Source organism: Pseudomonas sp. BGI-2 (genome assembly GCF_004310295.1).
Lineage (GTDB): Bacteria > Pseudomonadota > Gammaproteobacteria > Pseudomonadales > Pseudomonadaceae > Aquipseudomonas.
The window spans coordinates 1-56962 of record NZ_SISB01000040.1; the positions used below are offsets into that span (position 1 = coordinate 1).

A 56962-nucleotide genomic window follows, 5' to 3' on the forward strand; every position below is an offset into this window, starting at 1 on the left:
ACTGAGAATCCAGGCTCAGCACTTCATACTGCCAGCCAGACGAGAGCGAAGTTACCCAAGAGTGGTCAAGCCTAGACCAGTCAAATACCCCAAAAAGAGGGCTGGAGGGCTTAACTGACTGGCATTAGGGCAAGCCTCGCTCCTACAAGGGCTTTTACTCCTTCTGCGGCCCACCATACGCAGTAATCACCTGCACACTCATCCGCGGCGTCGCCAGGTCCATCCCGGCCTCATCCAGATGCCGCTTCAGCGACAAATTGAATGCCCGTGAAACTTCCCATTGCTTGATCGGCGCGGTCTTGAACCGGGCACGCAGAATCGCATTGCCAGACTCGAAGCTTTCGACGCCCTGGATCTCCAGCGGCGACCAGATGTTGCGCCGTTGCAGCGGGTCGGTGCGCATCTTCTGGCCGACTTCGCGCATCAGTTTGATCGTCTCGTCGATGTCCATGCTGGCGGGCACCGCCACCCGGAAGATCGCGTAGCCAAATTCCCGGGAGTAGTTCTTGATGCTTTTGATTTCGCTGAACGGAATGGTATGCACGATACCGTCGATGTCCCGCAGGCGAACGGTGCGGATGGTCAGGCCTTCAACCGTGCCCAGATGGCCGCCGACGTCCACGTAGTCGTCGATGGCCAGGGAGTCTTCGATGATGATGAACAGGCCGGTGATCAAGTCCGCGACCAGCGACTGCGCACCGAAACCGATGGCCAGGCCGATCACACCGGCACCGGCCAGCAGTGGCGTGACGTTCATGCCCATGTTCGCCAGCGCGACGATCAGCGCAATGATGAAAATCGCTACGAATAGCACGTTACGGATCAGCGGCATCATGGTCTGCGCACGGGCGTTGGCCAGGCCTTTGCGCGAGCGGGTGAGGGCGTGGTGCACCGCCGTGTCGCTGAGGATCCAGATCAGCCAGGCAAAAATCAGCGTGCCGGCGAGGCTGAACAGTTTGACGCTGACTTCGTGGCCTTCGCCTTCGGTGAACGCGATCAGCGACATACCCCAGACGCGCAGGCCCAGCTCGATGAAGACCAGCCACACCACGAGGTGGGCGAGGGTATAGAAGAAGCTTTTCAGGCGCTCCGAATACAGCGCATGACGCTTAACACCGCGTTGCGGTTTCAGCGAATGACGGTGAACCAGGCCGTTGATGACCATGCACAACACCAGCAACACGGTGCAAATCAGCGCCTGGCGCAGTGCGGTGCTGGTGTCGCCGGCTGAGACAAACGTGGCGAACAGCGAGATGGCCACCAATACCAAGGCCGGCACGTACCAGAAGGTGCCGAGAATCGAGAGGGTGTCGCTGAGCGCGCGGCGCGTCAGGCGTCGGGACAACGGCTGGTTGCGGATCAGGTGAGCGATCGGCCGACGGAAGCGCAGGATGAACAACCCGGTGGACAGCGCGGCCAGCACGTTGGCGACGGTGGCGGCGGTGTGAGCCAGATGACTGCCAAGGCTGGCGACCAGACGCGGATCGCTCAGCGCTTCACCGAACGCGGCGAAACTACCGATCAGCCACAACGGCCGAAAGGCTTGATGCCGCAGGATGTACAAGGCGCGGTGGCGATGCGGGCCGTCGAGCAGGGAAAACGCGATCACGCAGATCGCCGAGAAACAGGTGCCGACCATCAACGCATAGGCCAGCACCATGGCCAGGCTTTTGCCCAGTGACGAGGGCAGGGCGTAGCTCATGTAGACCGTAATGACCAAAGCAATCAGCCACGGCCCGAGTTTGCGCAGGGCGAAGCGCAGCATGTCGAGGGCCTTGGGGTGTTGCGGCAGTTCTTCGGTCAGGCCGAAACGCATGCGCACCCGGTGACCGACCCAGATCAGCGCAGCGGCCAACAGGCTCCAGACCATCAGAATCATGGCGAAGGCAAAGATGATCGGCAGCCACTCGTTGGCCGGCAGCATCAGCGCCACGAGTTCGTCCTGGGCCAGTTCAAACTCCTCCGACCAGCGCGTAAGCGGACTGCCGGCTCCGGAGAATTGTTTTTCGAAGTTGGCCAGCGTACCGCCGATCAAGCCGAGTACACCTTGTTCGGTGGCCGGCTGGGCCTTTTTGGTGACGTCGCGCAGCTTCTTCAGGTCCGCCAGCAGTTTGCTGCGCTGCTGATCGTTCTCCAGCGACTTGATGACTTCGTCCAGCGACTGCCCCAGCGGTTCTTGCGCCTCGGGCTGTTTTGCCGAGCTGTTGAGCAAGCCCGGCAAACCGACCGCCTGGGCTGGCGCCATCGGCAGCAGCGCCATCAGGCAGACAAGGAAAAAACACGGCAGGGCGAAAAGACGAGCGAACACTAGGCGGTCAACCTTGGGATGAACAGATCGGCCGAGTGTACGAGCCCGTCAAAATCAATGCGAGCCAAGGGGGAGGATTTATTCGTTGAGTTTGGCGAGGATCTTGAACACCACGGTGGCGAGGATCGTCAGCATGCCGATCCACATGGCGAACACGCCGGCGTTTTTGTCGCGAAAATTGAAGCCGATTGCCAGCAGGATCATCCCGGCAAGAATGGGGATCAGCATGGCGTGGAATGCAGACATCGAGATCATGGGCGACTGCCTTGTCGAAGGGGATAGATTAAGTCTAGGCGGCTTTTGGGCGACCGGTGGTGATGTGGGTCAGAGATGAACCACACATAAAACGCAGGATGTGTGGCGAGAAAGCTTTTTGTGGCGAGGGGATTTATCCCCGTTGGGCTGCGCAGCGGCCCCAAAACCAGCACCGCGATCTTTCAGACAGACCGCATTCGCTGGCTTTGCGACCGCTGCGCGGTCGAACGGGGATAAATCCCCTCGCCACAGGTTGGTCGTTGGGTCAGGGACTACGGCAATTCCTGGCAGGCGTAGAACGCGCTCAGCACTTTGACCAGGTGTGCCAGGTCATGACTGCCGCACAGCTCGCGGATCGAGTGCATGGCGAACGTCGGCAGGCCGATGTCCACGGTGCGCACGCCCAGATGGCTGGCGGTGATCGGACCGATGGTCGAGCCGCAGCCCATGTCGCTGCGCACCACGAAGCTTTGCACCGGCACTTCTTCGGCCATGCACAGATGGCGGAAGAACCCGGCGGTTTCGCTGTTGGTGGCGTAGCGCTGGTTGCTGTTGACCTTGATCACCGGGCCGGCATTGAGTTTCGGGCCGTGGTTGGCGTCGTGCTTTTCCGCATAGTTGGGGTGCACGCCGTGGGCGTTGTCGGCGGAGACCAGCAAGGACTTCTGAATGGTGCGCACGAACTCGTCACCTTCAGGCAGCAGGCGACGCAAGGTTTGCTCAAGCATCGGGCCATCGGCGCCGCAGGCCGAGCAGGAACCGACTTCTTCGTGGTCGTTGCAGACCAACACGCAGGTTTCGTCGGTTTCAGCGGTCAGCAAGGCTTGCAGGCCGGCATAGCAGGACAGCAAGTTGTCCAGGCGCGCGCCAGCGATGAAGTCGCCATGCAGGCCGATAACGGCAGCGCTTTGGGTGTCGTAGAAGCTCAGCTCGTAATCGAGCACCACGTCGGCATTCAAACCATGCTCGAGCGCAAGCTGATTGGTGAGCACGGCGCGGAAGTCCACGCGCTCGTCACCGGCAAATTGCGCCAGGATCGGCGGCAGTTCGGTCTGCGCGTTGATGGCCCAGCCCATATTGGCTTCACGATTGAGGTGGATCGCCAGGTTCGGGATGGTGGCGATCGGCGCCTTGAAATCGATCAACTGGCTCTCGACCTTGCCGTCGCGGCGGAATGTCACGCGGCCGGCCAGGGACAAGTCGCGGTCGAACCACGGCGCCAGCAGCGCACCGCCGTAGACTTCGACGCCCAGTTGCCAGAAACCCTGGCGTTGCAGTTCCGGCTGGGGTTTGACCCGCAGGCACGGGCTGTCGGTATGGGCGCCGACCAGGCGAATACCGCCATGCAGCGGCGAATGACGCCCCATCTTGACCGCGACAATGGACGAGTCGTTACGGGTGACGTAGTAACGACCGTTGGCTTCGGTGGTCCAGGGCTCGCGCTCGTCGAGGCGCACAAAACCCGCCGCTTCCAGACGCTGAACAAGGCTGGCAGTGGCATGGAACGGGGTAGGGGAGGCCTTGAGGAAGTCGATCAGGCCTTGGTTCAACTCTTCGCGCATAAGAAGCTCCAGACAGCAATGGGCGGAAGTTTAACGTATTGGCTGGAGCCTTTGGGCATGACGTGAACCGGTCACGTCAGCTGGCAGCCGCTACCCGCTTTTTCAGGTACTTCATGATGATCTGCTCATCTTCAGGCTTTTCAGGCTTGGGCAGTTGCCGGGGCCAGGCGTTCTGATGAGTCTCCAGCAGCTTTTTCTGACGAGACTGGTCCCAACGAAGAATCTCCCGCGAGGCACATTCCCACCATTCGTGTCGGCAGGCCGTGTAGTACGGGTGATCAGGCGCTGCGCTGCCGTAAAGCAGATCGCGGCCGACCTTTCGCAGGGCGCCACTCTGGTTGCGCAGCTTCCATTTGATTTTCAGCCGCTGCCAGGCCGAAGGTAAGGGTTTGACGCGGGGCACGTCCCGGCACAGTTCGACTAACTCTTGGCTGAACTGCTCACCATGTTGAGAGAAGAAATACGCCTGCATCGCATGGAAAAAGCGTTTTTCCGCGAAGTAGTGATAGATGAATTTTTTGGCTTCATAAACCGGTTTGTCGCGCATCGCGAACGACAGGGCGATCTGCTCGATGGTGTGGATATCGAAGCCGTCCCGGGTCCATTCGTCGATGAATTTGATCGACTCTTCGAACAGCGCGGTGTCGCGGTCGGTCACGCCACACAGTCCGCTGTTGTACAGCTTGAAACCATTCTGCGCAGTGACGCCGTGAGCGTGCAGGCAACCGCCGAGCTTCACATACTCGGAACGTTCACACACGTCCTGCCAGTCGTACTCGAAGCGGTCCATCAAGTAGTGCTGCGGCTGAATCTGTTTGAAGATCAGGTTCGGGTCGCTGGTAAACAGCGTGTCGGTATCGACGAACAGGGTTTTTTCAGCGAGCGTGAGACCGGCGGCAATCGCGCAGGCTTTGCGGCGATGGTGATAGCCATTTTCGCCTTGCCACAGGGTCAGGGTTTCCTGGGTCAGCGTGACCGTCTCGACCGGCCAGCCGGCGTAGTCCTGAGGACGATCCGTGAGGATTCTGATGCTCGGGAGCTTGCCATTCTTCGCATGGGACAGCGCGGTCAAAATACTGAATTTGGCTTCGCGCCGATAAACGTCCTGGTTGCCATAGATCAGGTAAAGCAATTGGTGTCGGGTTTTCTTGACGGGTGTTGCCAGGAATTCGGTACTACTCATCGGGATGGGTATCCTTTTGCTAAAGCAGGCGACTGCGTGTCAGGCAGTGCTTAAAACGGTGCGGGGCATTCGAAGCGCAAGCGTTCACCGGTTTGCGGGTGGGTGAAGCTGAGCATGCTGGCGTGCAGGCACAGTCGTGGCCAGGCGGCCAGGGCTTGCTCATGGGCGTAGAGCCCATCACCCAATAGTGGGTGGCCGATGGAAAGCATGTGCACGCGCAACTGGTGGGAGCGGCCGGTGATCGGCGTCAGTTCGACGCGGCACCAGTTGCCACAACGTTCCAGCACTCGCCAGAAGGTCAGGGCGTGTTTGCCGAACTCGTGGTCCACCACATGACGTGGCTTGGTCGGCGGATCGTAGCGCAAGGGCAGGTCGATGCTGCCGCTGTCCAGTTCCGGTTGTCCCCAGCACAGGGCGGTGTAGGCTTTTTCGGTTTCGCGGTCGTGAAATTGCCGAGACAACTCGCGATGAGTGTCCGGGTCACGGGCCAACAGAATGATGCCGGACGTTTCCCAATCCAGGCGATGGACGATTCGCGCTTCCGGGTAGCCGTTTTCCTGCAGGCGGGTGATCAGGCAATCCTTGTTGTCATCGGCCCGGCCAGGGACAGAGAGCAGCAGGGTCGGTTTATCCACCACCAGTACGGCGGCGTCCTGATGGATGATGCGGATGTTGGACAACGGCATTAAAACAGCCTCGTAACAAACGCCAACGGCGGCTCAGGCCCCTGCGCCCGTAGGAGCGAAGCTTGCTCGCGAACGCATTACTCCGGTCTATGAGATAAACCGGGTTGCCTGCTTCGCGAGCAAGCTTCGCTCCTACAGAAGCGTAAGAGCCTGAGCCGCCGTGGCTCCCGCTGGATCGACTAGCGATCCGGCAGGGTGATATTGAGTTCCAGAATCGAGCAACTGCCCTGGTTTTCCAGCGCGACGTGCACATCGTCGGACCCGATATTGACGTACTTGCGGATCACTTCCACCAGTTCCTTCTGCAAGGCTGGCAAGTAGTCCGGCGTACTGCGCTGGCCGCGTTCATGCGCCACGATGATCTGTAGACGCTCTTTCGCTACCGACGCGGTGCTGACCTTTTTGCTGGCACGAAAGAAGTCAAAAAGATTCATTATCTACCTCCAAACAGGCGCTCGAAGAAGCCTTTCTTCGTCACATCGAGAAAACGATGTTCCACGGTTTTGCCCAACAGACGATCGACCGCATCGCTGTACGCCTGACCGGCGTCGCTCTGGTCATCGAGAATCACGGGCACGCCCGAGTTGGAAGCCTTGAGTACCGCTTGGGATTCCGGAATGACACCCAACAGGGCGACAGCCAGGATTTCCTTGACGTCTTCGACGCCCAGCATCTCGCCATCACTGACACGTTGCGGGTTGTAGCGGGTCAGCAGCAGGTGTTCCTTGATCGCTTCTTCGCCTTTTTCAGCGCGGCGCGATTTGCTGGCCAGCAAGCCCAGCATGCGGTCCGAGTCACGTACCGAGGACACTTCCGGGTTGGTCACGATAATCGCTTCATCAGCGAAGTACATGGCCAGGTGGGCGCCTTTCTCGATGCCGGCCGGGGAGTCGCAGACCACGTATTCGAAGTCTTCTTTCAAAGCCATCAGGACTTTTTCAACGCCTTCCACGGTCAGCGCGTCTTTATCGCGGGTCTGACTGGCGGCCAGGACGTAGAGGTTTTCCAGGCGTTTGTCTTTGATCAGGGCTTGTTGCAGGTTGGCTTCGCCGTTGACCACGTTGACGAAGTCATACACCACGCGACGCTCGCAACCCATGATCAGGTCGAGGTTACGCAAACCGACGTCGAAGTCGACGATAACTGTTTTGTGGCCACGCAGTGCGAGGCCGGTACCGATAGCGGCGCTGGTGGTGGTCTTACCCACACCACCCTTGCCGGATGTAACCACTAGAATCTTGGCCAAGGTGTTTCACCCCTAAGGAAAAAGGACATTTAGCCCCTGAAAAACATCTCTTGAAAAACTACTGCAGTCGGACAGCCTTGGCTGGAATCCGGTCCAGAACAGCGGTAAACACTGCGTTTGGCCTTTTTCCTACTTCGTTTGAGCCGTTTTCGCTACGTTTTAGAGATGCTTGGAAAATGCGGCAGTATCCGTTAAAGCCGAATGATGTTCAACACGTCGCCTGACAGGCTGACTTGCACGCCTGCACCCCACAAAGGGTCGCGACGCAAATCCTCGGAAACCTTGTAGTGACCGGCGATGGAAACCAGTTCAGCGCTCATTTGCTGACAGAAAATCCTGGCTTTCGTGTCGCCTTTGACCCCGGCCAACACGCGACCGCGCATCGGGCCGTATACATGGATGTTCCCATCGGCGAGAAGTTCCGCACCCGGGCTGACCGATGAGATCACCACCAGATCGCAGCCCTGGGCATAAATCTGCTGGCCACCCCGTACTGGCGACGTGATGATTTTTGTCGGTTTGATGGTCGGCTCGGGCGGTTTTTCCGGCTTTTTCTTGATGACGCCTTCGAGCGGGTCCAGAGGACGCTCGCGGGCGCCGGACGGCGGCAGCACCGGCAAATCGACCGCGATGGCTGCCGCGATGTCTTCGATGCGGCTGGCACGGATCGCCAGGGTGCGCAGGCCATGCTGGCGGCACACACGCATCAGGCCCGGCAGATCGACGGCGCCTTCACTGGCCGGGAGTTTGTCCAGGGCCAGCACCAGCGGCGCGTTGCTGAAGAAATTAGGCGCCTGGGCGACCTTGGCGGCCAGTTGCCGATCAAGGTTCTCGAGGTCGTTGCGGGCCAGTTCCAGCACCGTAATGGCGAGCATGCTGCCCTTCAACTGGAACACGGGATACTGGTCTTGCGATTCGGTTTGGCTCATGGTCGGCATACAACGGCTTGTCACTAAAAGTGCCGAGACTTATAACGAGAACGCCCGCAAGCCGCAAGCCGGGTCGAACGATGTAGAATGCGCGGCCATTGTCTTTCCGGAACCTTTAATGGATCGCCCGCGTTTTCGAAAAACATTTCTTATGCCGCGTTTCTGGCCGCTGTGGTGTGGCTTGGGGCTGTTGTGGCTGATTGTTCAGTTGCCGTATCCGGTGTTGCTGTATATCGGTCGCCTGCTCGGTTCACTGATGTATCGGCTGGCCGGCGACCGACGGCGCATTGCCAAGCGCAATCTGGAACTGTGTTTCCCTGAAAAAACCGCTGCCGAGCGCAAGCGCCTGCTCAAGGAAAACTTCGCCTCTACCGGTATCGCTTTCTTTGAAATGGCCATGAGCTGGTGGTGGTCGCGTCAGCGTCTGGCGAAGCTGGCCCATGTCGAAGGTCTGGAGCATTTGAAAAAGGCCCAGCGCGAAGGCAAGGGCGTGATCCTGATGGCGGTGCATTTCACCACGCTGGAAATCGGCGCGGCGCTGTTGGGGCAGCAGCACACCATCGACGGCATGTACCGCGAACACAAAAACCCGCTGTTCGATTACATCCAGCGTCGGGGTCGCGAGCGGCACAACCTCGATTCGCTGGCCGTGGAACGCGACGACGTGCGTGGCATGCTCAAACTGCTGCGGGCAGGCCGCGCGATCTGGTACGCACCGGATCAGGACTATGGCGCCAAGCAAAGTATTTTTGTGCCGCTGTTCGGGATTCAGGCTGCAACGGTCACGGCCACCAGCAAGTTTGCCCGGCTGGGCAAGGCGCTGGTGGTGCCGTTCACCCAGGAGCGCCTGGCTGACGGCAGCGGCTATCGGTTGATGATCCACCCGCCGCTTGAAGGTTTCCCCGGCGAAACCGAAGAAGCAGATTGCCTGCGGATCAATCAGTGGGTCGAAGGCGCCCTGCGCGAGTGTCCGGAGCAATACCTCTGGGCACATCGACGCTTCAAAAGCCGTCCACCGGGCGAGCCGAAGTTGTACAAGAAACGCGGCTGAGCCCCTGATCCCTTTAAAGCACCATGGAGTGTTGCGATGAGTCCTGCTGAACCGGTTACAGGGTTGATTCTTTCCGGCGGCGGGGCTCGGGCGGCGTATCAGGTGGGCGTGCTGGCGGCGATTGCCGAGTTGCTGCCGGTGGGCGCGGCGAATCCGTTTCCGGTGATTGTCGGCACCTCGGCCGGGGCGATCAACGCGGTCAGCCTCGCCAGTGGGGCGATGGACTTTCGTGGCGCGATCGAGCGCCTGACCGCGTTCTGGCAGGGCTTTCGCAGTCATCTGGTGTTACGCAGCGATTGGCCTGGCGTGATCAGCCAGGCCAGCCGCTTTGTCAGCCACAGTTTGCTGGGCATCGGTGCGCAGGTTCCGGTGGCCTTGCTCAACAGTTCGCCCCTTCGCGGATTGCTCAACGACAAATTGCACATGACCGGCATCGCCGAAGCCATCGCCCAGAAGCAATTGCAGGCGGTGGCGGTCACGGCGTTCGGTTACGAGTCCGGGCAGGCTGTCACGTTCTACCAGGGCGGCGGCACCATCGATGCCTGGTTGCGCCATCGGCGGATCGGCGTCCCGACGCAATTGACCGTCGATCACTTGCTGGCCAGTTCAGCGATTCCGCTGTTGTTCGCGCCGGTGAAAATCGGCGAGGAGTATTTCGGCGACGGCGCGGTGCGCCAATCAGCACCGATCAGCCCGGCCCTGCACCTGGGCGCGAGCCGAGTGCTGGTGGTGGGCGTCAGCGGCAACCCGCGCGGGGTCGACCCGGAGCAGCCGCTGCAACGGGCCTACACCGGTCAGCAGCCAACCCTGGCGCAGATCGGCGGGCACATGCTCAACAGCACGTTCATTGACAGCCTGGAAAGTGACATCGAGTTGTTGCAGCGTCTGAATCAGTTCAGTCACTTGCTGCCCGATGGCACGCCGGCGCGCGCGTTGGGTGTGGCACCGGTGGAAGTGTTGGTGATTTCGCCGAGTCAGCCGATCGATGAGATTGCGGCGCGGCATCGGCAGGAATTGCCGGCGGCGTTGCGCCTGTTTCTGCGCGGGCCGGGGGCGACCAAGACAAGTGGTGCGGGGGTGTTGAGTTACCTGCTGTTCGAGGCGGGGTATTGCAGTGAATTGATTGATCTGGGGCGGCGTGATGCGTTGGCCAAGCGCGAGGAGTTGTGTCGGTTTCTTGGGTTGTCGGAGTCTGTTGTTCCGGTTTGAGATCGGCGGTGCGGCCTTCGCGGGCAAGCCTCGCTCCTACAGGGGATCTTCAGCACAACAAAGATCAACTTTAGGAGAGAGGCTTGCCCGCGAAGGCGCCCTTACAGACGCCGCCGGATCAGAAGTGAACCTTGACCAGGAAGCTGGTCACGCTCTGATCAGTCTTGAAACCCTGGCTGTCTTCGATGCCGTACTTGTTTTTCCAGTAGTCATACTCGACGCCGACGTACAACTGCTTTTCGCCCAAATTCAGCGCCTTGCCCAGGTCGTATTTGACCTGCGGATTGAAGTGCAGGTTGGCGTGATATTCGCCTTTTTTGTTGACGTCGTTGTCGACCACCCAGTCCATGAAACCGTCGATCAGGATGTTCGAATCGCCAACGGGAATGGTGTAGGACCATACCGGGGTGATCTGCCAGATATCATCACCCGGACGGTCGCCTTCGGTGTGACGGTTGTAGAAGTTCAGCTGGAAGTAGTCGAAACCTGGAATTGCCAGGTCGAAACCAGGACCGATCAGGTAGGACTCGGTATCGTCTTCACCGAACTCATACGTCATGGCCAGCAGCACGTCTTTGATCGGGCCGAATTCGAGTTTCTGGTCGAAGATCTTGCCGAACGACAGGCGCGGACTGAATTCGCCGTAGTAGGTGTTCTCACCGGCGAAGGCGTCTTCCTTGCCGTTGTAGAAGATCTTGTCGATGAAGAAGAAGTTGTCGCCGTATTTCCAGCCATCGGCGTGTTCGAAGGTCACTGTCTGCTGAATGCGCGGGTTGACCTGGAAGTCCTTGCCATACAAGTAGGTCAGGCTGTTGTTCTGCCATTGCAGCAAGTCGCCGGCCATTGCCTGGCCCCCGGCCAGTAACGATCCCGCCAGCATCAGGCTAGTGCACGTACGTTTCATTCGGTTGCTCCCAAAAAGTAGGTGTTCCACGTTATTTTTCTAAGGTCGACGCTCTGGTGTGGCGCCTTTTTCTGTAGCTGTAAAAAATCATCCATCCGGTCAGCTTTAGTGCTGTTAGCAAGAGCTGAGCCAAGGCTTTCGAAAAGCCAAAAACTCCCGCTCGGCTGCTCAAGAACAGTCGATTGAGAGGGGTTTTGGAGTGCCTTGGTACCGTGCAGAGCCGGGATAAGTTGGCTTTCTGGTCAGGAATTAAATCCGGGCTTTTTTTTAAAGCGGATTCAGGCGGCCGCGGAGAATACTGACTCCTTGGCCAGGTCTCAAGTGCCCCCCAACAGCGCACCGACGACAGGTGTAGAGCACGGTTGCGGGCCATCTTAAAAGTGCACCTTTACCAGCAGGCTGGTGGTGTTTTCATTGGTGTCGAAGTTGCCGTTGTTTTCAATGCCGTACTTGTCTTTCCAGTAGCTGTACTCGACGCCGACGTACACCTGTTTCTCCCGCCAGCCCAGGGCCTTGCCCAGGTCGTACTTTATCTGCGGGTTGATATGCAGGTTGGCGTGGTAGGTGCCGTGTGAGTTCTGGTCGTTATCCACGACCCAGTCGATGTAGCCGTCGATCAACAGGCTCGAGTTGCCCAATGGCAGGGTATAGGACCAAGCCGGCGTGATCTGCCAGACATCATCGCCGGGGCGCGAGCCTTCGGTCTGGCGATAGTAGAAGTTCAAGGTGAAAAAGTTGAAGCCCGCAACCTTGAGGTCGAAACCGGGGCCAATCAGATAGGCCTCGGTGTCGTCTTCGCCATTCTCGTAGGTCATGGCCAGCAACACGTCCTTGATCGGGCCGAATTCGAAACGGCGGTCGAGGATTTTGCCGAAGGAGAGACGCGAACTGAACTCGCCGTAATAGGCGTGAACGCCTTTGTTCCGGTCCTTCTCGCCGTTGTAGTAAGTGCTGTCGACGAACAGAAAATTGTCGCCGTACTTCCAGCGGTCGGCATGCTCAAAGGTTATTGTCTGCTGGATCGACGGATTGACCGCGAAATCCTTGCCGTACAAATAGCTCAGGCTGTTGGTCTGCCACAGCAATAAATCGCCGGCCATGGCTTGGCTCGCGGCCAACAGGCCACCGCCCAACAGCATGTTTGTCTGTGTCCGGATCATCTGTTGCTCCCTCTTGTTTTTATTGTTCGTGGCGAGGGGATTTATCCCCGTTCGGCTGCGCAGCAGTCGTAAAACAGGCGAATGCGGTTTGCTTGAGAGAATGCTGGGGCCGCTTCGCGCCCCAACGGGGCGGTGCGACGTTTCGCTAAATCCCCTCGCCACAGAGGTTTGATTAGTGCGGGTGAGCGTGGCAGTCGTTGATCGCCGCGCGTTCGCGGCCGCCAAGAATGTTGAACAGCAAATTCAGCGACAGCGCACTCAACGTCGCCATCGCAATGCCGCTGTGGGTGATCGGACTCATCCACAACGGCAAGTGCGCGAAGAACTCCGGACGTACCACCGGAATCAGCCCCATGCCGATGCTCACCGCCACCAGCAGCTGATTGCGACGGTCACCGATGTCGGCTTCTTGAAGAATCTTGATCCCGGTCGCGGCCACCATGCCGAACATCGCAATCGCCGCGCCGCCCAGTACCGCTGGCGGAATCGATGCCACCAGGAATGCCGCTTTCGGCAACAGGCTCAGCATCACCAGCAAACCGCCAGCGACGATGGTCACCGAGCGACAACGCACGCCGGTCATCTGCACCAGGCCGATGTTCTGCGCGAACGAAGAGTGGGTGAAGGTGTTGAAGAAACCGGCGAAGAACGAGGCGCCGGCATCACACAGCAAACCGCGGCGCAGCATGCGCGGGCAGACTTCCTGGCCGGTGATTTTGCCGAGCGCGAGGAACATTCCGGTGGACTCGACAAAGATAATCACGACCACCAGGCACATGGAAAGGATCGGTGCGAGTTCAAATTTGGGCATGCCGAAATGCAGCGGGGTGACGATCTGCACCCAGGGCGCCTGAGCCATGCCGCTGAGGTCGACCATGCCGATCAGCCCGCAGATCACGTAGCCGAGGCACATGCCGATCAGCACGGAAATGTTGACCCAGAAACCGCGCATGAAGCGATGGACCAACAGGATGGTTGCCAGCACCAGCGCGGCGATGGCCAGGTAAATCGGTGAGCCGAATTGCGTGGCACCCGCACCGCCGCCGGCCCAATTCACGGCCACGGGGAACAGCGACAAACCGATTGAGGTGATGACTGTGCCGGTCACCAGAGGCGGGAAGAAGCGTACGACTTTGGACATGAACGGGGCGATGATCATGCCGAAGAAACCGGCAGCGATGGTTGCGCCGAAGATCCCTTGCAGACCGATGCCCGGCATGCCCGCCATGGCGACCATGCTGCCGACGGCGGCGAAACTGGCGCCCATCATCACCGGCATACGGATGCCCATCGGACCGATACCGAGCGATTGCACGATGGTGGCGATCCCGGCCACCAGCAGGTCGGCGTTGATCAGGAAGGCGATTTCTTCACGACTCAGGCCGGCGGCCTGCCCGATGATCAGCGGCACCGCGATGGCTCCGCCGTACATCAGCAGAACGTGTTGCAATCCCACCAGGATCAGTTGCAAAAGGGGCAAACGCTGAATTGCGGGTGCGTCGGGGATGCGCGCTTCGGATAGCTCGGACATGCAACACCTCGGATCTTTTTTATTCTTGTGATTTTGTGCATCAGGGGGACCGCGTCGCGGCCATTCGCGGGCAAGCCTCGCTCCTACAGGTTTAGGGTCGATTGCATCATTTGTGAACGACTCGAATCTGTAGGAGCGAGGCTTGCCCGCGAAGCTTTTAGCGGTTAGTTGGTGGGAGCTCCCTGAACAATCCACGCGCCGATCAGGTCACGTTCCTGCTGGGTCATCTGGGTGATGTTGCCCAGTGGCATGATCTGGCTGGTGACGGCTTGCGCCTGGATCCGCGCCGCGTTCTGGCGGATCTGCTCGGGGGTGTCGAACATCACACCGCCCGGTGCAGCGCTGAACAGCGGGCTGGTCGGTTTGGCGGAATGGCAAACCGAGCAACGTTCCTGAATCACGCTGTGCACCTTGTCGTAACTCGGCCCGGCGTTCGCAGCCTGAACCGGCGCTTCAGCAGGCTTCGCGGCGGCAGGTTTGGCACCTCCACCGAGGGCGGTTTCCGGCAGCGGCTGGTACTCGATGGTGCCAGGTGCCTTGGCTACTTCAGGTGCACTGGACATCTGCGCCGGGCCAGTCACGTACGCCAGGCAGATCATGCCCACTGCTGCGACGGGCATGGTCCAGGCGAACTTGTGGCTGTCATGACGGGTGTTGAAGTAATGACGCACCAACACCGCCAATACCGCGATCCCGGCCAGGATCAGCCAGTTGTATTGGCTGCCGTAAGTGCTCGGGAAGTGGTTGCTGATCATGATGAACAGCACCGGCAAGGTGAAGTAGTTGTTGTGACGCGAACGCAGCAAGCCTTTGGCCGGCAGCGCCGGATCCGGCGTGCGGTTCTCGGCAATCGCCGCCACCAGCGCACGCTGGGCCGGCATGATGATGCGGAACACGTTGCCGACCATGATGGTGCCGATGATCGCGCCGACGTGCAGGTACGCACCCCGCCCGCTGAACACTTTGCTGAAGCCGTAAGCGGCGCCAATGATCAGCACGAACAGGATTCCGCCTAGCAGGGCAGGGCGTTTGCCCAGGGCCGAGTCGCAAAGGAAGGAGTAGACGAACCAGCCGACGAACAACGAGGCAATGCCCAGTGCGACCCCTTCAGGGCCGGTCAGGCTGCTGCCCGGTGCCAGCAGGTACAGCGTCGGGTTGGAGTAGAACACCACGCACAGCAGCGCAATCCCCGACAGCCAGGTGAAATAGGCTTCCCATTTGAACCAGTGCAGGTTGTCCGGCATGGTCGGTGGGGCCAGTTTGTATTTTTCCAGGTGATAGATACCGCCGCCGTGGATCGCCCACAAATCGCCCGCCAAGCCACTTTTCGGGTTGACCCGATTGAGGTTGTTTTCCAGCCAGACGAAATAGAACGACGCACCGATCCAGGCCACGCCAGTAATCATGTGAACCCAGCGCACGCTCAGGTTCAGCCATTCCAACAGATGTGCTTCCACAGTCTTTACCTCTCGCCTGTCACTCTGTCGTCGAGTGATCAGACCTTCTCTTATTGGTGGGGGGCAAGGATCAACCGCTCATCCTCTTTGAAAAAATGCTCATCGCAGTTATTGCCTGTGCCACTGCGATCAACCACCAGGAAGTCATCCCGCTTTTCGATCGTCAGCACCGGATGGTGCCAAACGCCGCGATGGTAATTAATGCCCTGCCTGCCGTTGGTGACGAAGGCGCGGACCAAGCCTGATACAGGTTCATCGCCAAGTGGCGCGACCACGATCAGAAAGGAGTTGCCGAGCAGCGGGATGAAAGCCTGGCTGCCCAGCGGGTGACGCTCCAGCATACAAACGGTCAGCGGCATGTCCTGCGCGTCGGCGCGGAATATGCTGATGATCGCGTTGTCCTCTGGCGTGGCGGTTTCAACCGTCGCCAGTTTGTGAAAGCGCATGGTCGAACCGTTGTTGATCATGAAGTGATCGCTACCGTCGGTTTCGATCACGTCACCGAAAGGGGCGAAGGCTTCTTTGGTCAGCGGTTCAATCTTCAATGTGCGCATGCTGGTTCTTATCCGAATTCTATGTTGTTTGTTCTGACGCCTTCGCGGGCAAGCCTCGCTCCTACAGGGTTAGCGTCATCCTTGTAGGAGCGAGGCTTGCCCGCGAAGGGTTCGGCGCTTATTTAGCGACCTTGCCCAAAACGCGCAAGCGGCTCACACCACCATCCGGGAACACATTGAGGCGGATGTGGGTGATCGGCCCCAGGGCCTTGATCTGCTCGGCGAAGGTGTGTTCGGCGTGCATTTCCAGTTTCTGCGCCGGCAGCAATTCGCGCCAGAACAGCGATTGGGTTTCGATCTGGCTGTCGGTGCCGCCCTTCACGAACGCACCCTGGATCGAGCAAGTGTCTGGGTAGTTGCCCTTGAAATGCAGGGTGTCGACGATGACTTTTTCGATCTCGCCGGCGTGACCCAGCGCGACAATGACCCAGTCATTGCCTGGCGTGCGACGACGTGCCGTTTCCCAGCCGTCGCCCATGTTGATGCCACGGCCCGGGTTGAGGATGTTGCTCATGCGCCCGAAGTGTTCGTCGGAGCAGGCGAGGGCGCGGCCGCCGTTCAGCGCTGCAGCCAGGTCAACCTGTTCGTTGTCGCCAACCGCGGACCAGTCGCGGAACGGAATACCGTAAACACGCAGACGGGCCACGCCACCATCCGGGTAGATGTTGAAGCGCAGGTGACTGAACGCCTGGTCGTTGTTGATTTCGTGGAAGTGGTGGCTGTTGCCTTGCAGCTCGACGGCCGACAGCACTTCAGTCCACTGGGTGCTTTCGTCCGGCTCGCCCGAGGCCAGGAAGCACGCTTCCAGGGAGGCCGATGGCGGGAAGTTGCCGGTGAAGAATGAAGTGTCGATGTCCACGCCTTTGATCGAACCCGGTACGCCCAGGCGGATCACGGCGCTGTCGTAACCTTCGAAGCGCTTGCGGCGCGACTCCCAGCCGTCCATCCACTTGCCGTTGTCATCGAACACGCCCTCCTTCCACACAGCCGGGGTCGGCTGGAACAGGCGGTTGGCATCAGCGAACCAGTCATCGGTGACCGAGATGATTTTGGTGCCCAGACGGGCGTCGGCCAGGTTGACGAACTTCTCGAAAGGTACGGCGTAAGCTTTCATTCTTCTTGTCTGCCTTTAATTAGTTGGCTTGGGATGCTTGCAGTGCCCTGGGTGCTTTTCGCGTTTAAGAACACTCGGGCAAGGCTCGCTATAGGGTCAGTAATCGGAACAGGGCGATCTTGTTGATCTGCGCCAGCGCGCATTTGAATTCGATGTCCGCCGAATTGTGAATGCGCGTTTCGAACGCCGCGAGGATCTGATGCCGGTTGCTGCCTTTTACCGCCATGATGAAGGGAAACTTGAACTTGGCCTTGTAGGCGTCGTTCAGCTCGGTGAAGCGAGAAAACTCTTCGGCCGTGCATTGGTGAATACCGGCGCCAGCCTGTTCATGGGTGCTGGCTTCGGTCAGTTGGCCCTGGACGGCGGCTTTGCCGGCCAGGTCCGGGTGAGCGTTGATCAGGGCCAGTTGGCTTTCGTGATCGGCGCTCAACAGGATATCGCTCATGCGCTGGTGCAGGGTTTCGATCTCGTCGATCGACGCGTCCTGGCCCAGGTCGAAGGCCTTCTCGGCCACCCATGGCGAATGTTCGTAGATGTCGGCGAAGGCTTTGACGAAAGCGTCGCGGCTCAGGGTCGACGGTTGCAGGGTTTGAAAGCGGCTCATTTTGCGGCCCCTTGGTACGGATGGGTTTCGTGCCAGTGGCGAGCGATGTCGACGCGACGGCTGAACCACACCTGTTCATGACTTTTAGCGTATTCGATAAAGCGCTTGAGTGAGGCCAGACGCGCCGGACGGCCGATCAGGCGGCAGTGCAGGCCGATCGACAGCATCTTCGGTGCTTCGGCGCCTTCAGCGTAAAGCACGTCGAATGCGTCTTTGAGGTATTCAAAGAAATCGTCGCCCTTGTTGAAACCCTGGACCTGGGTGAAGCGCATGTCGTTGGTGTCCAGCGTGTACGGGATCACCAGGTGCGGTTTGCCGGTCGGGTTGTTCGGTTCCCAGTAGGGCAGGTCGTCGTCGTAGGTGTCGCAGTCGTAGAGGAAACCGCCTTCTTCCATCACCAGCCGGCGGGTATTCGGGCCGGTGCGGCCGGTGTACCAGCCCAGCGGGCGTTCACCGGTGATTTCGGTCAGCACGCGGATCGCTTCGAGCATGTGCTCGCGTTCCTGCGCTTCGTCCATGTACTGGTAGTCGATCCAGCGATAACCGTGGCTGCAGATCTCGTGGCCGGCCTCGACCATCGCGCGGATCACGTCCGGGTGACGCTGGGCGGCCATGGCCACGGCGAAGATAGTCAGCGGAATGTCGAATTCCTTGAACAGTTTCAGAATCCGCCAGACGCCGACACGGCTGCCATACTCGTAAAGGGATTCCATGCTCATGTTACGCGCGCCTTGCAGCGGCTGCGCCGAGACCATCTCCGAAAGGAAGGCTTCGGATTCTTTATCGCCGTGCAGGATGTTGCGCTCGCCGCCTTCTTCGTAATTGAGCACGAAGGACAAGGCGATGCGGGCATTGCCCGGCCAGTGTGGGTGAGGAGGGTTACTGCCGTAACCGATCAGGTCGCGTGGGTAGTCAGCGCTCACTGCAGTCTTCCTTCTTATTCGTTGACAGATTGTGTGGCGTGCCTGGAAGTGGGAAGACAGGCTGGCGTCACAGCGATGGGCTGATTGTATACAACTTTATATCCACTTTGTAAGCCTGAATTTTTGCATTTTTGATGAACTGTCATCTTCACATGTTATTGCAAGAAACCTGCCCAATTGGTCAGCTAATGGATGGAAGGTCCTCTGATAGTATGGTTTGGCGTCAGATTCGCCGGGAATCCTTGAATGGCAGTGCTTACTGGAAAAATGTCGTTTTTATTGTGTACAATTTTTTTGAAAAGTGTCTTAATCAGTCGCTCGCCGCAGCGTTTCGTGCTCCGAATCGGTGCGGTCTCCTTTTCAACTGACTTCGGGAGGCGCGAGGTCTGACTGCTCCACGCAGGCAGACGCGCAGAATCAATGGGACGTTTGACTACACACGTTTTGGACGCTGCACACGGTTGCCCGGGCAGCTCGATCAAGGTCGAGTTGTACCGCGTTGAAGGCTCGCAGCTGGAATTGGTCGCCAGCGCGATCACCAACAGCGACGGCCGTGTCGATGCACCGCTGCTGCAAGGCGATGACTACCGTTCCGGGGTCTATCAGGTTCAGTTTCATGCGGGCGATTACTACCGCGCCCGTGGCGTTCAGCTGCCTACGCCTGCGTTCCTGGATGTGGTGGTGCTGCGCTTTGGCATCTCTGCGGAACAGGATCACTATCACGTGCCGTTGCTGATTTCGCCGTACAGCTATTCCACGTACCGCGGCAGCTGATCCCCCAAGCAGCTGCCTCAACCTGGAAGCGACTGCGCATATAGCTTCTTTGGTCTTTCGCCCGCCCACACTGCGGGCTTTTTTTTGCTTGTTGTTTGAGCAAGTACATTGGGTTGCACCTCGTGAGCCGACTGCGAGGTGCACGCGTTTCTCAATCAGCGTTCCTTGATGATGAAAACTGAAGGACTTCCAGCGGGTAGGTGCTGGACGCCGCCTATTAGCCATACCACATCACCACGCGCATCAGCGGCAAGCAGCAACTGGTGGGCTTCGACGCCAATTCGCGCGCTCAGCATAGGGTCTGCAAGCTCTGGCGCGCGCGGCGGTGTGATTTCAATCGCGTTAGTCTCCACACGTCCCAGTTTCAAAAAATAGACCTTGTTGTGATTGGGTCTGTTAAATACCAGCGTTGGCGGGGGGAGCTTGACGTTGTCCACGTTTGCAGGAAGGAAGACCTTGTAATTGCTGCGGCCCAGTATCGAGGCGAGCAATAACGGCAGTTGGCCCGGTTCGGTGGGCCGCTCTGTGTAATCCCTCCAGGCAGGGGCGCTCTCGGGTTTGAAGTTCAACTGCTGCAAGTGCACCACGGATTCCGGAGAGTGCAAAGGGACTATCCTCCGCGGGCCGTCACTGCCGGAAGCGACAGGCAATATATCCAGCGGATCGCCGAGTCCTTTGACGCCGATGGTCGATTTCCCCTCCCAGTAGCGGAATGTTTGCATCATGGAGGCCAACCCGCCGCCGTTGATTTCCTCCGATCCACTGGAAAGCTCAAATAATCGCTTTGCAACGGCGCGCGATGTGGGTTCGGTGAAACCCTTGAATGCATCCGCGACATGGTGTGTGAGTGTTTTCTCGAAGAGACGAACAGCGCCGTCAACTTTTCGAGTATTTGTGCCTGCGTGGTGGCTAGTGGCTACAGGCTGCAATGAGGGTGCTTCGTGCAACATGCGTTCGAATACCTCGAAGCGGGATGGCGCAAATTCCGGGTGTTGAAGGAAAACGATGGGTAGCCGATCGGCCAGTGGCCCCTTTGGTACGATGTGGTAATGGAGCTGACCAATCTGTACGGATTCCACCGATTCAGGTTTGGTTGTTTTTCCCCAGGATGCCCACAAGTACGGGTTTCTATTCAAGGTTGAAGCATTATGGTTGGCGCCTGCTTCCGCATGGTACGCATCGACATTTTCATCCAGGCGAGGGCGCTTGCTCGGGCCCGGACCGGCATCTTCGGCGTCTGGTAGCAGCTGATGGCCGGCCATTTGGGGGCTTTCGCCTAAAGCTGCGGTGATGGGGGCTTTACGTTGCCAAAGTGTCATCCCTTCAATGCTTTCGAGTACCGGGCCAGAAGGAATCAATTCGATCGCTGAGGTCGCCTGATAATCCCCGCCGGCATTTTTGCGGATCATGACGGTGCCTCCGTCCGCAAGGTCAACATAGGTTCTCTTCAACTTGTCGTAGCGGATCCCGTCTGTATCTGGTTTTGACAGCTTGTCGGCTAAATGCCGGGGAATGATCTCCAGCGTCTCTGGCCTCGTCGGTGCAATTGCCATCGGAACCCGGCCCTCTCGGACTATTCTCCACTGTGGCTGGCCAGGAATTTTCCTGAGAATCGGCCCTGCCTGGCCAGGCGCAAAAGGGAAGGGGACTTGGTAATCACCTTTTGCGTTTGCTCTGATCAGAAAAATGCCTTCCGGTCCAATATCAGCGTAAAGCTGTTGCCGGCTACTCATGAAAAGCCCGGTTTCGTCGATCCTGAATAGTTGATCAACCTGGTTTCGAGGCCAGGAAATCATGTTGGTAGCGGTCTCGGCGGCGCTTGCAGCGTTAACCGGCATGTCGGTGATGACGATAGGCTGACGAGAGACGATATCGGGTGACGTACTTGATACATTCGTGTCGGAAACAGGCCCTCCGTCGCCCAGAGGCCTGCCACCTCGTACCCGATTATCTCCTGACGAAGATCTTGGAGGTGTCGCTGAAGTGTCAGGTGTATTGGAGGTTGAGGTCCTTTTTGGTGGTCTGGCCATGACAATGGTTCCGATAAATATTCTGCTGAATGTCCTAGTCAGGAAGTGCACCTGAAGATGACGAGGAAGTTGTTGGCTGTCAGTAGGGCGCGTGAACGTGTACGGCCCCAGACATCACAGTCTCAAGTTTTGGTGAATTTGGATTTTGAAGTGCAATAAATATGTATGGGTTGAAACGGTATTTGCAACAAAAGACTTCTGCTCAAAAGTTGGACTAATGGTGATGATTTTTTGGGTATGTTCTAAAAGGTTTTGCAGGCGTCTAAAAGAATTCGCAGGTTGGCGGCGCTTACAGGAGGGGAGGAAGTGGTGCCGGACTCCATCAATTCGTAGCAATGTTGCAGTTGGTGCGCGCACCGGTTCAGAGGCACCAGGTCGGCGTAATGGACAGTACGGGATTTGTCTGAATCAAGTATCCAGTGACGTTTCGACAGATTGTAAGACAGCGTGCCGACCGTGCTGTCTTTCATTGCTATATGTCGAACAGCGATGTCTTCCATTTTTAGTGATGTCATTTCTGCCGCTATTGCTGCTTCGTTCGGAAGGTGGTTTTTAAAGTACCTGCCGTCGAGTGAGTCAATGTACACCTCGTCAAAATCAAGATCGACTTTGTAAATAGCGCCGTTTGGAGTGATCACACGTATTTGATCTGTCAGATCTTGAGGGTCGTTGTATTGCGGTAGATGAATTACGGCGTGTCCAATCAGCAAGTGGTTGTCCACCAGTTTGATCCTGGTGTAGGCGAGGCCCGTTGCGTCGAATTCCCAGGTAGACGCCGACTGTGATTTGATGGTTGCGTTCGCGCGTGCACCTGGCGTTGAAATGCGTAACGTCATTTCGGAACCGAGGTGAACAAGGTACGTCGAGCCGTCTCCGACCAGGTTCTCGATAGCCGTTTGCTCGGGGTAAGAGATAAGTTTGACGCATTTCTCTTGGTTGCCCAGCTGATGAGCGTCATTATCGAAGGGTTGATGGTAGACATGCTTTCCATCTCTGGCCTCTAACGGCAATGGCACCTCCCTGGTTCGCTCCATCGGGCCGTTTATCTCAAACTGATCGTTTGAAAATGCTGTATCGGGTAAGGAGGGTTGGTTGACCCGATAAGAAACGCCATCGTTCATGATCAGAATGAAATGTTGGTTCAACGTCTTGTCGGGGCGCGTTAGTCGGCTCGTGATTCTTTGGTCTCCACTCCAGATAGAACTGGCCAGGTTCTTGATAGTCAACCGCTTACGGTCAAAGTGAAAAGTCAGGCCGCATTCCTTATACAGGATGCGGTCGAAATCACGTTGACGCATCAGGTCTACGTTGTAGTATGCCTCGATTCGTGTCAGTTCATGATTGGCGTAATCAATATAAACGGTGGTCAACGTGTTTGTGCTTCGTTGCTTTACTCTAAGCGTGGTATGTTCATTGATTCGCGAAATACAGTAGTTCTTGTCTTTGTCGTGCGCGATCGTGGATTCACCATTGTAGAGAATGATCGGATTTTGAATGATGCCTTGTTGAGTGACCACGGCTGCAATGTCACGCGGGTCATCGGTGTTAATGGTTTCAGGGAATTCAGGCATCAAATGAAATCCGTCCTTTGTAATGAAAGTCAGTTTTCCATTCTGTAGTTGCCGTTGGTTGTTGACAATTTTGTAGACACCCTTGATGTAGATATCCCGTTCGCTGAGGTCGTTGAGATCAAATCCTGAGGTGATGACCAGCGACTGTTTTTCTATCTTCCAGCTTTTTATCAGGTCCATTCTCCAGTCAAGCGCAATGACACTCTCGTCTACACCATCCTCAGTAATAAATACGTTGCCGGGTTTATGCGCAACAGCATAGTGATCCTTTCCGGGGCCGCCGGATGCGGAACCATGATTGTTCAGAAGGTAGATTTGATCATCCCCGGCGCCCGCCTCAATGGTATCGCGACCCCGAGACTTGATTATGTTCGGTCCGTCTGTACCTATGACCTTGTTTTCCGCGCCGGCCAAGGTTTCTGCGTTTTCAATGCCCTCTAAAAGCGTGTGTCGATAATTAAAGCGGCTGTCGTTGGTCTGGTCGTGGGTGATGATAGACAGCCGCCCATCGTTCAAATCGATGACATATCCGAATCGTTGCTTGTTACGCTCAGGGTAGTTACCGGTGATTGTCAACGTGTCGTTGCCAAGGCCGCCTTTCAATGTAGTGGGTAGTGGGTCCTTTGGGCCGTTTTTGAGGAGGTCTGCGGCGCCCTCGAAGATGAATTCATCATCTTTTTCACCCCCGGTCAGATGCTTGATGCCTGCGGCGTAATAGAATCTGTTGGGCTTTTTTTCAATGCCATTAATGGTGTCGTTTCCGCCACCAATAAACCATACCGCGCCTTTGTTCTCTCCTGGCGTTCCGAATTCCGCGCCTGGCATGTCCGCGGTCACTCCGTCGCGCGCATCAATAGTGTCGTTACTGTCAATAACATACGGTTTCGGGACGGTTTTATAAGTGTATTGCTGAGCATCCCAATCGAAGCTGGTTACTTGGGTCGGCTTGAGCTCTACCTGAAACTTGCCATTTACAATGATCTCCGTGGTGTCCTTTAACTTACCTTCCAGTAATTTTCGCGCAGTCGCTTGTAATAACCTCGAATGTTCAACGGTTGATTTGGCAATCGCGTGGCGAGTTTGAATGTCTTCGTCGGGACTTATTCCCCAGAAGGCGAACCAGCCTGTACGCAGGCGTTCATGGGTAGTGAGTTCGATGTAATCATCGATATCGTCGACGACGCGTACCGCCGCATAGACCTGGGAACCTGCGACCAGAAGAAGTCCGGCTGCCAACCCCACTGGCCCGATAAAGGAGAAGCCAGCCAACGCAGCGGCCCCCAAAATTAATGTCATTGCCGCGCTGGTCACGCTCAAGCCTGCGCTGACGTAGTGATCCATGGATTCTTTGCCTGTCGCTGCCGCTGCGTTATTAAAGGATTTAACCGCGGAGATGACATCGAAGGGCAATGTCAGTGCGCTGGTGATCAGACCCGCACCCCGGCCTAGACGAACGCCGAAGCTGGTTTTGGCAAAATCCTTGTAGGCTTTTTGCCCTGCCTCAATCATGTATTTTGCTTGTTTCGTGACAGCGACTTCGACGGCTAGCGAAGTAACTTCTGCTGAAATGCTGAGGCTATTGAATACGATCTCGCCTTGATCTTTCCGGGCAATGGCGTCTTGCAGTCCACGCAGGCCGCTATATATGCCAAAGGCTTGAAGTCCGGCTCCCATACTGACCATGCTGCTACTCTTGATCCGGTTCACCCAGTGAGGTGTGCTTTTGGACAAGTGCGCGTGGCGTATATCAAGCTTCTGTGCCGATTTCAGAAGTTTACCCAGTTTATGTCGATGCTGTTCTGGATCGGCGTGCGTGTCAGTATTGGCGCTTATCAGGGCGGGAGCCGTTAGCGGACGCTGGGTCGCCATCTCAAAAAGTAATGAAGGCAGTGTGTAATCGTCTTTTGTGCCGGTAGAGCGCATACGGGCTTCAATAGACGAAGGATCAAACTGCAAGGAATTGACAAAAGACCGCCTGGGATGTCGGAAGAACGTATTTTTACCGTTCAGCCGTTGACCGTTTGATGTTGCACCCAGTGCATCCAGTGCACATCGGGTGATCGAATGGGTGCCAATCTTGATAGGACCGAAAAGCTCATCTACAACACGGAGCTGACTTTTATTGGCATTTGTATCTTTAGGGGCCGAGGTGACGCTTTCCTTTTCGAAATCGATGGTGGACGGTGTATATTCATTGGCGTGCAGGTCAATGTCCGTAACTTCGACGGCGTTATATTGATCGGTGTTGGGTGATTGGAAAACGATTGCCATAAGAACTTCCTTGTCCAGGCGTTGTGTGCGAAGTCGCATCGCCATGTTAGGGGGAGTTCTGAAGCGGCAAATATATATATTTATATCGCGTGTTGCGGGTTGTTACGAGGCAGGGTTGAATTGTTGCCGTCCTTGGCAAACAATTCTTAGTGTGGCGGTGTCAATAGAACCTAATTGAGATGAGGCTTGGGGGTTAGATGTTATCCGACTAGTGATTGCTTAATAGGGAGGCAGCACCTGCTCCACTGAAGAGTCCTGCGCTCACCCGGTTAAACCAACTTTGTCCCTTGCCACTGCGCCAATACTTGGCCGCACCATGAGCACCCAGCCCATAAGCCAACTTGCACAGTAGATCCAGCACGGTCCAGGTCGCAATCATCACCAGCAACTGCGGCAGAAACGGTTGCTCGGCACTCAAAAACTGCGGCAGGAAAGCAGCAAAAAACAAAATGTCTTTCGGATTGCTCGCGCCTAGTACGAATGCCCGCCCGAACAGTGCACGAAAACGCGGCACCGGCGCCGCTTGGGGCACTTCAGCGCCCACCGATGGCTGACGCGATTGCTGCCAGCTCTGCCAGGCGAGGTAGAACAGGTACAGCGCGCCGACGATTTTCAGTGCGCTGAACAGCTGTTCCGATGCCAGCAGCAGGGCGCCCAGACCCAGCGCCGAGGCACTGAGCAAGCAAATCGAGGCAATCACGCCACCCAAGAACGCCGGGTAAGAACGGCGCAAACCGTAATTCAGACTGTTGCTGATCATCAGCAAAGACAGGGGGCCCGGGATCAGGATCACCACCAGCGCAGCGCCGCTGAACAGCAGCCAGGTTTCCAGACTCATCACTTTCCTCCATTTATGCAAAAGCCCCACCCGACGGGGTGAGGCTGTTTTGAAACACTGTTTTTGAAACGTAGACGGCTTACAAGAAAATAAACTTGGCGATGAAGATCGCGCACAGCACCCACAGACTGACGGAAATGTCCTTGTGCTTACCGGTGAAGGCCTTCAGCACCACATAAGTGATAAAACCCAGCGCGATGCCATCGGCGACCGAGAAGGTCAGCGGCATCATGATCGCGGTAACGATCGCCGGAATGCTGTCGGTCGCTTCGTCCCATTCGATGTGCGCCATGCCGCCCATCATCAGCATTGCCACGTAAATCAGTGCGCCGGCGGTGGCGTAAGCGGGAATCATGCCGGCCAGCGGGGCGAAGAACATGGCGGCAATAAATAGCACACCTACGGTCACGGCGGTAAGACCAGTCCGACCACCCGCAGCTACGCCAGCGGCACTTTCCACGTAACTCGTTACAGGAGGCACGCCGACCACCGCACCAAATACACTGGAAGCACTGTCGGCTTTCATGGCGCGAGAGAGGTTTTCGATCCGGCCGTCAGCGTTCACCAGGTTGGCGCGTTGGGCGACGCCCATCAGGGTGCCGGCGGTGTCGAACATGTGCACAAAGAGGAAGGCCAGCACTACGCTGATCATGCTGACGTTGAACACGCCGGCAACGTTCATGGCCATCCAGGTGGGCGCCAAACTTGGCGGGGCAGACATGATGCCTTCGTAGTGGACAAGGCCCAGACCCCAGCCCGCGAGAGTCACTGTGATGATGCTGATGAGAATCGCACCGAACACTTTGTGGTAGCTGAGCACGGCGATCATCAAAAAGCAGATGGCGGCCAGCAGTGGACCGGGCTCGCGCAGGGAGCCGAGCTTGATCAGGGTGGCCGGGCTATCGACGACGATGCCGGCGGTTTTCAGGCCGATCAACCCTAGAAACAGACCCACTCCGGCGCCCATGGCATAACGCAAACTCACTGGGATGCTGTTGAGCAACCATTCGCGAATCCGCGAAAAGGTCAGGAACATGAACAACACACCGGAAACAAACACCGCGCCAAGGGCGGTTTCCCAGTTATAGCCCATGGTGCCGACCACGGTGTAGGTGAAGAACGCGTTCAAACCCATGCCCGGCGCCAGGCCAACCGGCCAGTTCGCGTAAAGGCCCATCAACAGGCAACCCAGCGCAGCAGCGATGCAGGTCGCGACGAACGCGGCACCATGATCGATCCCGGCATCGGCCATGATGTTGGGGTTGACGAAGATGATGTAGGCCATGGTGATGAAGGTTGTCAGACCGGCAATCAGCTCGGTCTTCACCGTGGTGCCATGCAAGCTGAGTTTGAAAATGCGCTCAAGCAAGCCATTGCGTAACGGCGGCGAGAGTTCCAGCGTCGGGGCTTCGGATTTGCGGCTTTCCACAGCGAATACTCCTCAAGAGTTTTATTGTTATTTCCAGGGCCGGACCCATGAGGGTGGCAGCGGCCCTTTGAGGCACTTGCGAGTTTGTTGACCAGCTGGTCAGGAACTCGCACGAAGTGGATTATGCTTTTGTATACAAATAAAGCAAATAATGTTTTTGGTTTTGTAGACGAAAAGATTGGCAATAGGGATATATCGCCGGGAGGGATGCCTTCGCGAGCAGTCTATCGCCGGTGTGCGGGCGAAAAAAACCGGCGAACGGCCGGTTTTTTCTGTTCGGGATTTGCAATGTTGACGCTGGCCTCATCGCGAGCAAGCTCGCTCCCACAGTTGATTGCATTCCAAATGTGGGAGCGAGCTTGCTCGCGATGGCGTCAGCTCAAACAACCCAAATGTATCAGGCCGCCGCAAACCGCTTATCCAGATAATCAATAATCACCTTGGATTCATACATCCAGGTGGTCTGCCCGTTCTCTTCAATGCGCAGGCACGGAACCTTGATCTTGCCGCCTTGCTCCAGCAGGGCCTGGCGGTCCTGTTCGTTGTTCTTCGCATCGCGCAGCGCCACCGGTACGTTCAAGCGGCGCAGGGTGCGGCGGGTTTTCACGCAGAACGGGCAGGCGTGGAACTGATACAGGGTCAGGTCCTTGGCAGCCGTGTTGACCTGAGCCTGGACCTCGGCAGGGCGCTGCTTTTTGCCGGGGCGGGTAAGGAAATCGATGAAGATGATCAGTTGGCCAAGGCCGACACGAAGCGCTTTTACGAACACGGAATAAGCCTCACAGGGCGAACGGAAGGCGCGCAGCTTACCTGATTTTTCACAGGCGAAAAAAAACCGGCGATGAACGCCGGTTTTCTTCGTGCTGCAAATTACTTGATCAGGCTGAGAAACTCGCTCCGGGTGGCGGCGTTTTCGCGGAACTCACCCAGCATCACCGACGTGATCATCGACGAATTCTGTTTCTCCACACCGCGCATCATCATGCACATGTGCTTGGCTTCGATCACCACCGCAACGCCCAGGGCGCCGGTAACTTGCTGGACCGCATCGGCGATCTGGCGGCTGAGGTTTTCCTGGATCTGCAGGCGGCGAGCGTACATATCGACGATTCGCGCGACTTTCGACAGGCCCAACACTTTGCCGCTCGGAATGTAAGCGACGTGCGCCTTGCCGATAAACGGCAGCAGGTGGTGTTCGCACAACGAGTAGAGCTCGATGTCCTTGACCAGCACCATTTCGCTGTTGTCGGAGCTGAACAAGGCACCGTTGGTGACTTCTTCCAGTGTCTGTTCATAGCCGCGGCAAAGGTACTGCATGGCTTTGGCGGCACGCTTTGGCGTGTCGAGCAGGCCCTCGCGGGAGACGTCCTCGCCAAGTTGACCAAGGATGGCCGTGTAATTCTGTTCCAGGGACATGAAACTACCTGTGGGGATTTTCGCAAAGGGCAAGGGTACGGTGGCAAACACGGCGCTGCAAGCGTGATGCGACAGGTTTACTCGTCTCGGCCTTCCATCATGGTCCGTTTGAGCATCACATAAACCGCGCCAGCCCCGCCGTGTTTCGGTTGGCACGAAGTGAAGCCGAGTACCTGTGAGTGCTGACGCAACCACGTGTTGACGTGGCTTTTGATCATCGGTCGCTTGCCGTCCAGACGCACGGCTTTGCCGTGGGTGACGCGCACGCAGCGGATTTCGAATTTGGTCGCTTCGGCCAGAAACGCCCAGAGGGTTTCCCGGGCTTTTTCCACCGTCATGCCATGCAGGTCGAGGCTGCCTTCGAACGGAATCTGTCCGATCTTGAGCTTGCGCATCTGGCTTTCCTGAACCCCGTCACGTGCCCACATCAACTCGTCTTCCGGGCCGACGTCGATGACGAACTGATCGGACAGACCATCAACGGTGGTGGCATCGGTGCGAACGGTCGCGGCTTGGCGCAGCTTGGCGATTTGCGCGCGGTCGGCCTTGGGTTTGCCGGTTTCGGCGCGATCGTGCTTGATCGGCTTGACGCCTTGGATCGCACTTTTGAACAGGGAAAAATCGTCGTCTTGCATGTCAGCCTCCGCGAAGGGCGGCCAGTTTACCCAAGTCGAGGCGCTATCCATAACAATTGAGGCCCGCCAAAATGCCGGGCCTTTATTCAATCGTGTTTTTTCATCAGGTGCGGAGACATGTTCAGCTCTCGCGACTGGCGCGAGCGGCGACGGCAGCGACGCCACAACCACACACCGATGTAGAGCACGAACAGGCCAACCGCCAGAATGATCGCCGAGCCCAGCGGGCTGGCATTCAACTCGCCCAAGGCCGGGGGACGGCCCAGCAGGCTGGCGGCACCGGCCATTGCCAGCAACACACCGCACGTCGCCAGCAAGGCAGCAAAGGCTGCGCCGAATCGAAAACGCCAATTGCGTTGGCCCTTGGGCCGCAAGCGGCGAGCGTCAAAACCATCGGATAACTTCATTCCGACCTTCCTCAATGGGTATCGGCCCTTCGACCGGGAGTTGTCCGGGATGTTCCTGAGGCTAAGTCAATTGCAGCAAATGAGAGGCTTTAGCGGATGAACGGCGGTATTGGCCGCTCTCGAGGCCTATCAGATCAGTTCATGAGTGAGCGCGAGGGTGGCGAAGTTGTCCGCCATGATCGCCATTTCGGTCTGTTGAACGTGCTCGGCAGTGAGTACGCCACCTTTGTAGGGCAAATCGCGAGTCGCGCAGGCGTCTTCGACCAGGGTGCAGCGAAAGCCCAGGTTCTTTGCCGCACGCACGGTAGTGCTGACACTGGAGTGGCTCATGAAACCGCAGACGATCAGATCCAGGGAGCCGAGCTCTTGCAGCCGATCGTACAATTGGGTGCCATGAAACGCACTCGGCAGCAGTTTGCCGATGATGGTTTCGTCCGCCTGTGGCTCCAGGCCCGTGATGAACTCACCGCGTTCGCCCTGGGGATCGAACAGCCCGCCGACGGTGCCGAGATGACGCACATGCACGATCGGACGACCGGCTGCACGGGCAGCGGCCACCAGTTGCTTGATGTTCGCGACGGCAGCATCCATGCCGCTCAGGGCCAGCGGGCCGCTGAGGTATTCTTTCTGGGCATCGATGATGACAAGGGTCGCATGACCCAGATTGGCTGCTGCATAACCGCGGCCGCTGAGTTGAAACATCGTTTTTGGAACGGACATTCTGGGGCTCCTTGGAGTGGGGCTTTTGCGACATTGTCCTCTGGCTGAGCGGTTCTGTGAATCGCTACTATCGTAGACGCCGTCGTTGTTGGCGTGCAGCCTTGTCAAGGTGCAGGTTTTGTTCAATAGCCAACAGCAAAAATGGATATGTCCTACATCTGATCCGCTGTTTTCCTGCGTCGTCGTGGCGCGTTTTGGCTGTTAGAATCGCCAGTCGTTTTTTCTGGAGTTTACCCCCGTGATCACTTCCCGCCTTCGTACCCTGCGTGACCATATCCGTTGGGCCGTCAGCCGCTTCCATGGGGAGGATCTGTTTTTCGGCCATGGGACCGACAACGCCTGGGACGAAGCCCGTCAACTGGTGTTGGGTGCCTTGCACTTGCCGTGGGAAATCGCCGACAGCTACCTCGACTGCAATCTTGAAGACGACGAGTTGGTCAAATTGCAACGCATGCTCAAGCGCCGCATCGAAGAACGCATTCCGACTGCTTACCTGCTGGGCGAAGCGTGGTTTTGTGGTATGTCGTTCATCGTCGACGAGCGTGTGCTGATCCCGCGTTCACCGATTGGCGAGTTGATCGAAAAACGTTTTGAGCCATGGTTGGGTTCCGAGCCTGTGCGGATTCTCGACCTGTGCACCGGTTCCGGCTGCATTGGTATTGCCTGCGCCTATGAATTCCAGAACGCCGAAGTGGTGCTGGCGGATCTGTCGTTCGAAGCGCTGGAAGTCGCCAACCAGAACATTGAGCGCCATGGCGTTGATGAGCGGGTCTACACCGTTCAGGGGGATGGGTTTGATGGTCTGCCGGGGCAGCGTTTCGACCTGATCGTGTCGAACCCGCCTTACGTCGATGCGGAAGATTTCGCCGACATGCCGGATGAATATCAGCACGAACCCGAGCTGGGTCTGGCTTGCGGTGATGATGGTTTGAATCTGGTGCGACGGATGCTCGCCGAAGCGGCGGATCATTTGACCGAGAAGGGCTTGCTGATTGTTGAGGTGGGCAACAGCCAGGTCCACGTCGAGGCGTTGTACCTGGAGGTCGACTTCGCCTGGCTCGATTTCGAGCGCGGCGGGCATGGTGTGTTCATGCTGACCGCGGAGCAGTGCCGCGATCATCAGGCGCTGTTCGCCTCTCGCGTTTAACCCGCAATGATCGTTCCCACGCTCTGCGTGGGAATGCCTCAATGGACGCTCTGCGTCCGCTCTTGGGGACGCGGAGCGTCCCGGGCTGCATTCCCACGCAGAGCGTGGGAACGATCAGCCATTAGCGGTTCGTAGCAATCCAGATCAACAACCCTGCCTGAAACATCGCAAACGCCACCAGACACGTAATGGTAAAGCGCAGCCCGGCGTCTTCACGCTTGTACTTGCTGACCTTCTCTTCGTGCTTCTTCAGCTTCACTTCCTGCTCGGCCAGATTCTGCTCGGCCTGCTGAAGCATCTGCGCCGCTTCGAGGATCTCCACCAGTTGCAGCTTTTCAGTGTTCCAGTCACCTAGCAGGTCTTCGACCCGTACTTCTTTGACGCTGCCTTTCAAATGCTGGGCGTCGGCGTAGACCACCTCAAAACCGTGCGCCTTCAGAAAGTGATCGCGACGCAGGCGCGTGTCTTCGTTCAACGCATCTTTATTATTCAGATCGGTGCCGTCGACGGTGTAGCCGGGCCAGCGCTTTTTCGCCCAGGTGATCCCTTGGGTGGCCATGAACCGGCCGATGCCACGGTTCATCGGCTCAATCTGCAAGCCGCTTTCGGGCTCGAAATGCACACGTTTGGTGGTGTGATTGACCCACACGTCCAGATGATTCTGCTCTTTGCGCACGCGCTGGCCGGGCAGCTTGATGCTCATGCGCATCAGGCTGTGTTCCTTGCTGTTGCGGTCGGCGTAACCGAATTCGACAAAGCGCAGTGGCCGCCCACCGGTATTGCGGTCGGTTTGCAGCGGCGCCAGACGGAGCATCTTGTGGTGCTCGACGTGGACGTCCGCCCACGGCAGCTCGACCGCTGGCGGTGCGTCTTTTTCAGCGGTCGTGTCGGGTGAAGTCTGGTTATCAGTCATAACGGCGAGATCCTGTCCAAGCTCTGCTCGTCGCCAGCTATAGCGCTGGCGACAAAGGCTTATCGGCCGTTTTTTTCAAGACTGGAGGGGAACCCCTCTTAACTGGTGCGAAGTCCGTCAATAAATCCGAGGATTCGCGCGCCAAGTTCGGCGGCAAGTGGCAATTGCGGATCCTTATAAGAGGCCATTTGCCGTTTCACGTCGTTGGGCACGATGCGCAGGACGTGGTTCATGCCTTCGATCAGCGCCAGTTCGGCGTCCGGTTTGGCCGCCTTGAGCATCCTGGCATCACCGACGCCGACCTGGATATCGTTGCTGCCCTGAATAATCAGCGCAGGCATCTTCAATTTGGCGAACGCCGCCGCCGGGTCCTGGCGGAACAGCGAGATCAGGTAAGGCTGCACGCTCGGGCGGAAAATCACCTGCAACTGTGGCGGCACGTTGTCGTCGGTGTGACCGGCCTTGAGGCTGTCGAGCAGTTCATTGCTGCGCAGCATCAGTGGCGGTGGCAGGCGATTGCTCAATTGTTGACGCAACACCTCATCGATCGGCCGGGCGCTGCCGGACATGGAGATGACCGCTGCGGCATCGACGCTGGGCGCCGCGAGGCTGGCGATCAAGGCGCCTTCGCTGTGGCCCAAAAGGATCAGCGGGCCAAAACGCGGATCGCTTTTGAGCTTGCGGCCCCAGGCCTCGACGTCGGACACATAGGCCTCCACCGACAGATTGCGTTCGTCCGGCGTCGCCGCGAGGCTCGCCGCCACACCGCGTTTGTCATAACGCACGCTGGCGATGTTGTGTTTGGCCAGCACCCACGCCAGTCGCTTGAGGCTGTCGTTGCGTCCGCCGTCGGGGTTGTTTCCGTCACGATCCGTAGGACCGGAGCCGGAAATGATCAGGACAACCGGCACGGGTTTGTCTGATTTTGGCAGCAGTAAAGAGCCGAAAAGCTCCCCGGTGCCGGTATTCAACGTGATCGGGCGTTGCAGGACAGTGGCCTGTACAAAGCCGGTAAACAGGGTAAGGCTCAAGGCTATAACTCGCAGCATCATCACGCCATCATTCACAAAGATGCCGGTTGGACTCGCAGGCACCCATAAGGTTCGAGGATGAACTACTTGGGTAGCCTGCGTATACTGGCGCGCATTACGTATTCAGGTTCATTTCACGGAGCGTCCTGCATGTCCGGCAATACCTACGGCAAGCTGTTCACTGTCACCACCGCGGGCGAAAGCCATGGTCCGGCGTTGGTCGCCATTGTCGACGGCTGCCCGCCGGGGCTGGAGATTTCCCTGGAGGATCTGCAGCGCGATCTGGACCGCCGCAAGCCCGGTACCAGCCGCCACACCACGCAACGCCAGGAAGCCGACGAGGTCGAAATCCTCTCCGGCGTGTTCGAAGGTCGCACCACCGGTTGCTCCATCGGCCTGTTGATTCGCAACACCGACCAGAAGTCCAAGGACTACTCGGCGATCAAGGATCTGTTCCGCCCGGCCCACGCCGATTACACCTATCACCACAAATACGGCGAGCGCGATTACCGCGGTGGCGGACGCAGTTCCGCCCGTGAAACCGCCATGCGCGTGGCCGCCGGCGCGATTGCCAAGAAATACCTGGCCACCCAGGGCATCGTCATTCGCGGCTACATGAGCCAGCTCGGCCCGATCGAAATCCCGTTCAAGACCTGGGATTCGGTGGAAGAGAATGCATTCTTCAGCCCTGACCCGGACAAGGTGCCGGAGCTGGAAGCCTATATGGACCAGTTGCGCCGTGATCAGGATTCGGTCGGCGCGAAGATCACCGTCGTCGCCGAAGGCGTGATGCCAGGCCTCGGCGAGCCGATCTTCGACCGCCTCGACGCCGAACTGGCCCATGCGCTGATGAGCATCAACGCGGTCAAAGGCGTGGAAATCGGCGCCGGTTTCGCCAGTGTCGCCCAGCGCGGCACCGAACACCGCGACGAAATGACCCCGGAAGGCTTCCTCAGCAACAATGCGGGCGGCATTTTGGGCGGCATCTCGTCCGGTCAGCCGATCGTTGCGCACCTGGCCCTCAAGCCAACGTCGAGCATTACCACGCCAGGGCGCTCCATCGACATTCATGGCAACCCGGTGGAAGTGGTCACCAAGGGCCGTCACGACCCGTGTGTCGGCATCCGCGCCACGCCGATCGCCGAAGCGATGATGGCCATTGTGCTGATGGATCACCTGTTGCGTCATCGCGGGCAGAATGCCGACGTGCGCGTGAGCACGCCGGTGCTGGGTCAGCTTTAATGGCTGACCTTAATGCCGCTGCGGTCTGACCACGTGGCGGCGCTCCCGTACTGGCGGCTTTCCAGTTTCTATCTGTTCTATTTCGCCTTGCTCGGTTCGACAGCGCCGTTTCTGGCGCTGTACTTCGATCACCTGGGCTTTTCCAGCGCGCGCATCGGCGAGTTGGTGGCGATCCCGATGCTGATGCGTTGCGTGGCGCCGAACATCTGGGGCTGGCTCGGCGACTACACCGGCCGACGCCTGGCCATCGTGCGCTTCGGTGCCGTCTGCACGTTGCTGACGTTTTCGCTGATTTTCGTCAGCAAGACCTACGCCTGGCTGGCGATGGTCATGGCCTTGCATGCGTTCTTCTGGCATGCGGTATTGCCGCAGTTCGAAGTCATTACCCTGGCGCACTTGAAAGGGCAGACGTCGCGCTACAGTCAGATCCGCCTCTGGGGTTCCATCGGTTTCATCATCACGGTGGTCGCGCTCGGCCGGATGTTCGAATGGCTGAGCCTCGACATTTATCCGGTGGCGCTTGTACTGATCATGGCCGGCATTGTCGTCAGCAGCCTGTGGGTGCCGAACGCTCAACCGGTTCAGGGTGAGCGAATTGCCGGAGACGGATTTCTCAGGCAGTTACGCAATCCCGGGGTGTTGGCGTTTTACGGCTGCGTGGCGCTGATGCAAGTGAGCCACGGGCCTTATTACACCTTCTTGACGCTGCACCTTGAGCGGCTCGGTTACAGTCGAGGCGTGATCGGCATGCTCTGGGCGGTCGGCGTGGTCGCCGAAGTCCTGATGTTCCTGGCCATGAGCAAAATCCTCGCACGCTTCTCGGTGCGTCGGGTGCTGCTGGCGAGTTTCCTGCTGGCAGCCGTGCGCTGGTTGCTGCTGGGTTCGTTGGCCGAGTTCCTCTGGGTGCTGCTGTTTGCCCAGGTGCTGCACGCCGCAACATTTGGCAGCTTTCACGCCGCTGCCATCCAATTCGTGCAACGTAGCTTCGGTGCGCGTCAGCAAGGGCAGGGCCAGGCGCTTTACGCCGCACTGGCCGGCACCGGCGGCGCATTGGGCGCGTTGTATTCCGGCTACAGCTGGAACGCCCTCGGGGCCACGTTCACCTTTAGTATCGCAAGCCTCGCAGCCCTGGCGGCTGCCGTTATCATTGCCACACGTATGCAAGAGGACAGGCCATGAGCCTCACCCGCGAACACCTCGCCCAGGAAATCATCGACGCCGGGCGTTTTTTGTATGGCCGTGGCTGGTCGCCGGCCACCAGCAGCAATTACTCGACCCGCCTGTCGCCGACCGAAGCGCTGCTGACCGTGTCCGGCAAGCACAAAGGCCAGTTGGGTCTTGATGATGTGCTGGCTACCGACTTGTCGGGCAACAGCCTGGAACCGGGCAAAAAACCGTCCGCCGAAACCCTGCTGCACACCCAGCTCTACAGTTGGCGTCCGGAGATAGGCGCAGTGCTGCACACCCATTCGGTGAACGCCACGGTGCTGTCGCGCCTGACGCCCGAAGATTTCATCGAGTTCGAAGACTACGAACTGCAAAAGGCCTTCACTGGCGTCTCGACCCACGAATCCCGGGTGCGCGTGCCGATTTTCGACAACGATCAGGACATTGCGCGTCTCGCCGCCAAGGTGCAGCCTTGGCTTGAAGCCCATCCCGATTGCGTCGGCTACCTGATTCGCGGCCACGGCCTCTACACTTGGGGCGCGCGGATGAGCGACGCGCTACGGCAGATCGAGGCGTTTGAATTTTTGTTCGAGTGCGAGTTGAAGATGCGCTCACTCTTGAACCATAAAGCATGAACCGTTAAGGAGTTGCCCTGATGAGCAGCCTGTCCGTTTACCACGTCTCAAGCCCTGACATTCCGAACAAGGTGCTGACCCATTTCGAAGACATCGCCTCGACCCTGGCCGAGCAGGGCGTGCGTTTCGACCGCTGGCAAGCCACGGCGAAAATTCAGCCCGGCGCCAGCCAGGAAGAAGTGATCGCCGCGTACCAGGCGCAGATCGACAAGCTGATGACCGAACGCGGCTACATCACCGTCGACGTCATCAGCCTCAACAGCGACCACCCGCAAAAGGCCGAACTGCGCGCCAAGTTCCTCGACGAACACCGTCATGGCGAAGACGAAGTACGATTTTTCGTCGCCGGCCGTGGGCTGTTCACCCTTCACATCGACGATTACGTCTACGCCGTGCTGTGCGAGAAGAACGATCTGATCTCGGTGCCGGCCGGCACGCCGCATTGGTTCGACATGGGCGAGCATCCGCATTTCGTCGCGATCCGTCTGTTCAACAACCCTGAAGGCTGGGTGGCCAAGTTCACCGGCGAAGACATCGCCAACCGCTTCCCGCGTCTTGAGGACTGACCCGATGCCAATCAAAGCGATTCTCACCGACATCGAAGGCACCACCAGCGCGGTGAGTTTTGTGTTCGACGTGCTGTTCCCGTACGCCGCCAAACACCTGCCGGACTTTGTTCGCCAGCACGCCGAGCGCGCGGATGTGGCCGAGCAACTGGCCGCCGTGCGCCGCGACAGCAACGAGCCGGGTGCTGACGTTGAGCGGGTGATCGAGATCCTGCTGGGCTGGATCGCCGAAGACCGCAAGGCCACGCCGTTGAAAGCGTTACAAGGCATGGTCTGGGAGCAGGGCTATCACGCCGGGCAGTTGAAAGGCCACGTTTACCCGGATGCCGTTGAAGCGCTCAAGCGCTGGCACCAGGACGGTTTCAAACTGTTTGTTTATTCCTCGGGCTCGATCCAGGCACAAAAACTGATCTTCGGCTGCTCGGAGGCGGGGGATTTGTCGCCGCTGTTCAGCGGCTACTTCGACACCACGTCGGGGCCCAAGCGTGAAGCGCAGTCTTACGAGCGCATCGCACAGGCCATCGGGGTGGAGGCTGCGCAGATTGTGTTTCTGTCCGACATCGTCGAAGAACTGGACGCGGCGCGCGCGGCCGGCATGGCAACGTGCGGCCTGGCCCGAGAGGGCGGGGAGTTGGCGGGGCATGTGACTGTCGACAGTTTTGCGCGGATTGATCCCTCCACTTTCTAAGCTACTACGCCCATACCCTGTAGGAGCGAAGCTTGCTCGCGAAGGCGGCGTGTCAGACGATAGAAATGTTGATTGACACGCCGCCTTCGCGAGCAAGCTTCGCTCCTACAAAGACTCGGTGAAGGCTCATAAACAAAACAGGCCGTGGAGCGAAAGCTCTCACGGCCTGTTTGGTTTGCAGCGTATTTACTTACACAACCGCAAGGTTCACGCCGAATGATAGGTCGGCAGGGCAAACCGTTGCTGGCTTTGCAGCATGGAGATCTGCGGCAGTTCGCTGGCCTGTTCGGCCAGGTCACGGCGAATCGCACTGATGACCCACGACAGTTGATCGCCGGCATGCAATTGCTGGTAGGAAATCGAACGCTTGAACACTTTGCCTTCGGTGCTGCGCAGGGTCAGCAGAATGCCACCGTCAGGACGCGATTGGGTGTTCACTTCGAAGTTGGAGAACAGGGAGGTAAATTTTTCTTGGATCAGGCTCATGTCTATCAGCTCCGTTAGCACTTGATTGGCAAGCATGGAGAGGTAGTTGCAGTGATTGTGCCAGTACCTTGTTTTTTTAAAGTCGTTATAAATCAGCAGGTTATATTAACGGTGATTTTTCGATTTCGTGCAATCTGCATGAATGGCCATCGTGCATCCTGCATTTTGCGTGGTCGGCCACGATTCGATTGAACCAATCACACCCGCTGAGGATCGCGATCTCGAGCGCTCGGGGCGCGGATACAAAACATTTCAAAAACCGCGTGTACAGCTCAAGAACCGCTGACGTATTTTCGGACCCATAGACCGCCGCCCGACAATAAAAAGATCGAACGGGAGCAAGCATGAGCGACACAATCACCTGGGGCATGATGCTCCGTAAACTGCCTTCCATTGCCAAAGCCATTCCTCGCGTGGTGAAGGGCATGAAAGTCGCCAACGTCAAGGATCCGACTCAAGCGTGTGGCCTCGGCTGGACCTTCGAACAAGCGACTTTGCGCAATCCCGATGGCCCGGCGTTGCTGCAGGGTGATGTGGCGCTGAGTTATTCACAGGTGAACCAGTGGGCCAATCGCCTTGCCCATCACCTGATCGCCGAAGGCATCCGCAAGGGTGATGTGGTGGCGGTTTTTCTTGAGAACCGTCCGGAACTGCTGGTAACGATATTGGCCGTGGCCAAGGTCGGCGCGATCAGCGCCTTGCTCAATACCTCGCAAACCCGCGAGACCCTGGCCCACAGCCTGAACCTGGTGGCGCCTGCGGGGATCATTGTTGGCGAAGAACTGGTCCCGGCGTTCAGCGCGGTCCGCGAACGGGTGTCGATCGAGCCGGCACGCACCTGGTACGTTGCCGATCAAGACACTTACCTTCGTCCCGGCAACGCGCCCGACGGTTTTATCAACCTGATGAGCGCCAGCGCCCAAGCGTCCAGTGAGAATCCGGCCAGAAGCCAGCAGATTTTTTTCGACGATCCTTGTTTCTATATCTACACCTCAGGCACCACCGGATTGCCCAAGGCGGGTGTCTTCAAACACGGTCGCTGGATGCGCAGCTCGGCGAGTTTCGGCCAGATCGCCCTGAATATGCAGCCGCAGGATGTCGTCTATTGCACCTTGCCGCTCTACCACGCCACTGGGCTCTGCGTTTGTTGGGGGTCGGCGATCAGCGGCGCCGCAGGATTCGCCATCCGCCGCAAGTTCAGCGCCAGCCAGTTCTGGAATGACGTGCGCAAATACCAGGCGACTACCCTCGGCTACGTCGGCGAATTATGCCGCTACCTGGTGGATCAACCGCCCACGGCCGACGACAGTAAACACCGCGTGACCAAGATGATCGGCAATGGCCTGCGTCCCGGCGCCTGGCGCGAGTTCAAGACGCGCTTTGCGGTTGATCACATCTGCGAGCTGTACGCCGCCAGCGACGGCAACATCGGGTTCACCAACATCCTCAACTTCGACAACACCATCGGTTTTTCCCTGATGGCCTGGGAGCTGGTGGCCTACGACCACGACAGCGGCCTGCCGATGCGTGATGCCAAAGGTTTCATGCGCAAAGTCGCCAAGGGCGAGCAGGGCCTGTTGTTGGCGAGAATCGACGACAAGGCGCCACTGGACGGTTACACCGATCCGCAGAAGACCGAAAAAGTCGTGGTCCACGACGTGTTCACCAAGGGCGACCGTTACTTCAATACGGGCGATCTGCTGCGCAACATTGGTTTTGGTCATGCCCAGTTTGTTGATCGATTGGGTGACACCTACCGCTGGAAGGGTGAAAACGTCTCGACCACCGAGGTAGAGAACATTCTGCTGCAACACCCGAATATTTCTGAAGCCGTGGCGTACGGCGTCGAAATCCAGAACACCAACGGGCGTGCCGGCATGGCCGCGATCACGCCGGCGGAATCCTTGGCGACGCTGGACTTCAGCGAGTTACTGGCCTTTGCTCGCCAGCAAATGCCCGCGTATGCGGTGCCGCTTTTCCTGCGGGTAAAAGTGAAAATGGAAACCACCGGGACCTTCAAATACCAGAAGACCCGGCTCAAGGACGAAGCCTTCGACCCCGGCAAAACTGGCGACGACCCGATCTACGCCTGGCTGCCCGGCACCCAGACTTACGTGCAAGTCACCGATCAGGTCTTGGCGGATATTCACGGCGGCAAGTACCGCTATTGAATGTGGCTATGGCGGCTCTTGAGAAAAAAGAAGTGACAGCCTCGGGGCTGCTCGGGAAACTGTCGGCTTTCCCGAATGACAGAAAGTGGAGTTCCCGATGTCAGACCAAAGCCGCCAGATGACCCCCGAAGAAGCCGCTGAATTTGCCGAACAGGTATTCAACAAAGCGCGCGAGGGCGATGCGGCCATGATGGCTGCGTTGCTGACCAAAGGCCTGCCGCCGAACCTGCGTAACCACAAGGGCGACACCTTGCTGATGCTCGCTGCCTACCACGGCCATGTGGAGACGGTAAAAGTGCTGCTGGAACACAAGGCCGACCCGGAAATCCGCAACGACAACGGCCAGAGCCCGATTGCCGGCGCCGCGTTCAAGGGCGACCTGGCGGTGGTCCAGGCGTTGGTCGAAGGTGGGGCGCAAGTGGAAGGTTCGTCCTTCGATGGTCGTACGGCGCTGATGATGGCGGCGATGTTCAACCGCGTCGAAATCGTCGACTACCTGATCAGCAAAGGCGCCGATCCGAAAGCCAAGGATGCCAATGGCGTTACCGCGCTGGATGCTGCGAAGACCTTGGGCGCTGTCGATACCACTGCGCAATTAGAGAAATTGCTGGCGTAACCCTGTAGGAGCGAGCGGTGCGGCGATCCGACTTGCCCGCGAAGGCGTAGTGTCATTCACGTTGATGTTGACTGACACTACGCCTTCGCGGGCAAGCCTCGCTCCTACAAAAAGAATTTTTTTGGCAAATTACGCTATCCTTCGCGCCCTCAAAATTCACTCGCTACAGGATCCGTCCCATGAAAGCCGCACTCGTCGAACTCATCAGTAAAATCAGCTCCGGGTGCATGAGCGATGACGAGATCCTGAAAGTCGCTGATGAAGCGGCAGCGGCCTACGCCGATCCCGAGGCTTTTCTGACAGCCAATCCGGATATCAACTACGACGACTCCTTCCCGATTCCACTGGGCGAGTGGGTCGTGGTCGGCAGTCTGCCGGAAACCGTGCTGTTCCAGGCCGACACTTACGTAGACCTGTTCGCCCAGATCGTCGCCTCGTTCGGCCCCGGCGTTGATTTCAACATCAAACCCAAGCAACTGGCCAAAACCGAAGCCCTGACTGCGCTCAATCGGATTCAGGTGCAGATGGGCAGCATGAACAAGGAAAACGGCGGTTACACGCTGATAAACTTTAGCCAGTTGCTCGACGACGAACTGCAAGTGGTGCTGGTCTACGGCAACGACGTACCGCGCGTGCTGGAGTTGTGCGCCGAGGTGGGTATCACCGCCGCGCCATCGCTCGAAGCCCTCAAAATTGCAGTCCACGTTTAAAAAGCGGAACCCTCGCAAGGCCCGGCTATCCTAAGAGTGCACACCACTCTTAGGGAGCGACACCATGGGTTCCACGTTCAACGGTCTGATTGGCCTGATTATTCTTGCCTTGGATATCTGGGCAATCATCAACGTGCTGAAAAGTGGCGCCAGTACAGGGATGAAAATCATCTGGGTGCTGCTGATCCTGCTGCTGCCGGTCCTGGGCCTGATCATCTGGGCCATCGCCGGGCCACGGGGTAATGTCCGAATCTGATACCAACACCGGCCCTCTGTAGGAGCGAGGCTTGCCCGCGAAGAACGATTACACGGTTTAACAGAAAGATCGAGTTATCGTTCTTCGCGGGCAAGCCTCGCTCCTACAAGGGATTGTGTCGACTCATCAAGTGAGGTTCGACCTGTCATCTTCCGCAACGTAGAATGCGCGCCTTTCCCGGTTAATCGAGCCGCTCGATTGGCCATCATGGGCGGGTAACCGTCCGTTGCCACCGCATTTATCGGAGCACTTCCCATGAGCAACATCACCACCAGCGACTACCTGGAAACCCTCTACGAAGGCTACGGCCAGCGTTTTCGCATGGAAAAACTGCTGCACGAAGTGCGCACCGAACACCAGCATCTGGTGATTTTTGAAAACCCGCGCATGGGCCGGGTCATGGCACTGGACGGCGTGATCCAGACCACCGAAGCGGACGAATTCATCTACCACGAGATGCTCACCCACGTGCCGATCCTGGCGCACGGCACAGCAAAGCGCGTGCTGATCATCGGTGGCGGCGACGGCGGCATGCTGCGTGAAGTGGCCAAGCACCGCAGCATCGAGCACATCACCATGGTCGAGATCGACGGCACCGTGGTCGAGATGTGCAAGGAATTCCTGCCGAACCACTCCAAGGGTGCGTTCGATGATCCACGCCTGAACCTGGTGATCGACGACGGCATGCGTTTCGTCGCCACGACCACCGAAAAATTCGACGTGATCATTTCCGACTCCACCGACCCGATCGGTCCGGGTGAAGTGCTGTTCTCGGAAAACTTCTATCAGGCCTGCCGTCGCTGCCTGAACGAAGGCGGCATCCTGGTGACCCAGAATGGCACCCCGTTCATGCAGATCGAAGAAGTCAAAACCACCGCCGGGCGCCTGCGCAGCCTGTTCCCGGATTGGCACTTCTATCAGGCCGCCGTGCCAACCTACATCGGTGGCTCGATGACCTTTGCCTGGGGCGCGACCAACACCGCCTATCGCAAGTTGTCCCGTGAAACCTTGCAGCAACGCTTCGCCGGCAGCGGCATCATCACCCGCTACTACAACCCGGAAATCCACATCGGCGCCTTCGCCTTGCCGCAATACGTGCTGCAAGCGGTGAACAAGCCAAGCAACGACTAAACTAATGATGTACGCATAACCCCCTTGTAGGAGCGAAGCTTGCTCCGGGCGGCGTTCCGACGAAAGCGGTGTGTCAGGCTATACATATGTCGACAGATACACCGCTTTCGCGAGCAAGCTTCGCTCCTACAGGTTTCTGTGTTTTTTTCATGCTTGTGTGGCGTAATCCGTGGGAACGATCAGTCAGGCCAAAAGTCCAGATGGTTGTAAGCCCATTTGCGGGTTTGTTCGAGGAGGCACTGATGCAAAAGTGGAAAATCACTTTCGTGGATGATCACGGTGAACAAGTTGACGAGGTGTTCGAAAGCGATGAATGCCCGGACAACGAGCAGGCCGCAAAACTCATCAAGGCCCGGCTCCTTCCTGTCGCCGCCGAACTGGATCTGAATGATCTGGAAGGGCGAACCACTGATGCGACCGTCAAAAGTCTCAAGACCCAGAACAGCATACAAATCCTCGGCATCACGCCAATCTGAATATCTCCTGTCTCAATCCTATCCAGGCCTTGGCAGCGCCTCTGTCTTGGGGCTACTCTGCAATCGAGATCAGCGAACGGATCGCTAAGGTCTGGTCTTGTCAGCTACATGCTTGCTTCCCACCGGCAATGTTGTTGCCGCATCGCTCGCACCAATCGGTTGCGAGCGCCGGGAATACGGAAAGTCTATCCATCAATTTGAGGGGGACGTTTCATGAGCACAGCCTATCAAGAAGACATCAGCAGCAGCGTGCTGCGCCGCATGAAAGAAGGCGGTTTCGACTTTTCACGATTCCATCCCATCGAGTTCTACGCCATTTTCCCGGACGAGGAGCGGGCACGCAGGGCTGCGGGGCAATACAAAGGTGAATCGTTGAACGCGCAAATCAGTGTGCGCGATGACGGCGCATGGGCGCTTGAACTGAGCAAAGTCATGTACGCCACCTATGATGATATCGGCGATTTCGAGCAAGACTTCGAGGCGGTGGTCGAGCCTCTGGGCGGCATCATCGAAGGATGGGGCGTCAAGCAGGAGGTACGAGGGCTACTCGCATAAACATATGAACAGTGACAACACTCAGCAACGGCTGACCTTAGGGTTGGCCGTTTTCGTTTGTGGCGATCAGAAAAGCCCCCTCGGCAAAACCCTGAAACAAGAATCCGGCGCAAAAAAAAACCGCCTGAGCAGGCGGCTAAAGGGAAGTTCGGTCAGGTTTTGCAGCGGATGCGCGGATTATCCGCATCGACCCCCGGGCAGTGAAATCAACTCTGACTATGCTGGTGATAGGCGACAACGTCGCCTTGCAATGAAGCGGGGGCGATCAGCGTGGGGCGTTTGCTGCACAGGATTGGTGCGGTGCAAACGGCTTCATTATCCAACTGATTGATAACAAAGCGTTTCTGCCGATGGCACGGGCCTTGCGAAGCCTAGATGTCCGGGTGACAAGGAGTACGGCATGATCCGCACCTATTTTGATGAAATGTACGATGCCGGCGGCCAAGTCCGCCCGCATTATCGGGAGTTTGCCCGTTGGCTGGCCGAGACGCCTGACGAGCTATTGGCACAACGGCGACGCGAGGCCGATCTGTTATTTCATCGCGCCGGGATTACCTTCACGCTCTACGGTGATGAGCAGGGGACAGAGCGCCTGATTCCCTTCGACACCATCCCGCGCAGCATTCCCTCCAGTGAATGGCGGATCGTCGAGCGTGGCTGTATCCAGCGGGTCAAGGCGTTGAACATGTTCCTCGCCGACCTCTACCACGAGCAGCGCATCATCAAGGCCGGCATCATCCCGGCCGAGCAAGTGCTGGCCAACGAGCAATACCAATTGGCGATGCAAGGGCTCGATCTGCACCGCGAAATCTACTCGCACATCTCCGGCGTCGATCTGGTGCGCGATGGCGACGGCACGTACTACGTGCTCGAAGACAACCTGCGTACACCCAGCGGCGTGAGCTACATGCTCGAAGACCGCAAGATGATGATGCGGTTGTTTCCCGAGTTGTTCTCGGCCCAGCGCATCGCACCGATTGATCACTATCCGAACCTGCTGCTCGACACCCTGAAAAGCTCCAGCCCGATCGATAACCCGAGCGTGGTGGTGCTGACGCCGGGTCGCTTCAACAGCGCGTTTTTCGAGCATGCCTTTCTGGCGCGGGAGATGGGCGTTGAGCTGGTGGAGGGCGCGGACCTGTTCGTGCGTGACGACAAGGTGTTCATGCGCACCACGGACGGGCCGAAAGCGGTCGACGTGATCTACCGTCGCCTCGACGATGCGTTTCTCGATCCGCTGGCGTTCAACCCGGACTCGATGCTTGGCGTTCCAGGGCTGCTGTCGTCTTATCGCTCCGGCAACGTGGTGCTGGCGAATGCCATCGGCACCGGGGTCGCGGACGACAAATCGGTGTATCCGTTTGTCACGGACATGATCCGTTTCTACCTGGACGAAGAACCGATCCTGAAGAATGTGCCGACGTTCCAGTGTCGCAATCCTTCTGAACTGTCCCATGTGCTGGCCAATCTTCCAGACCTGGTGGTCAAGGAAACCCAGGGCTCCGGCGGTTACGGAATGCTGGTGGGGCCTGCGGCGACGGCGGCGGAAATCGAGTCTTTCCGCGCGCGAATCAAGGCCAAGCCTCACGCGTACATCGCGCAACCGACGTTGTCCCTGTCGACCTGTCCGACCTTTGTCGAAAACGGCATCGCGCCACGCCATATCGACCTGCGTCCGTTTGTATTGTCTGGCCGCGAAACCCGGGTTGTGCCCGGCGGTTTGACCCGTGTCGCCCTGCGTGAAGGCTCCCTGGTGGTGAATTCCTCCCAGGGCGGCGGAACCAAGGACACCTGGGTGGTCGAGGATTGAAGGAAGCTTGCCATGTTAAGTAGAACTGCCTCGGATTTGTATTGGATGTCGCGTTACCTGGAGCGGGCGGAAAACCTCGCACGGATGCTCGACATCAGTTATTCGCTGTCGCTGATGCCGCAGGATGGTCGCGGTGACGGCCTGCACGAACTCGCCATGCCGCTGCTGATCACCGGCACTCTGGACGATTACCTGGAGCGCCATGGTGACTTGCACGCCGAACGGCTGCTGCATTTCTTTGCCCTGGACGCGGCCAACCCGGCGAGCATCTACAGCTGCCTCGGCTCGGCGCGGGCCAGTGCTCATGCGGTGCGTGGGCGAATCACCGCCGACATGTGGGAAAACATCAACGCCACGTGGCTGGAAATTCGCGGTATCGCCGAACAGGGCTTGAGTCGCTACGGCATGAGCCGTTTTTGCGAGTGGATCAAGGAACGTTCCCACCTGTTTCGTGGCGCGTCCTACGGCACGATCATGCGTAACGATGCGTTCCGCTTCATTCGTCTGGGGACGTTTATCGAGCGGGCCGACAACACGTTGCGCCTGCTCGACGCCCGCTACGAAATGGCCGGCGATCAGGCCGAAGCGGTCAGCGATGGCACGGCTCACGCGTATTACCAGTGGAGTGCTCTGCTTCGGGCGTTGTCCTCTTTCGAGGCCTACACCGAGATCTACCGCGACGCACCCGGCGCCCGGCATGTGGCCGAGTTGCTGTTGCTGCGCGCCGATGTGCCACGTTCCCTGCGTGCCTGCACCGAAGAAATCGACCAGATCCTTGCCCAACTGCCAGGGGCCAATGGCCGTCCTGCGCAACGTCTGGCGGCGGAGATGGACGCGCGCCTGCGCTACACGGGCATCAACGAAATTCTCGACGAAGGCCTGCACGCCTGGCTGACCGAATTCATCCCGCTGGTGCGCCAGTTGGGTAACGCCATTCACAGTTCCTACCTGGAGGCTGCATGAGACTTTCCATTAGCCACGAAACCACCTATCACTACGAAGATCAGGTGCGGGCGAGCATCCAGTACTTGCGACTGACACCCCACGACAGCGAGCGTCAGCATGTGCTCAGCTGGCAACTCGACCTGCCGCGTCCGGTGCGCGCGCAACTCGATCCGTTCGGCAACATCCTGCACGTGCTGACCATGGACGAACCGCACGAGGCGATCATCATCGGCGCCCGTGGCCAGGTGGACATCGACGAACTGCGCGAAGCCGAGCATGAGAGCCAGTCGGCGTTGCCGTTCCTGCGCTTCACGCGCCTGACCGAAGCTGACGAAGCTTTGCGTGCGTTCGCCGAGAAGGAATGCAAAAAACGCCGGGATCGTACGGCGTTGATCGACTTGATGCATGGCCTGAATTCGCACATGACCTACACGCCGGGCTCCACCGAGGTGGATACCAGCGCCGCCCAGGCCTTCGCCGGGCGTTCCGGCGTCTGTCAGGACCACACCCATGCGTTCCTCGCCTGTGCCCGCAGCCTCGGCATTCCGTCGCGTTACGTGTCGGGGTATTTGTACAGCGAAAACAGCGAACACCTGGCCAGTCATGCGTGGGCCGAAGCCTGGCTCGATGACGCGTGGTACAGCTTCGATGTGACCAATGAACTGGCCCGGCCGGAGCGACATTTGAAATTGGCGGTGGGCCTGGATTACCTGGATGCCTGCCCGGTTCGCGGGATACGTCGGGGCGGCGGGTGTGAGCAGATGCATGCGAAAGTGTTTGTGTCGCCAACGCCGATGCCGGCACCGGTCATCTCCGTCCAGCAACAATAATCCGCAACACCACATCCCCCCTGTAGGAGCGAGGCTTGCCCGCGAAGAACGATAACGCGGTCCTTCAGTTAGACCGCATCGCCTTCTTCGCGGGCAAGCCTCGCTCCTACAAGGGGGAATGGGGTCAGGGCTTAACCTTGCGCCCCGCCATATGCTTCAAATACCCCACCAGCATTTCCAGTTCCCCATCCGGCAACACCGTCGCCGTAAACCCCGGCATCTTCGCCTGAGGCCATTGCCGCAAACTCTGCGGATCTCGAATGTAGCGCTTCAGGAAATCCGCCCCAAAGTACTCGGTCGGATTAAATGGAATGTTCAAATCCGGCCCGAACTGCGCATCTCCGGCACCATTGAGTCGGTGACAGGCCAGGCAATTCTTCTGAAACAAGGCAAAGCCTTTATTAACCGGATCGTCGGCCTTCAAGGCAGGATCGGGCAGCAGTGCAGGGAAGCGCTCGGCGACTGGCGCCATGCGCTTGATACTCGCCACTTGAAACGGCCATTGCTCAGGGCTGATGTTGCCGGCTTGCGGATCGACCCACACCAGATAAAACGGCCCGGCACCTGGTTTGTCTTCCGATAACGCGGGCCACGGTTTGGCCGGGTCTTCAATCGCCAACCACGCGCGCGCGCCCTTGGCGTTCAGCAACGGCGCCGCCGACAATTCCGCGGCAAACCCGTCCAAAGCCACGGCTTGCAGATGATCTTCAGGCTTGATGTCGGTCAACAACGCCGCCAACGGAACTGCGCGATAACTCATGCTCCGCTTGTAGGAAACGTCCTCGCTGATGGTGATGGTCTGGACCTGAGGGTGCTTGAGCAACTCCTCGGTCTGCCAGGTGCGACTGCCCGCGCCCAACTCGAGGTTCAGCTGTGCGGCATACAGGGGCGTGCTGAGCAGCAAGGCCCCGAACAGAATGAGCGTTTTCAAATGATCGCCGTCCATGTCGTGGAAGTGCCGCAAAGGTTGGCACACCCACGCTGGCCCGGGTAGCGAGCCAGTCACATTTTTAAGAGGGCAATATAAAAACCTGGCGCCGTTTTATTTGAAGACCGACTAGCCGATCACCTTGGTCAGGTTCGGCAAAATCAACAACAGCGTAGTGGCGAAAAGAATGAGCCCGGCTTGACGTACTTTCGAATGCTTGAACATGGCTTGACCGCCTTTTTTGTTATTTCCTGATGCCTGCCTGCATATCTCCATGACGACAGAGCGTTGAACTTCCTGTAAGACGAGTGCCTCGGCAAAACCCGACGACAACTTCGTACATCTTCACCTTAGAGCCCGCGTCACGCTTGGTTTAGATCCATTTCGTATGGTTCGCTTACTTAAAGCTTTTAAAAAGGCATGAGGCTTATTGCCAGCTTCTTGGGCGCCCGTTGACTAGACAGCTTGGTGACGTGAAACGGTTAATCCGGGCGCGAACGACCGTCCGTCTGAGCGTGTCCGTCAACGCCAGTGAGCACTGCGGTCATTGAATCCACGGCGGCTCGGCCTAAGGTGGAAGCTCAGTATTTCGCCCAGGTTCGAGGACGTCATGACCCAAGCTTTGATTTTCGACGCGTTACGCACGCCCCGTGGCAAAGGCAAGGGCGATGGCGCCCTGCACAGCGTCAAACCGGTGAATCTGGTGGCCGGGTTGTTCACGGCGTTGCAGCAGCGCACGTCGCTGGATACCAGTCAGGTCGATGACGTGGTGCTCGGCTGTGTCACGCCGATCGGTGATCAGGGCTCCGATATCGCCAAGACCGCGGCACAAGTCGCCGATTGGGACGTCAGCGTGTCCGGCGTGCAGATCAATCGATTCTGCGCCTCGGGGCTTGAAGCCGTGAACCTCGGTGCGATGAAAGTCCGCTCCGGCTTCGAAGACCTGGTGGTGGTCGGCGGCGTCGAGTCCATGTCCCGCGTGCCCATGGGCAGCGATGGCGGCGCTTGGGCGCTGGACCCGGAAACCAATCTGCACAGTCATTTCACCCCGCAAGGCGTCGGCGCCGACCTGATCGCCACGATTGAAGGCTTCAGCCGCCAAGACGTCGATGCCTACGCATTGCATTCCCAGCAAAAGGCAGCGCGGGCGCGGGCGAACGGCTCGTTCAACAAGTCGCTGGTGCCGGTGCAGGATCAGAACGGCATTATCCTGCTCGATCACGATGAGTTCATCCGCGCCGAATCGACTCTGGAAGGCCTCGGCAAACTCAAGCCAAGTTTCGAGATGATGGGGCTGATGGGTTTTGACGCCACCGCGTTGCGCGTTTACAGCCAGGTGGAGCGGATCAATCACGTTCACACCCCGGGCAACAGCTCCGGCATCGTCGATGGCGCCGCCCTGATGCTGATTGGCTCCGAGGCCAAAGGCCGGGCGTTGGGTTTGCAGCCACGGGCGCGAATTGTCGCCACCGCCGTTACCAGCACCGATCCGACCATCATGCTCACCGGCCCGGCGCCGGCCACCCGCAAAGCACTGGCCAAGGCCGGGCTGCGGGTCGAAGACATCGACCTGTTTGAAGTCAACGAAGCCTTCGCTTCGGTGGTGCTGAAATTCATCAAGGACATGGCCATCGACCCGGACAAAGTCAACGTCAACGGCGGTTCCATCGCCATGGGCCACCCGCTGGGCGCCACCGGCTGCGCGATTCTCGGCACGCTGCTCGATGAACTGGAAACCCGGCGCCTGCGCTATGGCCTCGCGACCCTGTGTGTCGGCGGCGGCATGGGCATTGCCACCATCATCGAACGCCTCTGAGCCCCGACCTTAAGGAACAAGTGACATGACCGAAGCCATTCGTTACGAAAAAGGTCAGGACCAGATCGTCGTCCTGACCATCGACATGCCGGGCCAGAGCGCCAACACCATGAACGCGGTCTATCGCGAGGCGATGGCCACCTGCGTCGCCCGACTGGTGGCCGAAAAGGACAACATTTCCGGCGTGGTCATCACCTCGGGCAAGAAAACCTTCTTTGCCGGCGGCGATCTCAATGAACTGATCAAGGTCGGCAAACCCGAAGCCAAGGCCTTTTACGACATGGTCCTGACGCTCAAGGGCCAATTGCGTACCCTGGAAACCCTCGGCAAACCGGTGGTGGCCGCGATCAATGGCGCGGCGTTGGGTGGCGGTTGGGAAATCTGCCTCGCCTGCCATCACCGCATCGCGCTGGACAACCCATCCGTGCAACTCGGCCTGCCGGAAGTCACCCTCGGCCTGTTGCCGGGCGGCGGCGGGGTGGTGCGCATGGTGCGGATGCTGGGCATTGAAAAAGCCTTGCCGTACTTGCTCGAAGGCAAAAAAGTGCGGCCGCAACAAGCGTTGCAAGCGGGTTTGATCGATGAGCTGGCAGCAGATCGCGATGAGCTGCTGAGCAAGGCGCGGGCCTGGATTATTGCCCATCCGACGGCCGTACAGCGTTGGGATGTGAAGGGTTACCAGATCCCCGGCGGCACGCCGACGAACCCGAAAGTTGCGCAAATGCTCGCCATAGCACCGTCGATCCTGCGCAGCAAAACCCAGGGCTGCATGCCCGCGCCGGAGAAAATTCTGTGCGCGGTGGTTGAAGGTGCCCAGGTGGATTTCGACACCGCGCACCTGATCGAAACCCGCTACTTCACGGAACTGACCACCGGCCAAATCTCGAAAAACCTGATCGGCACGTTCTGGTTCCAGCTCAATGAGATCAATGCCGGCGGATCGCGGCCCAATGGTTTTGCACCTTATGTAACGCAAAAAGTCGGCGTGCTTGGCGCCGGGATGATGGGAGCTGGCATCGCTTTTGTCAGCGCCTCGGCCGGCATTGACGTGGTGCTCAAGGACATCAACCTCGCGGCAGCGGAGAAGGGCAAGGCCCACTCGGCGGCGCTGCTGGACAAGAAAGTCGCTCGCGGCCAGATGACCCCGGAGCAGCGAGAGGCGATTCTGGCGCGGATCCACACCACCGAAAGCGATGCGGACCTGGCCGGATGCGACCTGATCATTGAAGCGGTATTCGAAGACCGCGAGTTGAAGGCCAAAGTCTCCTCGGCGGCGCAGAAAGTCGTCGGCCCGGCCGCCGTGATCGCCTCCAACACCTCGACCTTGCCGATCAGTGGCCTGGCCACCGCGGTGCCGGATCAAACGAAGTTCATCGGGCTGCATTTCTTCAGTCCGGTGGAGAAAATGCCGCTGGTGGAAATCATCAAGGGTGCCAACACCAGCGACGAAACCCTGGCGCGCGGGTTCGATTTCGTCCTGCAAATCAAGAAAACACCGATTGTGGTCAACGACAGTCGCGGCTTCTTCACTTCGCGGGTGTTCGGCACCTTTACCAATGAAGGCATCGCCATGCTCGGCGAAGGCGTGAGCGCGCCGATGATCGAGACGGAAGCACGCAAGACCGGCATGCCGATCGGGCCTCTGGCGATCTCCGACGAAGTTTCACTCAGCCTGATGAGCCATATCCGCCAGCAAACCGCCAAAGACCTGCAAGCAGAAGGGAAACCGCTGATTGAGCATCCGGCGTTCGCCGTGATTGACTTGCTGCTTAACGAATACAAGCGGCCCGGCAAAGCCGCTGGAGGCGGTTTCTACGAGTATCCGGTCGGTGGTCAGAAACATCTGTGGCCGGAGCTCAAAACCCGTTTCGAGAAAGCCGACGGGCAGATTTCGCCTAAGGACGTGCGTGATCGCCTGCTGTTCGTGCAAGCCATTGAGACCGTGCGTTGCGTGGAGGAGGGCGTGCTGACCTCGACGGCGGACGCCAACATTGGCTCAGTCTTCGGTATCGGCTTCGCGGCCTGGACCGGCGGTGCCCTGCAGTTCATCAACCAGTACGGCGTGAAAGACTTCGTCGCCCGCGCCCAGTACCTGGCCCAACAGTATGGCGAGCGTTTTGCGCCGCCGGCGTTGCTGCTGGAGAAAGCCGCCAAAGGGGAGACCTTCTAAGGGACGTATGACGCCTTCCGGGGCTTGCCTTGTCACGGTGTTTCGAGGCAGTCTCTGGGGTGTGCATTATTCCCATCACGTGTCAGGTATTTTTTATGTCGTTACGCATCTGCATTCTGGAAACCGACATCCTGCGTCCGGAACTGGTCGATCAATATCAGGGTTACGGGCAGATGTTCCAGCATCTGTTTTCGCAGCAACCCATCGCTGCCGAATTCACCGTGTACAACGTGATGCAGGGCGAGTACCCGAGCGATGATCTGACCTTCGATGCTTACCTCGTCACCGGCAGCAAGGCCGATTCCTTCGGCACCGACCCATGGATTGAAACCCTTCGAACTTACCTGCTGACCCGGTACAAGCGTGGCGACAAACTGCTGGGCGTGTGCTTCGGCCACCAGCTGTTGGCGCTGCTGTTGGGCGGCAAGAGTGAACGAGCGACCCAAGGCTGGGGCGTCGGCACCCACAGCTACAAACTGGCGGCCAAGGCACCGTGGATGAGTCCGGTGCGTGAAGAGCTGACGTTATTGATCAGCCACCAGGACCAGGTCACGTCGCTACCGGAAAACGCCACGGTCATCGCCTCGAGCGATTTCTGCCCGTTTGCCGCATACCACATCAACGATCAGGTGCTGTGCTTCCAGGGGCACCCGGAATTCATTCACGATTACTCCCGTGCGCTGCTGGAGATCCGTCAGCAAGCGTTGGGCGAGCAGGTTTATACGCAAGGCGTAGCGAGCCTTGAGCAAGAGCACCACGGTGCGACGGTTGCGGAGTGGATGATGCGGTTTGTGGCGCACAAGCCAGACGCTGTTTGAACCTTAAAAGCTTCGCGGGCAAGCCTCGCTCCTACAGATCACCGAATCCCTGTAGGAGCGAGCGGTGCGGCGGTCCGACTTGCCCGCGAATTTCATGGACGCCGCGGTAATGGCTACAACCACCCCGACCTCTTGAAACTCACCCACAAACTCACACACCCCACCGCAATAAACCCCAACACCGCGAAATACCCGTAATGCCACGTCAACTCCGGCATGTTCTGGAAGTTCATCCCGTAAATCCCCGCTACCGCCGTCGGGAACGCCAGGATCGCGGCCCATGCCGCAAACTTGCGCTGCACCACGCTCTGCCGCGATGCCTCCAGCAAGACCCCGACCTCAATGGTCTGACTGGCAATATCCGCCAGAGTCGTCAGGTCCTCCATCTGCCGCGTGACGTGAATTTGCACATCGCGGAAATACGGGCGCATGTTTTTGTCGATAAACGGAAAGTTCAGCTTCTGCAGTTCCTCACCAATCTCCACCATCGGCGCCGCATAACGGCGCAGGCGTAATACGTCCCGGCGCAGGCCGTGCAGCTTCTGGATGTCATGTTCATTCAGCGCGCTGCACAGCACGTTGCGCTCCAGTTCATCGATCTCCGCATGGATCGCTTCGCCCATCGGCTGGTAGTTTTCAATCACAAAATCGAGGATGGCATAGAGTACGAAATCTTCCCCGTGCTCCAGCAAGATCGGACGCGCCTCACAGCGCTGGCGGACCAGGGCGTAGGACGCCGAGTGACCGTTGCGGGCGGTGATGATGTAGCCGTTGCCGGCAAAGATATGAGTCTCGATGAACTCCAGTTTGCCTTCGTGCCGGATCGGCGAATACGTGACGATAAACAGGGCGTCGCCGAAGGTTTCGAGCTTCGGTCGGCTGTGTTTTTCCAATGCGTCTTCGATGGCCAGTTCGTGCAGGTTGAACTGGCGTTGCAGGTTGGTCAGTTCCAGGGCGTTCGGCTCTTCAAGGCCGATCCAGACAAAGTGGTCAGGCTTGGCAGCCCAGGCAGCGCCTTCGTCGAGAGTAATATTGGAAACTTTTTTACCGGCGCTATAAACCGCAGCAGCGACAACTCTACCCATGATTCAGGTTCACTTCTTATTTGCAGGTGGCAGTGGCAGGCAGCGTTCAGCTTAGCCTTGTCTGCTGCTTGAGAGTCAGTGAAATCTATTGAGTTCGCCGGCAAAAGTTTGGAGGCGAAAAAAACCCGCACTCGGCGGGTTTGTTTTTAAGCGGCTTGCAGTTGCCGATCCATCGACTCGATGCACTCGCGCATCTGCTCGCGACACTGGGCGATCAGTAGAGGCATGTCATCCAGGCTCAATCCCACCGTAGGAATCGCCGGCAGCGAACGGATCAGAATTTTCCCACTGCGCCAGCGGTTCAATCGCATGTGTTTGACGTAACTGCTGACACACACCGGCACGATCGGCACGCCCGCGGCGATCGCCATCTGAAACGCGCCTTTTTTGAACGGCAGCAACTCTTCACCGAGGTTGCGCGTGCCTTCGGGGAAGACCCAGATCGATGTGTCTTCATGCTGCAAGGTGTGCGTGGTGGTCAACATCGACTGGCGCGCCTTGTGCGCATTGCCGCGATCGATCAACACATTGCCGGCCAGCCAGAACAACTGCCCGAACAGCGGAACCCACTTGAGGCTCTTCTTGCCGATGCACACGGTGCGGCGGGGCACCACGTTGCCGAACACAAACAGATCGTAGTTGGACTGGTGGTTGGCGATGATCACGCAGCTGTCGGGTTTATCCATCAACGGCCCGACATCGGCCTTCACCCGTAAACGCAAAATACACATCGCCGGCCACGCATACAGGCGCGCGCACAAACGGCTGTTGTCAGGGTTGAACGGACGGCACAGGCCCAGAATCACCCCAAGCACACCGGCCAGAATAAAGTGCAGGCCCATCAATAACATACGAAACACAAACAGCATTTACAGGCCCCACCGGGACAAAAGGTGGCGCAGTGTACGGATGTGCACTGTTTTCGGCAATTGCCGCTATAGAGGTAGGAGATTGGCGATGTTTGTGCGCATGTTTCCGACTTGTGGATCAGACGCGTTCTAGAGCGGTTGTTGGATTTTCAACAGTGTGTGTATGAAAAAGCCCGACACGACGGTCGGGCTTTTCGCTGCAGCCTGTTTGGGTTTAACCCATGTGTTCCTGATCCAGGATGATCGCGTTGTCCAGCGTGTCGAGCAGCGCCTTGCGCACTTTCAGCTTGGTGTTCTTGTGCGCGGTCATGTTGATCTTCTTCAACTGACGCGCCGCCGCCAGCGCTGCACCTTGCAGCTCCTCGGCTGACACCACCACGTCGAGGAAACCGGCATCCACGGCGCTCTGTGGATTAAACATTTCTCCGTTGATGACGGAGCGGTGGAACGCCGACTTGCGCAGACGATCACGCGCGATTTCAATACCGGCGTGGTGCATGGTCATGCCGATCTGCACTTCGTTCAGGCCAATGCTGAACGGACCGTCGACGCCAATGCGGTAATCCGCCGACAACAACAGGAAGGCGCCCTTGGCCACGGCATGCCCAGGGCACGCCACGATCACCGGGAACGGATGCGACAACAGGCGACGGGCCAGCGTCGAGCCGGCAGTCACCAGCGCGACCGCTTCTTTAGGGCCGGACGTCATGACCTTCAAGTCATAACCGCCGGACAGAATCCCCGGCGTACCGGTAATGATCACCACCGCACGATCAGTCACCGCCTGATCCAGCGCAGCATTAAACGCAGCAATCACGTCCGGGGAGATGGCATTGACCTTGCCGTTGCTCAAGGTCAGGGTCGCGATACCGTCTTCGAGATGGTAGGAAATCAACTCACTCATGACGCTATTCCTTGTATGAAAGTTGGGGCAGACGTTACCCACCGCCGCAGGCCAGGTAAAGCGCCGTGACTGACCCGCCAGTCACCCTTTCCCCGCCGGGCAAGCGTAGCCCGCCACAACCGCCGTGCATTCCCCTCTCTATAGAAGAAGGTGCGAAGCCGGAGATTGGCAGGTTTGCCATCGCCGGGAACCCACCGGAACGACTAAAACGCTAAGCGCATGAAAATTCT

The 56962-nt window shown here is 58.2% G+C and carries 54 protein-coding genes; 22 read left to right on the top strand and 32 right to left on the bottom strand.

Features of this window, described 5'->3' with window-relative positions; all coding sequences use genetic code 11:
• Positions 1–154 precede the first annotated feature (154 nt).
• The 8 genes from EYC95_RS23335 to minC all read right to left on the bottom strand — a co-directional run bounded on the left by EYC95_RS23335 (position 155) and on the right by minC (position 8169).
• Positions 155–2308 (bottom strand): mechanosensitive ion channel family protein, encoded by a 2154-nt coding sequence (locus EYC95_RS23335; RefSeq protein WP_131062420.1) that lies wholly within the window; start codon positions 2306–2308, stop codon positions 155–157.
• Between the two features lie 78 nt (positions 2309–2386).
• Positions 2387–2563 carry a hypothetical protein gene (locus EYC95_RS30225; RefSeq protein ID WP_165557498.1) on the bottom strand — a complete coding sequence of 59 codons (177 nt, stop codon included), beginning with the start codon at positions 2561–2563 and terminating at the stop codon, positions 2387–2389.
• Between the two features lie 272 nt (positions 2564–2835).
• Entirely contained in the window at positions 2836–4125 is a 1290-nt protein-coding gene (locus EYC95_RS23345; RefSeq protein WP_131062421.1) for a M18 family aminopeptidase, read from the bottom strand.
• A 76-nt stretch (positions 4126–4201) separates the two neighbouring features.
• Positions 4202–5308 carry a hypothetical protein gene (locus tag EYC95_RS23350; protein ID WP_131062422.1) on the bottom strand — a complete coding sequence of 369 codons (1107 nt, stop codon included), beginning with the start codon at positions 5306–5308 and terminating at the stop codon, positions 4202–4204.
• A gap of 50 nt (positions 5309–5358) precedes the next feature.
• Complete coding sequence (locus EYC95_RS23355; protein ID WP_010456705.1) at positions 5359–5994, bottom strand: RluA family pseudouridine synthase; 636 nt, start codon at positions 5992–5994, stop codon at positions 5359–5361.
• Positions 5995–6173: 179 nt separating this feature from the next.
• The gene (gene minE / locus EYC95_RS23360) at positions 6174–6428 is read right to left on the bottom strand and encodes a cell division topological specificity factor MinE (RefSeq protein ID WP_007898843.1); all 255 of its coding nucleotides are present in this window, start codon (positions 6426–6428) and stop codon (positions 6174–6176) included.
• On the bottom strand, positions 6428–7240 hold the full coding sequence (gene minD / locus EYC95_RS23365; protein ID WP_131062423.1) for a septum site-determining protein MinD: 813 nt from the start codon (positions 7238–7240) through the stop codon (positions 6428–6430). The genes minE and minD overlap by 1 nt, the downstream gene beginning before the upstream one ends.
• A 191-nt stretch (positions 7241–7431) precedes the next feature.
• The gene (gene minC, locus EYC95_RS23370) at positions 7432–8169 is read right to left on the bottom strand and encodes a septum site-determining protein MinC (RefSeq protein ID WP_131062424.1); all 738 of its coding nucleotides are present in this window, start codon (positions 8167–8169) and stop codon (positions 7432–7434) included.
• Positions 8170–8287: 118 nt separating this feature from the next.
• Between minC and EYC95_RS23375 the strand changes: the two genes are divergently transcribed.
• Positions 8288–9220 carry a lipid A biosynthesis lauroyl acyltransferase gene (locus EYC95_RS23375; protein ID WP_131062425.1) on the top strand — a complete coding sequence of 311 codons (933 nt, stop codon included), beginning with the start codon at positions 8288–8290 and terminating at the stop codon, positions 9218–9220.
• 36 nt (positions 9221–9256) lie between these two features.
• A complete protein-coding gene (locus EYC95_RS23380) occupies positions 9257–10429 on the top strand; it encodes a patatin-like phospholipase family protein (protein WP_131062426.1) in 1173 nt (390 codons plus the stop codon).
• A 118-nt stretch (positions 10430–10547) separates the two neighbouring features.
• Here the strand turns inward: EYC95_RS23380 and EYC95_RS23385 are convergent, their stop codons facing one another.
• The 8 genes from EYC95_RS23385 to puuE all read right to left on the bottom strand — a co-directional run bounded on the left by EYC95_RS23385 (position 10548) and on the right by puuE (position 18676).
• On the bottom strand, positions 10548–11333 hold the full coding sequence (locus tag EYC95_RS23385; protein ID WP_131062427.1) for an outer membrane protein OmpK: 786 nt from the start codon (positions 11331–11333) through the stop codon (positions 10548–10550).
• Positions 11334–11707: 374 nt separating this feature from the next.
• Positions 11708–12493: a DUF5020 family protein gene (locus EYC95_RS23390; protein WP_131062428.1), complete on the bottom strand. Its 786-nt coding sequence runs from the start codon at positions 12491–12493 to the stop codon at positions 11708–11710.
• A gap of 172 nt (positions 12494–12665) precedes the next feature.
• Positions 12666–14024 carry a nucleobase:cation symporter-2 family protein gene (locus tag EYC95_RS23395; RefSeq protein ID WP_131062429.1) on the bottom strand — a complete coding sequence of 453 codons (1359 nt, stop codon included), beginning with the start codon at positions 14022–14024 and terminating at the stop codon, positions 12666–12668.
• 164 nt (positions 14025–14188) lie between these two features.
• A complete protein-coding gene (locus EYC95_RS23400; protein WP_131062430.1) occupies positions 14189–15481 on the bottom strand; it encodes a urate hydroxylase PuuD in 1293 nt (430 codons plus the stop codon).
• A 50-nt stretch (positions 15482–15531) separates the two neighbouring features.
• The gene (locus EYC95_RS23405) at positions 15532–16035 is read right to left on the bottom strand and encodes an ureidoglycolate lyase (RefSeq protein WP_131062431.1); all 504 of its coding nucleotides are present in this window, start codon (positions 16033–16035) and stop codon (positions 15532–15534) included.
• 118 nt (positions 16036–16153) lie between these two features.
• Positions 16154–17149: an allantoicase gene (gene alc / locus EYC95_RS23410; protein WP_131062432.1), complete on the bottom strand. Its 996-nt coding sequence runs from the start codon at positions 17147–17149 to the stop codon at positions 16154–16156.
• Positions 17150–17237: 88 nt separating this feature from the next.
• Positions 17238–17753 (bottom strand): 2-oxo-4-hydroxy-4-carboxy-5-ureidoimidazoline decarboxylase, encoded by a 516-nt coding sequence (gene uraD / locus EYC95_RS23415; protein ID WP_131062433.1) that lies wholly within the window; start codon positions 17751–17753, stop codon positions 17238–17240.
• Complete coding sequence (gene puuE / locus EYC95_RS23420) at positions 17750–18676, bottom strand: allantoinase PuuE (RefSeq protein ID WP_131062434.1); 927 nt, start codon at positions 18674–18676, stop codon at positions 17750–17752. Before puuE ends, uraD begins: the two co-directional genes overlap by 4 nt.
• A gap of 420 nt (positions 18677–19096) precedes the next feature.
• On the opposite strand from puuE, the gene uraH reads away from it, so the two are divergent.
• Entirely contained in the window at positions 19097–19450 is a 354-nt protein-coding gene (uraH, locus tag EYC95_RS23425) for a hydroxyisourate hydrolase (protein ID WP_123409019.1), read from the top strand.
• Between the two features lie 155 nt (positions 19451–19605).
• Here the strand turns inward: uraH and EYC95_RS23430 are convergent, their stop codons facing one another.
• From EYC95_RS23430 to EYC95_RS23470, 9 genes are all read right to left on the bottom strand, one after another.
• Positions 19606–21246 carry a hypothetical protein gene (locus tag EYC95_RS23430; RefSeq protein WP_256656991.1) on the bottom strand — a complete coding sequence of 547 codons (1641 nt, stop codon included), beginning with the start codon at positions 21244–21246 and terminating at the stop codon, positions 19606–19608.
• Positions 21247–21722: 476 nt separating this feature from the next.
• Positions 21723–25322, bottom strand: coding sequence for a calcium-binding protein (locus EYC95_RS23435; RefSeq protein ID WP_131062436.1), 3600 nt, complete (start codon positions 25320–25322; stop codon positions 21723–21725).
• 208 nt (positions 25323–25530) lie between these two features.
• The gene (locus EYC95_RS23440; protein ID WP_131062437.1) at positions 25531–26160 is read right to left on the bottom strand and encodes a LysE family translocator; all 630 of its coding nucleotides are present in this window, start codon (positions 26158–26160) and stop codon (positions 25531–25533) included.
• Between the two features lie 79 nt (positions 26161–26239).
• Positions 26240–27589 (bottom strand): NCS2 family permease, encoded by a 1350-nt coding sequence (locus EYC95_RS23445; protein WP_131062438.1) that lies wholly within the window; start codon positions 27587–27589, stop codon positions 26240–26242.
• A gap of 397 nt (positions 27590–27986) precedes the next feature.
• Positions 27987–28358 carry a glutathione S-transferase N-terminal domain-containing protein gene (locus tag EYC95_RS23450; RefSeq protein WP_131062439.1) on the bottom strand — a complete coding sequence of 124 codons (372 nt, stop codon included), beginning with the start codon at positions 28356–28358 and terminating at the stop codon, positions 27987–27989.
• Positions 28359–28459: 101 nt separating this feature from the next.
• Positions 28460–29005, bottom strand: a complete 546-nt coding sequence (folE, locus tag EYC95_RS23455) for a GTP cyclohydrolase I FolE (protein WP_003204506.1) — start codon at positions 29003–29005, stop codon at positions 28460–28462.
• A 77-nt stretch (positions 29006–29082) separates the two neighbouring features.
• Positions 29083–29640, bottom strand: a complete 558-nt coding sequence (locus EYC95_RS23460) for a Smr/MutS family protein (protein WP_131062440.1) — start codon at positions 29638–29640, stop codon at positions 29083–29085.
• An 86-nt stretch (positions 29641–29726) separates the two neighbouring features.
• Entirely contained in the window at positions 29727–30047 is a 321-nt protein-coding gene (locus EYC95_RS23465) for a hypothetical protein (protein ID WP_010456650.1), read from the bottom strand.
• 129 nt (positions 30048–30176) lie between these two features.
• Positions 30177–30767 (bottom strand): cysteine hydrolase family protein, encoded by a 591-nt coding sequence (locus EYC95_RS23470; RefSeq protein WP_131062441.1) that lies wholly within the window; start codon positions 30765–30767, stop codon positions 30177–30179.
• 238 nt (positions 30768–31005) lie between these two features.
• Between EYC95_RS23470 and prmB the strand changes: the two genes are divergently transcribed.
• The gene (gene prmB, locus EYC95_RS23475; protein WP_131062442.1) at positions 31006–31914 is read left to right on the top strand and encodes a 50S ribosomal protein L3 N(5)-glutamine methyltransferase; all 909 of its coding nucleotides are present in this window, start codon (positions 31006–31008) and stop codon (positions 31912–31914) included.
• 121 nt (positions 31915–32035) lie between these two features.
• Here the strand turns inward: prmB and EYC95_RS23480 are convergent, their stop codons facing one another.
• Together EYC95_RS23480 and EYC95_RS23485 are read right to left on the bottom strand one after the other, a co-directional pair.
• Positions 32036–32827: a hypothetical protein gene (locus tag EYC95_RS23480; protein WP_131062443.1), complete on the bottom strand. Its 792-nt coding sequence runs from the start codon at positions 32825–32827 to the stop codon at positions 32036–32038.
• 98 nt (positions 32828–32925) lie between these two features.
• Entirely contained in the window at positions 32926–33879 is a 954-nt protein-coding gene (locus tag EYC95_RS23485; protein ID WP_131062444.1) for an alpha/beta hydrolase, read from the bottom strand.
• Between the two features lie 129 nt (positions 33880–34008).
• Between EYC95_RS23485 and aroC the strand changes: the two genes are divergently transcribed.
• From aroC to mtnC, 5 genes are read left to right on the top strand one after another with little or no spacing between them, the layout of a single operon-like run.
• Positions 34009–35100, top strand: coding sequence for a chorismate synthase (gene aroC, locus EYC95_RS23490; RefSeq protein WP_131062445.1), 1092 nt, complete (start codon positions 34009–34011; stop codon positions 35098–35100).
• 12 nt (positions 35101–35112) lie between these two features.
• Positions 35113–36279, top strand: a complete 1167-nt coding sequence (locus tag EYC95_RS23495; protein ID WP_165557499.1) for an MFS transporter — start codon at positions 35113–35115, stop codon at positions 36277–36279.
• The gene (locus EYC95_RS23500; RefSeq protein ID WP_131062446.1) at positions 36276–36902 is read left to right on the top strand and encodes a methylthioribulose 1-phosphate dehydratase; all 627 of its coding nucleotides are present in this window, start codon (positions 36276–36278) and stop codon (positions 36900–36902) included. Before EYC95_RS23495 ends, EYC95_RS23500 begins: the two co-directional genes overlap by 4 nt.
• 20 nt (positions 36903–36922) lie before the next feature.
• A complete protein-coding gene (locus EYC95_RS23505) occupies positions 36923–37468 on the top strand; it encodes an acireductone dioxygenase (RefSeq protein WP_131062447.1) in 546 nt (181 codons plus the stop codon).
• A gap of 4 nt (positions 37469–37472) precedes the next feature.
• Positions 37473–38156, top strand: a complete 684-nt coding sequence (gene mtnC / locus EYC95_RS23510; protein ID WP_131062448.1) for an acireductone synthase — start codon at positions 37473–37475, stop codon at positions 38154–38156.
• A 207-nt stretch (positions 38157–38363) separates the two neighbouring features.
• On the opposite strand, the gene EYC95_RS23515 is transcribed toward mtnC, so the two are convergent.
• Positions 38364–38642 carry a DUF3509 domain-containing protein gene (locus EYC95_RS23515; RefSeq protein ID WP_131062449.1) on the bottom strand — a complete coding sequence of 93 codons (279 nt, stop codon included), beginning with the start codon at positions 38640–38642 and terminating at the stop codon, positions 38364–38366.
• A 344-nt stretch (positions 38643–38986) separates the two neighbouring features.
• On the opposite strand from EYC95_RS23515, the gene EYC95_RS23520 reads away from it, so the two are divergent.
• The 10 genes from EYC95_RS23520 to EYC95_RS23565 all read left to right on the top strand — a co-directional run bounded on the left by EYC95_RS23520 (position 38987) and on the right by EYC95_RS23565 (position 48142).
• Positions 38987–40813 (top strand): long-chain-acyl-CoA synthetase, encoded by a 1827-nt coding sequence (locus EYC95_RS23520; protein WP_131062450.1) that lies wholly within the window; start codon positions 38987–38989, stop codon positions 40811–40813.
• Positions 40814–40910: 97 nt separating this feature from the next.
• Positions 40911–41429 (top strand): ankyrin repeat domain-containing protein, encoded by a 519-nt coding sequence (locus EYC95_RS23525; RefSeq protein WP_131062451.1) that lies wholly within the window; start codon positions 40911–40913, stop codon positions 41427–41429.
• Positions 41430–41608: 179 nt separating this feature from the next.
• Positions 41609–42139, top strand: coding sequence for a hypothetical protein (locus tag EYC95_RS23530; RefSeq protein WP_131062452.1), 531 nt, complete (start codon positions 41609–41611; stop codon positions 42137–42139).
• 64 nt (positions 42140–42203) lie between these two features.
• Positions 42204–42395 carry a PLDc N-terminal domain-containing protein gene (locus EYC95_RS23535; protein ID WP_131062453.1) on the top strand — a complete coding sequence of 64 codons (192 nt, stop codon included), beginning with the start codon at positions 42204–42206 and terminating at the stop codon, positions 42393–42395.
• 255 nt (positions 42396–42650) lie between these two features.
• Entirely contained in the window at positions 42651–43526 is an 876-nt protein-coding gene (gene speE / locus EYC95_RS23540) for a polyamine aminopropyltransferase (RefSeq protein WP_131062454.1), read from the top strand.
• A gap of 242 nt (positions 43527–43768) precedes the next feature.
• On the top strand, positions 43769–44002 hold the full coding sequence (locus EYC95_RS23545; RefSeq protein ID WP_131062455.1) for a hypothetical protein: 234 nt from the start codon (positions 43769–43771) through the stop codon (positions 44000–44002).
• 213 nt (positions 44003–44215) lie between these two features.
• Complete coding sequence (locus EYC95_RS23550; protein WP_131062456.1) at positions 44216–44557, top strand: ribonuclease E inhibitor RraB; 342 nt, start codon at positions 44216–44218, stop codon at positions 44555–44557.
• A 400-nt stretch (positions 44558–44957) separates the two neighbouring features.
• Positions 44958–46367: a circularly permuted type 2 ATP-grasp protein gene (locus tag EYC95_RS23555; protein ID WP_131062457.1), complete on the top strand. Its 1410-nt coding sequence runs from the start codon at positions 44958–44960 to the stop codon at positions 46365–46367.
• Between the two features lie 12 nt (positions 46368–46379).
• Positions 46380–47330, top strand: a complete 951-nt coding sequence (locus EYC95_RS23560) for an alpha-E domain-containing protein (protein ID WP_131062458.1) — start codon at positions 46380–46382, stop codon at positions 47328–47330.
• A complete protein-coding gene (locus EYC95_RS23565; protein ID WP_131062459.1) occupies positions 47327–48142 on the top strand; it encodes a transglutaminase family protein in 816 nt (271 codons plus the stop codon). Before EYC95_RS23560 ends, EYC95_RS23565 begins: the two co-directional genes overlap by 4 nt.
• 124 nt (positions 48143–48266) lie before the next feature.
• Here the strand turns inward: EYC95_RS23565 and EYC95_RS23570 are convergent, their stop codons facing one another.
• Positions 48267–49088, bottom strand: a complete 822-nt coding sequence (locus tag EYC95_RS23570; protein WP_131062473.1) for a cytochrome c — start codon at positions 49086–49088, stop codon at positions 48267–48269.
• A 592-nt stretch (positions 49089–49680) separates the two neighbouring features.
• Here EYC95_RS23570 and EYC95_RS23575 point away from each other — a divergent pair.
• The 3 genes from EYC95_RS23575 to EYC95_RS23585 all read left to right on the top strand — a co-directional run bounded on the left by EYC95_RS23575 (position 49681) and on the right by EYC95_RS23585 (position 53874).
• Complete coding sequence (locus EYC95_RS23575) at positions 49681–50886, top strand: acetyl-CoA C-acetyltransferase (protein WP_131062460.1); 1206 nt, start codon at positions 49681–49683, stop codon at positions 50884–50886.
• Positions 50887–50911: 25 nt separating this feature from the next.
• On the top strand, positions 50912–53056 hold the full coding sequence (locus EYC95_RS23580) for a 3-hydroxyacyl-CoA dehydrogenase NAD-binding domain-containing protein (RefSeq protein ID WP_131062461.1): 2145 nt from the start codon (positions 50912–50914) through the stop codon (positions 53054–53056).
• A 95-nt stretch (positions 53057–53151) separates the two neighbouring features.
• Complete coding sequence (locus tag EYC95_RS23585) at positions 53152–53874, top strand: amidotransferase (protein WP_131062462.1); 723 nt, start codon at positions 53152–53154, stop codon at positions 53872–53874.
• A gap of 113 nt (positions 53875–53987) precedes the next feature.
• Here EYC95_RS23585 and EYC95_RS23590 read toward each other — a convergent pair whose 3' ends face one another.
• The 3 genes from EYC95_RS23590 to EYC95_RS23600 form a co-directional block, all read right to left on the bottom strand.
• A complete protein-coding gene (locus tag EYC95_RS23590) occupies positions 53988–54959 on the bottom strand; it encodes a magnesium and cobalt transport protein CorA (protein ID WP_131062463.1) in 972 nt (323 codons plus the stop codon).
• Positions 54960–55105: 146 nt separating this feature from the next.
• On the bottom strand, positions 55106–55828 hold the full coding sequence (locus tag EYC95_RS23595) for a 1-acylglycerol-3-phosphate O-acyltransferase (protein ID WP_131062464.1): 723 nt from the start codon (positions 55826–55828) through the stop codon (positions 55106–55108).
• A 214-nt stretch (positions 55829–56042) separates the two neighbouring features.
• On the bottom strand, positions 56043–56732 hold the full coding sequence (locus tag EYC95_RS23600; protein WP_131062465.1) for a crotonase/enoyl-CoA hydratase family protein: 690 nt from the start codon (positions 56730–56732) through the stop codon (positions 56043–56045).
• Positions 56733–56962: the final 230 nt, after the last annotated feature.

Excerpts from the sequence above, each read along its gene's own strand:
- EYC95_RS23520 (WP_131062450.1), top strand. The coding sequence starts at position 38,987 with ATGAGCGACACAATCACCTGGGGCATGATGCTCCGTAAACTGCCTTCC.
- EYC95_RS23465 (WP_010456650.1), bottom strand. The coding sequence starts at position 30,047 with ATGAAGTTATCCGATGGTTTTGACGCTCGCCGCTTGCGGCCCAAGGGC.
- EYC95_RS23550 (WP_131062456.1), top strand. The coding sequence starts at position 44,216 with ATGAGCACAGCCTATCAAGAAGACATCAGCAGCAGCGTGCTGCGCCGC.
- EYC95_RS23460 (WP_131062440.1), bottom strand. The coding sequence starts at position 29,640 with ATGCAAGACGACGATTTTTCCCTGTTCAAAAGTGCGATCCAAGGCGTC.
- minE (WP_007898843.1), bottom strand. The coding sequence starts at position 6,428 with ATGAATCTTTTTGACTTCTTTCGTGCCAGCAAAAAGGTCAGCACCGCG.
- EYC95_RS23345 (WP_131062421.1), bottom strand. The coding sequence starts at position 4,125 with ATGCGCGAAGAGTTGAACCAAGGCCTGATCGACTTCCTCAAGGCCTCC.
- EYC95_RS23560 (WP_131062458.1), top strand. The coding sequence starts at position 46,380 with ATGTTAAGTAGAACTGCCTCGGATTTGTATTGGATGTCGCGTTACCTG.
- EYC95_RS23570 (WP_131062473.1), bottom strand. The coding sequence starts at position 49,088 with ATGGACGGCGATCATTTGAAAACGCTCATTCTGTTCGGGGCCTTGCTG.
- uraD (WP_131062433.1), bottom strand. The coding sequence starts at position 17,753 with ATGAGCCGCTTTCAAACCCTGCAACCGTCGACCCTGAGCCGCGACGCT.
- EYC95_RS23525 (WP_131062451.1), top strand. The coding sequence starts at position 40,911 with ATGTCAGACCAAAGCCGCCAGATGACCCCCGAAGAAGCCGCTGAATTT.
- EYC95_RS23485 (WP_131062444.1), bottom strand. The coding sequence starts at position 33,879 with ATGATGCTGCGAGTTATAGCCTTGAGCCTTACCCTGTTTACCGGCTTT.
- mtnC (WP_131062448.1), top strand. The coding sequence starts at position 37,473 with ATGCCAATCAAAGCGATTCTCACCGACATCGAAGGCACCACCAGCGCG.
- EYC95_RS23380 (WP_131062426.1), top strand. The coding sequence starts at position 9,257 with ATGAGTCCTGCTGAACCGGTTACAGGGTTGATTCTTTCCGGCGGCGGG.
- EYC95_RS23530 (WP_131062452.1), top strand. The coding sequence starts at position 41,609 with ATGAAAGCCGCACTCGTCGAACTCATCAGTAAAATCAGCTCCGGGTGC.
- EYC95_RS23440 (WP_131062437.1), bottom strand. The coding sequence starts at position 26,160 with ATGAGTCTGGAAACCTGGCTGCTGTTCAGCGGCGCTGCGCTGGTGGTG.
- EYC95_RS23350 (WP_131062422.1), bottom strand. The coding sequence starts at position 5,308 with ATGAGTAGTACCGAATTCCTGGCAACACCCGTCAAGAAAACCCGACAC.
- EYC95_RS23395 (WP_131062429.1), bottom strand. The coding sequence starts at position 14,024 with ATGTCCGAGCTATCCGAAGCGCGCATCCCCGACGCACCCGCAATTCAG.
- EYC95_RS23495 (WP_165557499.1), top strand. The coding sequence starts at position 35,113 with ATGCCGCTGCGGTCTGACCACGTGGCGGCGCTCCCGTACTGGCGGCTT.
- folE (WP_003204506.1), bottom strand. The coding sequence starts at position 29,005 with ATGTCCCTGGAACAGAATTACACGGCCATCCTTGGTCAACTTGGCGAG.
- EYC95_RS23500 (WP_131062446.1), top strand. The coding sequence starts at position 36,276 with ATGAGCCTCACCCGCGAACACCTCGCCCAGGAAATCATCGACGCCGGG.
- EYC95_RS23545 (WP_131062455.1), top strand. The coding sequence starts at position 43,769 with ATGCAAAAGTGGAAAATCACTTTCGTGGATGATCACGGTGAACAAGTT.
- minC (WP_131062424.1), bottom strand. The coding sequence starts at position 8,169 with ATGAGCCAAACCGAATCGCAAGACCAGTATCCCGTGTTCCAGTTGAAG.
- EYC95_RS23580 (WP_131062461.1), top strand. The coding sequence starts at position 50,912 with ATGACCGAAGCCATTCGTTACGAAAAAGGTCAGGACCAGATCGTCGTC.
- EYC95_RS23585 (WP_131062462.1), top strand. The coding sequence starts at position 53,152 with ATGTCGTTACGCATCTGCATTCTGGAAACCGACATCCTGCGTCCGGAA.
- EYC95_RS23355 (WP_010456705.1), bottom strand. The coding sequence starts at position 5,994 with ATGCCGTTGTCCAACATCCGCATCATCCATCAGGACGCCGCCGTACTG.
- EYC95_RS23375 (WP_131062425.1), top strand. The coding sequence starts at position 8,288 with ATGGATCGCCCGCGTTTTCGAAAAACATTTCTTATGCCGCGTTTCTGG.
- EYC95_RS23595 (WP_131062464.1), bottom strand. The coding sequence starts at position 55,828 with ATGCTGTTTGTGTTTCGTATGTTATTGATGGGCCTGCACTTTATTCTG.
- EYC95_RS23390 (WP_131062428.1), bottom strand. The coding sequence starts at position 12,493 with ATGATCCGGACACAGACAAACATGCTGTTGGGCGGTGGCCTGTTGGCC.
- EYC95_RS23515 (WP_131062449.1), bottom strand. The coding sequence starts at position 38,642 with ATGAGCCTGATCCAAGAAAAATTTACCTCCCTGTTCTCCAACTTCGAA.
- EYC95_RS23565 (WP_131062459.1), top strand. The coding sequence starts at position 47,327 with ATGAGACTTTCCATTAGCCACGAAACCACCTATCACTACGAAGATCAG.
- alc (WP_131062432.1), bottom strand. The coding sequence starts at position 17,149 with ATGAAAGCTTACGCCGTACCTTTCGAGAAGTTCGTCAACCTGGCCGAC.
- EYC95_RS23470 (WP_131062441.1), bottom strand. The coding sequence starts at position 30,767 with ATGTCCGTTCCAAAAACGATGTTTCAACTCAGCGGCCGCGGTTATGCA.
- EYC95_RS23590 (WP_131062463.1), bottom strand. The coding sequence starts at position 54,959 with ATGGGTAGAGTTGTCGCTGCTGCGGTTTATAGCGCCGGTAAAAAAGTT.
- EYC95_RS23535 (WP_131062453.1), top strand. The coding sequence starts at position 42,204 with ATGGGTTCCACGTTCAACGGTCTGATTGGCCTGATTATTCTTGCCTTG.
- speE (WP_131062454.1), top strand. The coding sequence starts at position 42,651 with ATGAGCAACATCACCACCAGCGACTACCTGGAAACCCTCTACGAAGGC.
- EYC95_RS23555 (WP_131062457.1), top strand. The coding sequence starts at position 44,958 with ATGATCCGCACCTATTTTGATGAAATGTACGATGCCGGCGGCCAAGTC.
- EYC95_RS23600 (WP_131062465.1), bottom strand. The coding sequence starts at position 56,732 with ATGAGTGAGTTGATTTCCTACCATCTCGAAGACGGTATCGCGACCCTG.
- EYC95_RS23405 (WP_131062431.1), bottom strand. The coding sequence starts at position 16,035 with ATGCGCACATTGAAGATTGAACCGCTGACCAAAGAAGCCTTCGCCCCT.
- EYC95_RS23480 (WP_131062443.1), bottom strand. The coding sequence starts at position 32,827 with ATGACTGATAACCAGACTTCACCCGACACGACCGCTGAAAAAGACGCA.
- uraH (WP_123409019.1), top strand. The coding sequence starts at position 19,097 with ATGGGACGTTTGACTACACACGTTTTGGACGCTGCACACGGTTGCCCG.
- EYC95_RS23435 (WP_131062436.1), bottom strand. The coding sequence starts at position 25,322 with ATGGCAATCGTTTTCCAATCACCCAACACCGATCAATATAACGCCGTC.
- EYC95_RS23505 (WP_131062447.1), top strand. The coding sequence starts at position 36,923 with ATGAGCAGCCTGTCCGTTTACCACGTCTCAAGCCCTGACATTCCGAAC.
- EYC95_RS23430 (WP_256656991.1), bottom strand. The coding sequence starts at position 21,246 with ATGATTTCCTGGCCTCGAAACCAGGTTGATCAACTATTCAGGATCGAC.
- EYC95_RS30225 (WP_165557498.1), bottom strand. The coding sequence starts at position 2,563 with ATGATCTCGATGTCTGCATTCCACGCCATGCTGATCCCCATTCTTGCC.
- EYC95_RS23575 (WP_131062460.1), top strand. The coding sequence starts at position 49,681 with ATGACCCAAGCTTTGATTTTCGACGCGTTACGCACGCCCCGTGGCAAA.
- EYC95_RS23385 (WP_131062427.1), bottom strand. The coding sequence starts at position 11,333 with ATGAAACGTACGTGCACTAGCCTGATGCTGGCGGGATCGTTACTGGCC.
- aroC (WP_131062445.1), top strand. The coding sequence starts at position 34,009 with ATGTCCGGCAATACCTACGGCAAGCTGTTCACTGTCACCACCGCGGGC.